At 68.8% G+C, this 57671-nt stretch carries 51 protein-coding genes, 1 tRNA gene and 1 other RNA gene (2 of these 53 only partly in view); 32 read left to right on the top strand and 21 right to left on the bottom strand.

Annotation, left to right across the window (positions count from 1 at the left end; translation table 11 throughout):
• On the top strand, positions 1 to 339 hold the 3' portion of the coding sequence (locus tag BI335_RS04720) for a hypothetical protein (protein ID WP_094426777.1). It extends 189 nt beyond the left edge of the window; 339 of the gene's 528 nt are visible here — the last part of the coding sequence; the start codon falls outside the window, past its left edge; its stop codon occupies positions 337 to 339.
• On the opposite strand, the gene BI335_RS04725 is transcribed toward BI335_RS04720, so the two are convergent.
• A complete protein-coding gene (locus BI335_RS04725; protein ID WP_324252822.1) occupies positions 302 to 1486 on the bottom strand; it encodes an Nramp family divalent metal transporter in 1185 nt (394 codons plus the stop codon). The genes BI335_RS04720 and BI335_RS04725 overlap by 38 nt on opposite strands.
• 143 nt (positions 1487 to 1629) lie before the next feature.
• On the opposite strand from BI335_RS04725, the gene BI335_RS04730 reads away from it, so the two are divergent.
• Positions 1630 to 2487, top strand: a complete 858-nt coding sequence (locus tag BI335_RS04730; protein ID WP_094429814.1) for a class F sortase — start codon at positions 1630 to 1632, stop codon at positions 2485 to 2487.
• 338 nt (positions 2488 to 2825) lie between these two features.
• Positions 2826 to 3893 carry an alcohol dehydrogenase catalytic domain-containing protein gene (locus tag BI335_RS04735; protein WP_094404756.1) on the top strand — a complete coding sequence of 356 codons (1068 nt, stop codon included), beginning with the start codon at positions 2826 to 2828 and terminating at the stop codon, positions 3891 to 3893.
• Here BI335_RS04735 and BI335_RS04740 read toward each other — a convergent pair.
• The 3 genes from BI335_RS04740 to BI335_RS04750 are packed head-to-tail and all read right to left on the bottom strand — an operon-like array spanning position 3881 to position 5295.
• Complete coding sequence (locus BI335_RS04740) at positions 3881 to 4276, bottom strand: (R)-mandelonitrile lyase (protein WP_094429815.1); 396 nt, start codon at positions 4274 to 4276, stop codon at positions 3881 to 3883. The genes BI335_RS04735 and BI335_RS04740 overlap by 13 nt on opposite strands.
• Before the next feature lie 49 nt (positions 4277 to 4325).
• Positions 4326 to 4925 (bottom strand): PDDEXK nuclease domain-containing protein, encoded by a 600-nt coding sequence (locus BI335_RS04745; RefSeq protein ID WP_094429816.1) that lies wholly within the window; start codon positions 4923 to 4925, stop codon positions 4326 to 4328.
• 22 nt (positions 4926 to 4947) lie between these two features.
• Positions 4948 to 5295 (bottom strand): DUF1016 N-terminal domain-containing protein, encoded by a 348-nt coding sequence (locus tag BI335_RS04750; RefSeq protein ID WP_172421740.1) that lies wholly within the window; start codon positions 5293 to 5295, stop codon positions 4948 to 4950.
• 165 nt (positions 5296 to 5460) lie between these two features.
• Between BI335_RS04750 and BI335_RS04755 the strand changes: the two genes are divergently transcribed.
• From BI335_RS04755 to BI335_RS04765, 3 genes are read left to right on the top strand one after another with little or no spacing between them, the layout of a single operon-like run.
• On the top strand, positions 5461 to 6807 hold the full coding sequence (locus BI335_RS04755; RefSeq protein WP_094429818.1) for an extracellular solute-binding protein: 1347 nt from the start codon (positions 5461 to 5463) through the stop codon (positions 6805 to 6807).
• 54 nt (positions 6808 to 6861) lie between these two features.
• Entirely contained in the window at positions 6862 to 7734 is an 873-nt protein-coding gene (locus BI335_RS04760; protein ID WP_229119448.1) for a carbohydrate ABC transporter permease, read from the top strand.
• A gap of 1 nt (position 7735) precedes the next feature.
• Positions 7736 to 8554, top strand: coding sequence for a carbohydrate ABC transporter permease (locus BI335_RS04765; RefSeq protein WP_094429820.1), 819 nt, complete (start codon positions 7736 to 7738; stop codon positions 8552 to 8554).
• A 26-nt stretch (positions 8555 to 8580) separates the two neighbouring features.
• Here the strand turns inward: BI335_RS04765 and BI335_RS04770 are convergent, their stop codons facing one another.
• Positions 8581 to 9780 (bottom strand): ROK family transcriptional regulator, encoded by a 1200-nt coding sequence (locus BI335_RS04770; RefSeq protein WP_094429821.1) that lies wholly within the window; start codon positions 9778 to 9780, stop codon positions 8581 to 8583.
• 118 nt (positions 9781 to 9898) lie between these two features.
• On the opposite strand from BI335_RS04770, the gene xylA reads away from it, so the two are divergent.
• Genes xylA through BI335_RS04785 form a run of 3 tightly spaced genes read left to right on the top strand, consistent with a single transcriptional unit; the run spans position 9899 to position 14545 of the window.
• Entirely contained in the window at positions 9899 to 11077 is a 1179-nt protein-coding gene (gene xylA, locus BI335_RS04775) for a xylose isomerase (protein WP_094356363.1), read from the top strand.
• A gap of 11 nt (positions 11078 to 11088) precedes the next feature.
• A complete protein-coding gene (xylB, locus tag BI335_RS04780; protein ID WP_094429822.1) occupies positions 11089 to 12540 on the top strand; it encodes a xylulokinase in 1452 nt (483 codons plus the stop codon).
• Positions 12541 to 12550: 10 nt separating this feature from the next.
• Complete coding sequence (locus BI335_RS04785) at positions 12551 to 14545, top strand: right-handed parallel beta-helix repeat-containing protein (protein WP_229119449.1); 1995 nt, start codon at positions 12551 to 12553, stop codon at positions 14543 to 14545.
• 4 nt (positions 14546 to 14549) lie between these two features.
• On the opposite strand, the gene BI335_RS04790 is transcribed toward BI335_RS04785, so the two are convergent.
• The 3 genes from BI335_RS04790 to BI335_RS04800 all read right to left on the bottom strand — a co-directional run bounded on the left by BI335_RS04790 (position 14550) and on the right by BI335_RS04800 (position 16428).
• The gene (locus tag BI335_RS04790; RefSeq protein WP_094429824.1) at positions 14550 to 15431 is read right to left on the bottom strand and encodes an aldose-1-epimerase; all 882 of its coding nucleotides are present in this window, start codon (positions 15429 to 15431) and stop codon (positions 14550 to 14552) included.
• A gap of 78 nt (positions 15432 to 15509) precedes the next feature.
• A tRNA-Ser gene (locus tag BI335_RS04795) sits at positions 15510 to 15597 on the bottom strand.
• Positions 15583 to 16428 (bottom strand): alpha/beta fold hydrolase, encoded by an 846-nt coding sequence (locus tag BI335_RS04800; protein WP_229119450.1) that lies wholly within the window; start codon positions 16426 to 16428, stop codon positions 15583 to 15585. Before BI335_RS04800 ends, BI335_RS04795 begins: the two co-directional genes overlap by 15 nt.
• A 53-nt stretch (positions 16429 to 16481) precedes the next feature.
• Here BI335_RS04800 and ffs point away from each other — a divergent pair.
• An RNA gene (gene ffs / locus BI335_RS04805) (signal recognition particle sRNA small type) lies at positions 16482 to 16578 on the top strand.
• Between the two features lie 22 nt (positions 16579 to 16600).
• Here the strand turns inward: ffs and BI335_RS04810 are convergent.
• Complete coding sequence (locus tag BI335_RS04810) at positions 16601 to 18058, bottom strand: M81 family metallopeptidase (RefSeq protein WP_094429825.1); 1458 nt, start codon at positions 18056 to 18058, stop codon at positions 16601 to 16603.
• 14 nt (positions 18059 to 18072) lie between these two features.
• Positions 18073 to 19203, bottom strand: coding sequence for an ROK family transcriptional regulator (locus BI335_RS04815; protein ID WP_172421742.1), 1131 nt, complete (start codon positions 19201 to 19203; stop codon positions 18073 to 18075).
• A gap of 173 nt (positions 19204 to 19376) precedes the next feature.
• Between BI335_RS04815 and BI335_RS04820 the strand changes: the two genes are divergently transcribed.
• From BI335_RS04820 to recR, 10 genes are read left to right on the top strand one after another with little or no spacing between them, the layout of a single operon-like run.
• Positions 19377 to 21161, top strand: a complete 1785-nt coding sequence (locus BI335_RS04820) for a peptide ABC transporter substrate-binding protein (protein WP_094429826.1) — start codon at positions 19377 to 19379, stop codon at positions 21159 to 21161.
• Positions 21162 to 21164: 3 nt separating this feature from the next.
• Positions 21165 to 22124: an ABC transporter permease gene (locus tag BI335_RS04825; protein ID WP_094429827.1), complete on the top strand. Its 960-nt coding sequence runs from the start codon at positions 21165 to 21167 to the stop codon at positions 22122 to 22124.
• On the top strand, positions 22117 to 23034 hold the full coding sequence (locus BI335_RS04830; RefSeq protein ID WP_094404829.1) for an ABC transporter permease: 918 nt from the start codon (positions 22117 to 22119) through the stop codon (positions 23032 to 23034). Before BI335_RS04825 ends, BI335_RS04830 begins: the two co-directional genes overlap by 8 nt.
• Before the next feature lie 3 nt (positions 23035 to 23037).
• Positions 23038 to 25092 carry an ABC transporter ATP-binding protein gene (locus BI335_RS04835; protein WP_094404765.1) on the top strand — a complete coding sequence of 685 codons (2055 nt, stop codon included), beginning with the start codon at positions 23038 to 23040 and terminating at the stop codon, positions 25090 to 25092.
• The gene (locus BI335_RS04840) at positions 25086 to 26423 is read left to right on the top strand and encodes an alpha-L-fucosidase (protein WP_094429828.1); all 1338 of its coding nucleotides are present in this window, start codon (positions 25086 to 25088) and stop codon (positions 26421 to 26423) included. The genes BI335_RS04835 and BI335_RS04840 overlap by 7 nt, the downstream gene beginning before the upstream one ends.
• Positions 26413 to 27123: a copper homeostasis protein CutC gene (locus BI335_RS04845; protein WP_094429829.1), complete on the top strand. Its 711-nt coding sequence runs from the start codon at positions 26413 to 26415 to the stop codon at positions 27121 to 27123. The genes BI335_RS04840 and BI335_RS04845 overlap by 11 nt, the downstream gene beginning before the upstream one ends.
• Positions 27120 to 28019: an ROK family protein gene (locus tag BI335_RS04850; protein WP_094429830.1), complete on the top strand. Its 900-nt coding sequence runs from the start codon at positions 27120 to 27122 to the stop codon at positions 28017 to 28019. Before BI335_RS04845 ends, BI335_RS04850 begins: the two co-directional genes overlap by 4 nt.
• A gap of 24 nt (positions 28020 to 28043) precedes the next feature.
• Positions 28044 to 30410: a DNA polymerase III subunit gamma and tau gene (locus BI335_RS04855; RefSeq protein ID WP_094429831.1), complete on the top strand. Its 2367-nt coding sequence runs from the start codon at positions 28044 to 28046 to the stop codon at positions 30408 to 30410.
• Positions 30411 to 30448: 38 nt separating this feature from the next.
• Positions 30449 to 30766: a YbaB/EbfC family nucleoid-associated protein gene (locus BI335_RS04860; protein ID WP_094401987.1), complete on the top strand. Its 318-nt coding sequence runs from the start codon at positions 30449 to 30451 to the stop codon at positions 30764 to 30766.
• Positions 30767 to 30779: 13 nt separating this feature from the next.
• Positions 30780 to 31379 (top strand): recombination mediator RecR, encoded by a 600-nt coding sequence (gene recR / locus BI335_RS04865; RefSeq protein ID WP_094356353.1) that lies wholly within the window; start codon positions 30780 to 30782, stop codon positions 31377 to 31379.
• A 41-nt stretch (positions 31380 to 31420) separates the two neighbouring features.
• Here recR and BI335_RS04870 read toward each other — a convergent pair whose 3' ends face one another.
• Positions 31421 to 32536, bottom strand: a complete 1116-nt coding sequence (locus BI335_RS04870) for an ankyrin repeat domain-containing protein (RefSeq protein WP_094404770.1) — start codon at positions 32534 to 32536, stop codon at positions 31421 to 31423.
• A gap of 19 nt (positions 32537 to 32555) precedes the next feature.
• Between BI335_RS04870 and BI335_RS21325 the strand changes: the two genes are divergently transcribed.
• The 6 genes from BI335_RS21325 to BI335_RS04900 all read left to right on the top strand — a co-directional run bounded on the left by BI335_RS21325 (position 32556) and on the right by BI335_RS04900 (position 38210).
• Positions 32556 to 32834 carry a hypothetical protein gene (locus BI335_RS21325; protein ID WP_172421744.1) on the top strand — a complete coding sequence of 93 codons (279 nt, stop codon included), beginning with the start codon at positions 32556 to 32558 and terminating at the stop codon, positions 32832 to 32834.
• A 164-nt stretch (positions 32835 to 32998) separates the two neighbouring features.
• Positions 32999 to 34324 (top strand): histidinol dehydrogenase, encoded by a 1326-nt coding sequence (hisD, locus tag BI335_RS04880; protein WP_094429833.1) that lies wholly within the window; start codon positions 32999 to 33001, stop codon positions 34322 to 34324.
• A 58-nt stretch (positions 34325 to 34382) separates the two neighbouring features.
• Positions 34383 to 35717, top strand: a complete 1335-nt coding sequence (locus tag BI335_RS04885; protein WP_166646730.1) for an ABC transporter substrate-binding protein — start codon at positions 34383 to 34385, stop codon at positions 35715 to 35717.
• A gap of 61 nt (positions 35718 to 35778) precedes the next feature.
• Positions 35779 to 36648, top strand: a complete 870-nt coding sequence (locus tag BI335_RS04890) for a carbohydrate ABC transporter permease (protein WP_166646729.1) — start codon at positions 35779 to 35781, stop codon at positions 36646 to 36648.
• Complete coding sequence (locus BI335_RS04895; RefSeq protein WP_094356349.1) at positions 36641 to 37522, top strand: carbohydrate ABC transporter permease; 882 nt, start codon at positions 36641 to 36643, stop codon at positions 37520 to 37522. The genes BI335_RS04890 and BI335_RS04895 overlap by 8 nt, the downstream gene beginning before the upstream one ends.
• A 1-nt stretch (position 37523) precedes the next feature.
• Positions 37524 to 38210: an alpha/beta fold hydrolase gene (locus BI335_RS04900; RefSeq protein WP_094429834.1), complete on the top strand. Its 687-nt coding sequence runs from the start codon at positions 37524 to 37526 to the stop codon at positions 38208 to 38210.
• A 4-nt stretch (positions 38211 to 38214) separates the two neighbouring features.
• Here the strand turns inward: BI335_RS04900 and BI335_RS04905 are convergent, their stop codons facing one another.
• Genes BI335_RS04905 through hisD (BI335_RS04915) form a run of 3 tightly spaced genes read right to left on the bottom strand, consistent with a single transcriptional unit; the run spans position 38215 to position 41044 of the window.
• Positions 38215 to 38958, bottom strand: a complete 744-nt coding sequence (locus BI335_RS04905; RefSeq protein WP_094429835.1) for an HpcH/HpaI aldolase family protein — start codon at positions 38956 to 38958, stop codon at positions 38215 to 38217.
• Positions 38955 to 39722: an SDR family NAD(P)-dependent oxidoreductase gene (locus BI335_RS04910; RefSeq protein WP_094429836.1), complete on the bottom strand. Its 768-nt coding sequence runs from the start codon at positions 39720 to 39722 to the stop codon at positions 38955 to 38957. The genes BI335_RS04905 and BI335_RS04910 overlap by 4 nt, the downstream gene beginning before the upstream one ends.
• On the bottom strand, positions 39719 to 41044 hold the full coding sequence (gene hisD, locus BI335_RS04915) for a histidinol dehydrogenase (protein ID WP_094429837.1): 1326 nt from the start codon (positions 41042 to 41044) through the stop codon (positions 39719 to 39721). The genes BI335_RS04910 and hisD (BI335_RS04915) overlap by 4 nt, the downstream gene beginning before the upstream one ends.
• A gap of 165 nt (positions 41045 to 41209) precedes the next feature.
• Between hisD (BI335_RS04915) and BI335_RS04920 the strand changes: the two genes are divergently transcribed.
• From BI335_RS04920 to BI335_RS04935, 4 genes are all read left to right on the top strand, one after another.
• Positions 41210 to 42232 (top strand): LacI family DNA-binding transcriptional regulator, encoded by a 1023-nt coding sequence (locus BI335_RS04920; protein WP_094356344.1) that lies wholly within the window; start codon positions 41210 to 41212, stop codon positions 42230 to 42232.
• Positions 42233 to 42342: 110 nt separating this feature from the next.
• Positions 42343 to 43341 carry a nuclear transport factor 2 family protein gene (locus tag BI335_RS04925; RefSeq protein WP_094429838.1) on the top strand — a complete coding sequence of 333 codons (999 nt, stop codon included), beginning with the start codon at positions 42343 to 42345 and terminating at the stop codon, positions 43339 to 43341.
• A gap of 14 nt (positions 43342 to 43355) precedes the next feature.
• The gene (locus BI335_RS04930; RefSeq protein WP_094429839.1) at positions 43356 to 44549 is read left to right on the top strand and encodes a cupin domain-containing protein; all 1194 of its coding nucleotides are present in this window, start codon (positions 43356 to 43358) and stop codon (positions 44547 to 44549) included.
• Positions 44546 to 45355 (top strand): nitrilase-related carbon-nitrogen hydrolase, encoded by an 810-nt coding sequence (locus tag BI335_RS04935; protein WP_094404781.1) that lies wholly within the window; start codon positions 44546 to 44548, stop codon positions 45353 to 45355. The genes BI335_RS04930 and BI335_RS04935 overlap by 4 nt, the downstream gene beginning before the upstream one ends.
• A gap of 13 nt (positions 45356 to 45368) precedes the next feature.
• Here the strand turns inward: BI335_RS04935 and BI335_RS04940 are convergent, their stop codons facing one another.
• Genes BI335_RS04940 through rhaI form a run of 5 tightly spaced genes read right to left on the bottom strand, consistent with a single transcriptional unit; the run spans position 45369 to position 51859 of the window.
• Positions 45369 to 45920, bottom strand: coding sequence for an HdeD family acid-resistance protein (locus BI335_RS04940; protein WP_094426737.1), 552 nt, complete (start codon positions 45918 to 45920; stop codon positions 45369 to 45371).
• A 39-nt stretch (positions 45921 to 45959) separates the two neighbouring features.
• Positions 45960 to 47129, bottom strand: a complete 1170-nt coding sequence (locus BI335_RS04945) for a hypothetical protein (RefSeq protein ID WP_144009071.1) — start codon at positions 47127 to 47129, stop codon at positions 45960 to 45962.
• Between the two features lie 19 nt (positions 47130 to 47148).
• The gene (locus BI335_RS04950; RefSeq protein ID WP_094429841.1) at positions 47149 to 48576 is read right to left on the bottom strand and encodes a rhamnulokinase; all 1428 of its coding nucleotides are present in this window, start codon (positions 48574 to 48576) and stop codon (positions 47149 to 47151) included.
• Positions 48573 to 50609, bottom strand: coding sequence for a bifunctional aldolase/short-chain dehydrogenase (locus BI335_RS04955; RefSeq protein WP_094429842.1), 2037 nt, complete (start codon positions 50607 to 50609; stop codon positions 48573 to 48575). The genes BI335_RS04950 and BI335_RS04955 overlap by 4 nt, the downstream gene beginning before the upstream one ends.
• A 59-nt stretch (positions 50610 to 50668) precedes the next feature.
• On the bottom strand, positions 50669 to 51859 hold the full coding sequence (gene rhaI / locus BI335_RS04960; protein ID WP_094429843.1) for an L-rhamnose isomerase: 1191 nt from the start codon (positions 51857 to 51859) through the stop codon (positions 50669 to 50671).
• A 133-nt stretch (positions 51860 to 51992) separates the two neighbouring features.
• Between rhaI and BI335_RS04965 the strand changes: the two genes are divergently transcribed.
• Together BI335_RS04965 and ileS are read left to right on the top strand one after the other, a co-directional pair.
• Positions 51993 to 53000: a LacI family DNA-binding transcriptional regulator gene (locus BI335_RS04965; protein WP_094401774.1), complete on the top strand. Its 1008-nt coding sequence runs from the start codon at positions 51993 to 51995 to the stop codon at positions 52998 to 53000.
• Between the two features lie 254 nt (positions 53001 to 53254).
• Positions 53255 to 56461: an isoleucine--tRNA ligase gene (gene ileS, locus BI335_RS04970; protein ID WP_094429844.1), complete on the top strand. Its 3207-nt coding sequence runs from the start codon at positions 53255 to 53257 to the stop codon at positions 56459 to 56461.
• Positions 56462 to 56480: 19 nt separating this feature from the next.
• Here the strand turns inward: ileS and BI335_RS04975 are convergent, their stop codons facing one another.
• Positions 56481 to 56999, bottom strand: a complete 519-nt coding sequence (locus BI335_RS04975) for a DUF1707 SHOCT-like domain-containing protein (protein WP_166646728.1) — start codon at positions 56997 to 56999, stop codon at positions 56481 to 56483.
• 148 nt (positions 57000 to 57147) lie between these two features.
• On the bottom strand, positions 57148 to 57671 hold the 3' end of the coding sequence (gene pta / locus BI335_RS04980) for a phosphate acetyltransferase (protein WP_094429846.1). It continues 1543 nt past the right edge of the window; the window shows 524 of its 2067 coding nt (coding positions 1544-2067); the start codon falls outside the window, past its right edge; the stop codon is at positions 57148 to 57150.

The following is a 57671-nucleotide window of genomic DNA, read 5'->3' on the forward strand; positions in this document are numbered from 1 at the left end:
CTGTTGGGCTGGACGCCGCTGCCCGGGGTGTTCCTGACGATGTTCTGGAAGGGCCGGGCCAGTGATGCGCTGCTGCTGCCCGGGCGGTCACTGCGCGCGATCGGCGAGGAGAGCGGGGTCCGCCCGCTGGTCGGCTGGCCGGGCCGGGCGGTGCTGCGGATCCTGATGATCCTGGCGGTGCTGCTGATCTTCTACCAGTTCTTCGGCGACGACGATGCCCTGCCGCCGGGGCCGGTGTTCCTCGGTCAGCTGCTGGTGCTGATCGCCTGGACCGCGACCTATGTGGAGCTGCTGGTGCGGATCAGCCAGCGACTGCTCCGACGACCAAGGCTGCGTTGAGCGCGCAGGCGATCACCACGACCAGCCAGGCCAGCGCGGTCAGCCAGCGGGCGTTGCGGTGGGCGCCCATCAGGTCGCGGTTCGCGGTGAGCCGGACCAGCGGGATCAGCGCGAACGGGATGCCCAGGCTGAGCACCACCTGACTGATCACCAGTGCCCGCGTCGGGTCGGCGCCCAGCGCCAGCACGACCAGGGCCGGGATCGCGGTGACCGCGCGGCGGACCAGTAGCGGGATCCGCAACCGCAGCAGCCCGGCCATGATCACCGACCCTGCCAGCGCGCCCACCGAGGAGGACGCGATGCCGGAGGCCAGCAGCCCGACGGCGAAGGCCAGCGCGACCCATGGGCCGAGGCTGGCGGCGATCGCGGCGTGCGCGCCCTCGATGCTGTCGATCTGGCTGCCGAACAGGCTGCCCGCGGCGAGCAGCAGCATGCCGATGTTCACCGATCCGGCGATCAGCAGGGAGAGCAGCACGTCGAGGCGTTGCACGCCGAGCAGCCGCCGGGTGTCGGCGGCCGGTCGGGTATCGGCGCCGCCGAACCGGTCACCGGTCAACCCGGAGTGGGCGTAGACGGCGTGTGGCATCACCGTCGCACCGAGCATGCTCACCGCCAGCAGCACCGACTCGCTGCCCTGGAACCGGGGGCGGAGTCCGGCGAGGGCCGCGCCCGGATCCAATCGGGTCACCAGCAGCCCGGCCATGAAGCCCAGGGTGATCACCGCCAGGAAACACATCACGACGAACTCGAAGGGCCGGAATCCGAACCGGGACTGGATCGCGAGCAGGCCCAGGGAGACGACGGTGATGATCACCCCGGCGGGCAGCAGGTCGATCCCGAAGAGCAGATGCAGGGCGAGCGCACCGCCGACGATCTCGGCCAGATCGGTGGCCAGCGCGACCAGCTCGGCCTGCACCCAGTAGGCCAGTCGGGCGGGTCGGCCGAGGCGTACCCCCAGCAGGGCCGGCAGGCTCTGCCCGGTGATCAGGCCGACCTTCGCCGACAGGTACTGCACCAGCACCGCCATCAGATTGGCCAGCACCAGCACCCAGAGCAGCAGGTAGCCGAACTGGGCTCCGGCACTCAGATTGGCGGCGACGTTGCCCGGGTCGACGTAGGCGATCGCGGCCACGAAAGCGGGTCCCAGCAGTGCCCGGATCGGTCGCTGCTGCCTGTGCATGGTGCGACGGTATCGAGAGGCCGCGCTGGGGGAAGATTCCGGCCTCCGGGGAGGGACAACAGGCCGGTCGCGGGGTTACCGTTCTAGGGCTGGCACAGATCGGGGGAGTGATGGCCAACAAGGTGCGGATCGCGGCAGGGATCGGATTGTCCCTGCTGATGGTCCCGCCGCTCGCGTGGGTGACCTTCGCACCCGCGGACAGCACGGATCAGACCAGCCCGCCGGCGGCGGCCGCGACGCCGGCCCCGGTCCCCACCGCCGAACCGGAGCTGGCGGAGGTCCCGGACGACTCTCCGGGCACCGAGGCCGGACTGGGCGGCGTACCCGATGCCGCCCCGCCTCCGCCACCGCCGCCCCCGCCGCCCGCAGCGGCACCCCCGCCGCCTCCGCCGTCGTCGGCTCCCGCGCCCGAACCGGCACCGACGAAGAAGCCGGCCAACAACGCCCCGCCGGCCGGATCGAACGGTGGTGGGCAGGCCGCGGCCGCGCAGCGCTGCAGCAGCACCGCGGTGAAGCCGACCCGCTTCCAGGTGCCACGGATGAATGTCGATGCCCCGTTGCTGACCGTCGGCAAGGACAGCAAGGGCAACCCCGGGGCGCCCCCGCTGTCCCAGATGTTCAGCACCGCCTGGTACCGCGGTTCGCCCCCGCCGGGCAGCAGCCGCGGGAACGTGATCATCAACGTGCACTCCTTCGCCAGCGGTTCGGCCCTGGGCAACAACCTCTACCTCTCGGGCGGGCTGAAGGCCGGTGACACGATCCGCATCATCGGTGAGGGCGGCCAGGTGGCCTGCTACCGGTTCCGGGAGAAGATCAAGTTCCCGGTGGCCAGTTACGATCCGCGCTCGGGGATCTACCACAACGCCACCGGCCGGCCGCAGCTGGCGATCATGACCTGCTGGGATCGCAACCCACGCACCGGCGAATACGACTCCCGGGTCATCTTCTACGCCGACCGCGTCCTCTGATTCGCACGCTCATCGAGTAGGTCGCGCAGCGACCGTGTCGAGATGAGCCCATGACGCCCGAGCGAGTCGAAGCCACCGTGACGCATGTCCCCGCCGGGTCCCGTGCGCTGGGACATGCACTAGTCGAAACCAGACCGCACCGAAACCCAGTCCCACTGGATTTGATCATGGACTCCGCGGACTACTGCATGTCCTAGCGTTCGGACGCCTGGAATGCCGGCATACCCGCCGGACGCGAAGTGGCGCTGCCGATCATGATCGGTGCTCTGGTCGGCGGCTGGCTGCTGGACCGGCTCGGCCGGTACCGGCTGTTCATGGCCCGGTTCTAAGCTGGCTGCGTGCGCGCACTGGTCTATGACGACGTCGGCGGCCCGGTCGAACTGCGTGAGGTCGCCGATCCCACTCCGCCGGATGGGGGCGTCGTGGTCGAGGTCCGGGCCACCGGCCTGTGTCGCAGCGACTGGCACGCCTGGGCCGGGCATGAGGCGGTGCCGCTGCCGAACGTTCCCGGGCACGAGCTGGCCGGTGTGGTTGCCGAGGTCGGCACCGGCGTACGCCGCTGGCGGGTCGGGGACCGGGTCACCGTTCCGTTCGTCGAGGGCTGCGGGCAGTGCCGCTGGTGCGCCGAGGGCAATGCCCAGGTCTGCCCGGATCAGCGGCAGCCCGGATTCACCCACCCCGGCTCGTTCGCTGAGAAGGTGGCCCTGTACGCCGCCGACACCAACCTGGTTGCGCTGCCGGACGGGGTCGGGTTCGCCGCCGCCGCCAGCCTCGGCTGCCGGTTCGCGACCGCCCATCGAGCCCTGGTGGCGCGGGCGGTCGTGCGGCCCGGGGAGTGGGTGGTGGTCGTCGGAGCCGGTGGTGTGGGGCTGTCGTCGGTCATGATCGGGGCCGCGTTGGGTGCTCGGGTGATCGCCGTCGACCCCAATCCCGCGGCGGGTGAGCTGGCGGTCTCCCTGGGTGCGGCAGCAGCGCTGGTGCCCGACGCGGATCTGCAGGAGCGCGTTGTCGAACTGACCGACGGTGGGGCACAGGTCGCGGTGGATGCGGTTGGCTCCGAGGCGGCCGCGGCGACCGCGATCGGATCACTCCGCCGCCGCGGACGGCATGTCCAGGTCGGCCTGCTGCCGCCGACCCCGCAGCATCCGCGGATCCCGATGGATCGGGTCATCGGTTGGGAGTTGGATGTGTTCGGCAGCCACGGGATGGCAGCCGCCGACTATCCGGCCATGCTGGAGTTGGTGAGTGCGGGCATCCTGCAACCCGAGCGGCTCCTGGAGCGTACGATCTCACTGGCCGAGGCCGCCGAATTGCTGCCCAGGTTGGATTCCGCCAACCCGACCGGCATCACCGTCATTGATCCGACTGCCATTGATCCACTCGCCCAACGCGCTCAGATGCCGTAATCCTCGTCGGTGACGTGGTCGAGCCAGGTCACCACCTCGCCCTGCCCATCGGCCTCCTGGATGGCAACGTGCGCCATGAACCGGTCCGCCGTGGCACCGTGCCAGTGCTCCTCACCTGGTTCGATGTAGACGACATCACCCGGGCGGATCTCCTGCGGCTCGCCGCCGCGCAGGCAGACCAGCCCGATGCCGTCGGTCACATAGAGCGTCTGGCCCTTGGGATGGCGGTGCCAGGCGGTCCGCGCCCCCGGCGCGAACCGCACGTGCGCGGCACCCACTGCCGATTGCTCGTCGGGATTTCGGATCGGCTCCATCAACACGTTCCCCGTGAACCACTCCGCGGGCCCCGCCCCGGTCTTCCCGCCGCTCCTGGTGAACTTCATCCCGTTGTCCCTCCGCTCGTCTGCCTATGTGATGAGTCTGCCCCTGGTGTCACGGCTCGTCGACCGGTTCGATGGCCCGGGTGATCGACTCCTCCGGCGGCAGCACCTCGCGCACGTCGTCGGGGAGCTGGTCATAGGTATAGGTGGCGACCGCGACCGGAGCGGTTGTCGAGGCCAGGGAGTACTCCACCACCTCGTGGTTGCGGCCGGTACAGAGCAGGACGCCGATCGTGGGCGCGTGACTGGCCGGATCGCGCAGGAGGCGGTCTGCCGCCTCGACATAGAAGGCGAGCTGACCGGCGTCCTGGGGTTCGAAGCGACCGACCTTGATCTCGAACACGATGAACCGCAGGCTCGGGTAGTGGAAGAAGACCAGATCGGCGAAGAACTCCTGTTCACCGACGTGCAACGGCACCTGTCGCCCGACGAAGGCGAGGCCATTGCCCAGTTCGAGCATGGTGCGGGTGAGGTTGTCCATCATCGCGTCCTCGACCAGCCGTTCTCTGGCCGGCGCCGCGAGACCGAGGAAGTCCAGCACGACCGGATCGCGGGTGGCCTGCTGGGCGAGATCGCTGTCCGGTGCCGGTAATCGGTCGGCAAAGTGCTCCGCGGCTCCAGCCTCCGGCGTACGCCTGGGCGGCGTACCAATCGCGTTGGCTCGTGTCGGGGAGTCAGTCCAGCAAGACTATTTCGTGGCCCCAGGGCAATTGTGCAGCAGCTGCTGCACAATTTGGATCGGGCCAGGCGAGCGCCACCTTGCGCATGTAGTGCAGGTTGCGGACGCCCAACCCGGTCTGGTCCGGGAAGCGCATTCGCAGGTCGGCCGCCAACCGCTTGATCACCTGGCTGCCCCAACCCTGCGCCTGCTGGCGAGCCAGGATCGCGGAGCCGATCGCGTGATAGGTCGCAAAGCGTTCCCGAGCAACCGATGCCATGGCCCGCGCGCGACCGGCGTCCAGTGCGGAAACGATGGCGTCGATCAGTTCGCCGTGGGCGGCGCTGCCCTCGATATCCCCCATGTTCACGAACCTAGGGATGGGCTCTGACAGTCGCGCTTGCGGCCGGTCTTCTGGATCCATGCCTGGGTGACACACCCCTTGACGCGCGGCATCGACCTCGCTTTATAGTTGCGCATCAAAACAAATGGCGTGGGTCTCCCTTCGCCATACCTACTGGGGGTGGCAATGATGCAATCTTCGCTGAGCCGTAGGACTCTGCTCGGACTGACCGCGGGAGGCGTACTCGCTTCCGTCGCGGGCTGTGGTGGCGGCGCGCGACCCACCGGTCAGGCCGGTGCCGGCGGAGCGCCACCAGCCGATGGGGCGACGTGGTGGTCACTGTCGGGTACCTCCAACGAGAAGGTCCACAAGGATGCGTTCACCCGCTACAACGGGCTGTCGGACAAACTCGGAACGGTCCAGACGACGTTCTTCGCCAACGACGCGTACAAGCAGAAGCTGCGCACGGCACTCGGCGCCGGTCAGGCACCCACGATGATCTACGGCTGGGGCGGCGGCAGCATGCGTACCTGGGCCCAGGACGGCCAGGTGGAGGACCTCACCCCATGGCTGGACCAGAACGCGGACTTCAAGAACAAGTTCACCGAAACCCTCTGGGAGGCCGCGACGACCCCCGACGGAAAGATCTACGCCATCCCGGTGAACGGCACCCAGCCGATCGTTCTCTTCTACAACAAGAAGATCTTCGCCGATGCCGGGGCCAGGCCGCCGACGACCTGGGACGAGTTGATGGCGCTGGTGGAGTTGTTCAAGGGCCAGGGCATCGCCCCCTTCGCGTTGGCCGGTCAGTCGCGGTGGACGTCGATGATGTGGCTCGAATATCTGCTCGACCGGGTCGGCGGACCCGAGGTCTTCCGGAACATCTTCGACAAGCGGCCGGACGCCTGGCTGGACGATGCGGTCGTCCAGGCCGCTCAGCGGGCCCAGGAGCTCGTCAGGGCCGAGGCGTTCCCCAAGGGGTTCGCGTCCATGGCGGCGGACAGCAACACCGACGTCGCGCTCCTGTGGACGGGCAAGGCGGCCATGATGCTCCAGGGCGGTTGGACCTACGGCGTGATGAAGCAGAGTGGCGGTGACTTCGTCTCCGGAGGCAATCTGGGCTTCACCTCGTTCCCGACGATTCCGGGCGGAAAGGGGAAGCTGGACGCCCTGGTCGGCAACCCGAGCAACTACATCTCGATCTATGCGAAGCATTCCGAACAGCAGCGCCAGATCGCCAAGGACTCGCTCATCCGAGGCCTGTGGGCCGAGCAGACGATCGATGACTGGATCGCCACCGGCGTCGTCCCCGGATTCAAGGGTGTCGAGAGCAAGTTCACCGGGACGCCGGACGAGCCCTACCTGAAGTTCCTCTACGACTCGTTGAACTCGGCCTCCTCGTTCACCCAGTCCTGGGACCAGGCTCTCGACCCGACCGCGGCGGAGGCGCTCCTGGTCAACATCGAGGAGTTGTTCCTGCTGAAGATCACACCCCAGGAGTTCGCCCAGAAGATGAATGCGGTCAAGGTATAGCGGATCATGACCGATGTCGTCGCGTCCAACGCTGGACCTCCCGAGCCGCGGAGTGTGCAGCGTACCCATGTCCTCCTGTTCGCCCTCCCGGCCCTGCTGTTCTTCCTGATCTTCGCGCTGATCCCGCTGCTGGGGGTCGTCGCGCTGTCATTCACCAACTGGAACGGGATCGGTGAGATCACCTGGGCGGGCCTGGAGAGCTGGCGTGAAGCGCTCGCTCGGCCGTCGACCTGGAACGGCCTGTGGCTGACGATCAAGATCATCGTGCTGTCGTGGCTGGCCCAGACGCCGATCAGCATCCTGCTCGGGACGTTCATCGCGGGCCAGCAGAAGTACCGCAACGTGCTCGCGATCCTCTATTTCCTGCCACTCCTGCTGAGTTCCGCGGCCATCGCCATCACCTACAAGACCCTGCTGGACCCCTACTTCGGACTGTCCGCGGGGCTCGGCATCCCTGCTCTCGCGCAGGACTGGCTGGGGGACACGACGCTGGTCTGGTACGTCCTGGTGTTCATCATCGCCTGGCAGTTCATCCCCTTCCACACACTGATCTATCAGGGTGGGGTGCGGCAGATTCCCAGGCAGCTCTACGAAGCCGCCGAGATCGACGGGGCTGGCCGGATCAGCCAGTTCTTCCACATCACCCTGCCGCAGCTCAAGTACACGATCATCACCTCCTCGACCCTGATGGCGATCGGTGCCCTGACCTACTTCGACATCATCTTCGTGCTCACCGGCGGCGGTCCGGGTGTCGCGACGCGAATCCTTCCCCTCGACATGTACCTCACCGGTTTCCGCGGGAACGAAATGGGGGTCGCCAGCTGCCTGGCGGTGATCCTGGTGGTCTTCGGTCTCCTGCTGGCGATGGGGATCCAGCGGCTGGGCGGAACCGACGCCACGTCCAGTCAGCTCGAGGGAGGCGTGTGAGATGGGCGCCCGGCGCAACTATCTGGGCGGGGCCTTCGGGATCCTCTGGCTCCTGGTCATCCTGCTGCCCATCTACTACGTGGTGATCACCGCGTTCAAACCGCTCTCCACCTACATGGGTGGCAACCCCTTCGCGCTTCCTTCCCCACCCTCGTTGGAAAACTTCCAGGCCGTCGTCGAGGCGGGTTTCGGCTCCTACCTCGCCAACAGTCTGATCGTGGTCCTCGGTTCGGTGGTGCCACTGGTCCTGATCGCCTTCATGGCGTCGTATGCCATCATCCGCGGGGTGGGGTGGCCGTTCTCGGTCACCCGGCGGCTTTTCCTGCTGGGGTTGGCGATTCCGGTTCAGGCGACGATCGTCCCGGTCTATCTGATGATCATCGAGATGGGGCTCTATGACACGTTGCCGGCGCTGATGCTTCCGGCGATCGCATTCGGGCTGCCGTTGACGATCCTCATCCTGTCGAACTCGCTGCGGGACGTCCCCAAGGAGCTCTTCGAGTCCATGATGGTCGACGGTTGTTCCGAATGGCAGATGATGTGGCGACTGGCCTTCCCCATGGTTCGGCCGGCCCTGGTCACGGTGGGTGTCTACCAGGCACTCATGCAGTGGAACGGATTCCTGTTCCCGCTGATCCTGACCCAGTCGCCGGAACGGCGTACGCTGCCGCTCTTCCTCTGGAACTTCCAGGGCGAGTTCGCCACCAACATCCCGGCGGTGCTGGCGGCCGTCTTCGTCTCCAGTCTGCCCATCGTGTTCCTGTACGCCGTCGGGCGCCGCCAGCTCGTGGCCGGGATGACCGCGGGAGTGGGAAAGTAACCGGCCTCGGACTCCTCGGGTTCTCCTCAGGCGGGCGCGTCGACGCCCGCGGTCATCCAGCGGGCCGGTTCGAGGATCAGACTCTGCAGTGCGGTGTACGCAGCCCCCAGCGATGCCGACTCGGGGTCGCTGGTCACCGCGGACACCCGTGGGGGAGCGAACGGAGCGGAGAGCACGCGAGGGCGCAGTTCGTCGAGCACCGGCGGGATGAGGAACTCTGCGATGACCGCGAGGTGCCCGCCGAGCACCACCTCGGAGACGTCGAGCAGGTTGAGCGCCCCGGCCAGCACGATGCCCAGCCGCGTGGCCGCGTCGGACACGGCCGCATGGGCCCGCTGGTCACCGGCCTCCAGCAGGGACCGGAGCTGCACCGCGTCGTCGGCGCCGGCAGACGCGCAGAGTGCCGCCTGCCCGACGTAGGTCTCCAGACAACCGGTTGCCCCGCACCCGCACCGGCGCCCGCTTCTGCTGACGCAGACGTGTCCGATCTCACCGGCCCAGCCGTTGCGGCCGGTCCTGACGTCGCCGGCATTGACCAGCGCCGAGCCGATGCCGTGTTCACCGGAGACATAGAGGAAGTCCAGGTGCTCCGACGGGCGCCCGGGGGCGGTCCAGGAGATCGTCATCGCCGCGCAGTCGGCTTCGTTGCTGATGCCGACGGGGACGCTCGAGCCGAAGACAGAGCTCAGATGTCTGCGCGCATCGACTTCGTGCCAACCCAGGTTGGGGGCGCGCAGCAGGATGCCTCGGGAGGTGTCCACCAGCCCGGGGAGTGCCAGGTGCACACCGGCCAGCAACGCGTCCGGCGGTGCCGCCTTCAGCAGCTTGCGGGACTGCCGCGCCAGGCCCCGAATGGCCTTGGCAGGATCGGATCCGGCGAGTTCGGCCTCGACGCGCGACTCCTGCAGCACGGCGCCGGTGAGGTCGACCAGGCGTGCGGCCGTGTGCCCCACGTTCAGTTCGAGGCCGAGTGCCACCCACCCCTCGGCGCGGGGCAGCAGTGGCACGGCCGGCCGGCCCCGATGACCGTCGAACAGGGGTGGGCTCTCGGTCAGGAATCCTTCGGCGATGAGCTCATCGACCAGGCGGGACACCGTGGAGCGGGTCAGTCCGGTTCTCGCCGCGATGTCTGCCCTGGAAGGTGCTTCCGGGGCAGCCAGCACCTGGCGTACGACGGTGGACAGGTTCTGCGATCGCAGACCCGACTGACGAGCCACCGTGCTCATGGCTGGATCCGGTGTGGGTGGGCGGAACTCGGGCTGGGCATGCGTCTCCTGACTCTTGACTGGGCCACCACCCGAATCATATGTTGTGTCAAAGAACAAATTACGAGGAGGCGCCCCGATGTCCCGACACCCTACGCCCGACGACAGGTTCTCCTTCGGTCTCTGGACCGTCGGCTGGACGGGCACCGACCCGTTCGGCGTGGAGACCCGAGCCGCCCTCGATCCCTGGGAGTACGCCGCCCGATTGGCCGAACTGGGTGCCTGGGGCATCACCTTCCACGACAACGACGTGTTTCCCTTCGACGCGGACGACGCGACTCGCGCCAAGCGGGTGGCCCAGCTCAAGGACGTGGCGGACAAGGCGGGTCTGGTCATCGAGATGGTGACCACGAACACCTTCACCCACCCGGTCTTCAAGGACGGCGGGTTCACCTCGAACGATCGCGCGGTGCGCCGGTTCGGCCTGCGCAAGGTGCTCAAGAACGTCGACCTGGCTGCCGAACTCGGCGCCGAGACCTTCGTGATGTGGGGTGGGCGAGAGGGGTCCGAATACGACTCGTCGAAGGACTTCCACGCCGCCTTCGAGCGATACAAGGAGGGCCTCGACACGGTCGCCGCCTACATCAAGGCCAAGGGCTACGACCTCGTCATCGCGCTGGAACCGAAACCCAACGAACCGCGCGGTGACATCTTCCTGCCCTCGGTCGGACACGCTCTCGCCCTCATCGCCGAACTGGACAACGGCGACATCGTCGGGCTCAACCCCGAGACGGGTCACGAGCAGATGGCGGGGCTCAACTACAACCACGGGCTGGCCCAGGCGCTGTTCAGCGGAAAGCTCTTCCACATCGACCTGAACGGCCAGCACGGTCTCAAGTTCGATCAGGATCTGGTCTTCGGCCACGGTGATCTGTTGAGCGCCTTCTTCACGGTGGACCTCCTGGTCAACGGGTTCCCCGCGAGCCCCGACGGGCCGCGCTACACCGGCCCCATCCACTTCGACTACAAGCCGTCGCGTACCGAGGGCATGGAGGGTGTCTGGGAATCCGCGGCCGCCAACATGGAGACCTACCTGATGCTGAAGGACAAGGCCCTGGCGTTCCGTGCCGATCCCGAGGTCCAGGAGACCATGAAGGCGTCCGGGGTCCTCGAGCTCGCCCAACCCACCCTTTCGGAGGGGGAGAGTGTCGAGGCCTTCCTGGCGCAGCAGGAGGACTTCGACGTGGCGGCGGCCGCGGACCGTGAATACCACTTCGTGAAACTCCACCAGTTGGCCCTGCGCCACCTGATCGGCTGACGGGGCGGGTCATGGCACTGGTGGCAGGAATCGACACCTCGACGCAGTCCTGCAAGGTCCTCGTCGTCGACGCGGCCTCGGGGCGCGTCGTGCGGGAAGGTGCAGCCAGGCATCCGGCCGGTACGGAGTGCCCACCGGATGCCTGGTGGACGGCCTTCCGCGAGGCCGCGAAGCAGGCCGGTGGCCTCGACGACGTCAGTGCGGTCAGTGTGGGCGGGCAGCAGCACGGTCTCGTCGCGCTCGACTCGGACGGCGCCGTCATCCGACCTGCCCTGTTGTGGAATGACACGCGCTCCGCGGCCGCCGCCGAGGAGCTGACCCGGGAGCTGGGTCCGGAAGCCTGGGCGGAGGCGACCGGTCTGGGGGTACTGGTGGCGTCGTTCACGATCACCAAGCTCCGCTGGCTCGCCGATCACGAGCCGGAGAATGCCGCGCGCATCGCAGCGATCTGTCTGCCGCACGACTGGCTGACCTGGCAGCTCATGGGCGGTGACGATCTGTCGACGCTGGTCACCGATCGCTCCGACGCATCCGGGACGGGTTACTTCGACCCCGTGTCGGGTCGATACCGCCGGGACCTGCTGGCGCGGGCACTCCGCCGGACGGAGGCGGAGGTCGCCGACATCGTCCTTCCCCGGGTGCTGGGACCGCATGAGACCGCCGGCCGGCTCGCTGCGGCTGTCGGGTCGCCCGATGCGCTGGTGGGGCCCGGCTGTGGCGACAACGCTGCGGCCGCGCTGGGGCTGGAGCGTACGCCCGGGCAGGCGATCGTGTCCGTCGGCACGTCCGGCGTCGTGTCCGCGGTGTCGAAGACCCCGATCCGCGACGTGTCGGGGCTGGTGGCGGGATTCGCCGATGCCACCGACGCCTTCCTGCCGCTGATCGCCACCATCAACGGCGCCCGCATCATCGATGCCACGGCGGCGGTCCTCGGGTCCGACCATGAGGGAGTGAGTGCCCTCGCCAGAGCAGCGGAACCGGGAGCGGGCGGCTTGGTGTTCGTTCCCCACCTCGACGGTGAGCGTACGCCGAACCTGCCGGAGGCCTCGGGGAGTCTGGTGGGGCTCACCCTCGCCACCATGACCCAGCAGAACCTGGCCCGCGCGGCGGTCGAGGGTCTGCTGTGTCTGTTGGGCGTCGGTGTCGAGGCCCAGCGTGCCCAGGGGGTCGAGATCGATCACATCACCCTGATCGGGGGAGGCGCCCGATTGGGGATCCTGCGGGAGTTGGCTCCCGCCGTGCTGGGTGTGCCGGTCTCCGTGCCGGAACCGGGGGAGTACGTGGCCCTCGGCGCCGCGAGACAGGCCGCCTGGGTGCTCTCGTCGTCGGCGGCCCCGCCCGAATGGGGCCGGGTCGGGACCGAGTCGTTCGAGGGGGAACCGACACCGTGGATCCAACAACGCTACGACCGGGTGGCGGCGCAGCTGACCGAGCTGGTCATCACCGATGACCGACCGAGCTGAGGAGAAGACAGTGACCGAGTTGCACGTGAGCCCGAACGGCTCGGACGCCGCCGACGGGAGCGAGTCCACGCCATTCCGCACGATCAATCATGCGGCCCAGATCGCCCGCGCCGGCGACACGGTGGTGGTGCACGCCGGGGAATACCGCGAGTGGGTCAAGCCCCGGCGCGGTGGGCTGAGCGACCAGCGCCGCATCACCTACACGGCCGCGGACGGTGACCACGTCGCCATCTTGGGATCGGAGCGGGTCGACTCCTGGGAACGGCAGGACGGGGACGTCTGGAAGGCCGTCCTGCCCAACAGCATGTTCGGTGACTGGAACCCCTTCGCCCTGGAGCTGCGCGGCGACTGGGTCGTCCGGCCCGTCGGTGACGAACCCGTCCGACACCTCGGCGACGTCTATCTTGACGGAAAAGCCTTCTATGAGGCGGATTCCTTCGACCAGCTGGCGTCTCCACAGCGGCGCGATCGCATCGTGGACGACCGCACGGGTCAGGAGGTCGCGATCGCTGACCCCGACCAGACGACCCGGCTCTGGTTCGCCGAGGTGGACGCGGAGAACACCACCGTGTGGGCCACCTTCCACGGTGCCGATCCGAACCGGGAAATGGTGGAAGTGAGCGTACGCCGCTCGGTGTTCCAGCCGGAGGCGAACCACATCGACTACATCACCGTGCGCGGCTTCGAACTCGCGCACGCCGCCACGCCCTGGGCTCCCCCCACCGGGGACCAGCCGGGCCTCATCGGACCCAACTGGGCCAAGGGCTGGATCATCGAGCAGAACCACATCCATCACGCGAAGTGTTCTGCCGTCTCCCTGGGCAAGGAGGCGAGCACGGGTGACAACTGGTTCACCGAGCGGCGGGACAAGCCCGGTTACCAGTACCAGCTCGAGGCCGTCTTCCGGGCCCGGCAGATCGGCTGGTCCAGGGAGCAGATCGGGAGCCACATCGTCCGTGACAACGTGATCCATGACTGCGGGCAGAACGGCATCGTCGGACACCTGGGGTGTGTCTTCAGCGAGATCCGCAACAACGAGATCCACGACATCGCCACCAAGCGGGAGTTCTACGGCCACGAGATCGGCGGGATCAAGCTGCACGCGGCCATCGACGTCCAGATCGTGGGCAACCACATCCATGACTGCGCGCTGGGGATCTGGAGCGACTGGCAGACCCAGGGCACGAGGATCAGCCGCAATGTCTTGCACGACAACAATCGCGACCTCTACGTGGAGGTCTCCCACGGCCCCTACATCGTCGACCACAACGTGTTGGCATCGCCCGCGGCCATCGAGGTCTGGAGTGACGGGGGCGCCTACGTGGGCAATCTGGTGGCGGGCACGTTCATGGTGCGTCCGGTACCGGAGCGACCGACGCCCTATCACGTGCCCCATTCCACCGAGGTGGCAGGATATGCCGGCAACTTCGCGGGTGACGACCGCATCGTCGGAAATGTCTTCGTGGGCAACGGTGGTGATCCGCGTGACGTGCGGGGGGTGTATGAGTGGGGCATCGAGCCGCAGACCCGGGTGGGATACGGAACGCTGGCCTATGACGGTCACCCCGCGTCGTTCGAGGAGTTCCTGGACAACGTGGAGGCGGCGCTGCCCGGTGACGTCAACATCTTCGATGGGCTGAAGAATCCGGTCTATCTGCGCGACAACATCTATCTGAACGGCGCGCAATCCTTCGAGCGTGAGGAAAGCGCCCTCACCGACCCGATGGACCCGGGGGTCCGCGTCCATGCCACCGACGGGTGTGTGGAGCTGGAGCTCACCCTGCCCGAGGGCTTCGCGGACCACGTCGTGGCGACCGCCACCACCCAGAACCTGGGCCGGGTACGCATGGTGGACGCCGAGTTCGACGCACCGGACGGCGCGCCGCTCAGCCTCGACGAGGACCTGCTCGGCGGCCGTTCCGGCGAATCGGCACCCGCCGGCCCGATCCATTCGCTCGAACCGGGACCCAACCGGGTCACGCTGCTGACGCGTACGCGAACCTGACGGCTCACTCCGCCAGGATCGTGAAACCGAGCCCCCGGCGATCACCGGGGGCCAGTGCCGTTGCGGCGTCGGGCCCATTGAAGGCATCCGGTGGGCAGGTCATCGGCTCGACGGCGAGCCCGCGCCGGCCCACCTCCTCGCCCGAATAGAGCTGGAGCCAGGGTGCGGCGGCGCGCAGGGACACCGTCATGCCGCCCCCGGACAGGGTGACCGACCAGCCCCGATCGGACAGGCCGGTGAAGGCGTGATCCACGCTTCGCCCGCGCATCGCGGTCGGCTGGGTGAAGTCGTACGCCGTGCCGAGGACGCCGGACAGGCCGACCGGTGCCAACTGCTCGTCGACGCTCAGGATCTGTGACGCCGGACAGGTCACGACGCAGTCGTCGATGGGCAGGTTGTCGCAGGTGAGGTAGGGGTGGACCCCCAGGCCCACGGGTGCGGTTTCGGGCCCGATGTTCTGTGCGCCGATCGTCACGTCGAGGCCGTCGGCCGTCAACCGGTAGGTCACCGACAGGGCGAGCGCGAACGGATAACCGAGCGAACCGGGCAGCGTGAGGGTGAGCGTCACACCGTCGGCGCTCCGTGCGTCGACGCGCCAGTCCGACCAGATGGCCAACCCGTGGAGCGCGGCGCCGGTCGATGCCTCGTTGATCGGCAGGGTGAACTCGCGACCGGCGAAGGAATAGCGACCTCCGGTGACCCGGTTCGGCCAGGGTGCGAGGACCCGGCCCATGTAGGACGCCCCGCCCACCCCGCGCGTCGGGTCGAAGGAGCAGATGGCATCGCGACCCGCGTGGCGGAGCTGGACGAGCGTCGCACCGGCCGTGCTGACCACGGCCTCCCAGTCGCCACGCGCCAGCCGGAGCTGCTCGCCATTCAGTCCCATCGGGGATCACTCGCTCGGGTCGGTCCGAAACGCCGCCTCGACCACGGTTCGGGTCGGGCGGCGCTCCTGGTTGTCAACTGGCGGAGGATAGGGGATTCGAACCCCTGAGGGCTTGCACCCAACCCGCTTTCCAAGCGAGCGCCATAGGCCACTAGGCGAATCCTCCGCCGGGTAGCGTACCGTGCGCGGCGCCCGGACGCGAACCGAGATCGCCCGGTCGGCGGGATCGGATCAGTCGGCCTCGGCCAGGAAGCGCTCCACCACGGTCGCGGTCTGCACCGGGGTCTCGTCGGCGGGGTAGTGGCCGGCGTTCGCCATCACCGCGATCCGGACATCGGGCAGCACCGCACCCCCAGGTCTGGCGTACCGTCTCCTCGTCGAGCACCCGGTCGTGCTCACCGACGATGACCAGCGCCGGCACCGTGACACCGGTCAGGTCGTCGGCGAAATCTGCCTCGGCCCAGGACTTCAGATGGCCGCGGAACGCCTCGGTCGAGGACTGCTCCATCGAATGCGCCACGGTCCGGTTCACCCAGGACTCGGTGTTCCGGTTCCTGGTGGTGAAGTCGACGATCGCGTACCGCTTCTCCCGATCATCGGGCGCACCGAAGAACAGCTCACGGGTCGGCTCGTCGAAGGGGGTCGGGGTCGCACCGACCGGCGCGATGCCGACGATCCGGTGCACCCGGTCGGGGGCCTGGGAGAGCACGCGCAGCGCACCGGCGCCACCCATCGAGTGGCCGACCAGCGAGAAGCGGTCCACGCCGAGATCCTCGGCCAGCGCCAGCACATCGGCGGCGATCTCGTCGAGGGTGTAGTCCCCACCCTCGGTCCGGCGCTGACCATGGCCGCGGTAGTCCACGAAGATGTGCCGGAACCGGTCGCCGTCCAGCATCCGGGGCATGCTGCCCCAGGCCGAGCTCGAACCGAACCAACCGTGCAGCCAGAACACTGTGTGATCACCGCTCCCGGTGACCTTGTGGGGGATGGTGTCCATGGATCGACAATACCCAGCTTGGATTCCGGGCAGACAGGGGCCTACACTTGCCCGCAGGTCCCCCGTGTGGCGTTACCTCACCCAATCCCCCCAGGGCCGGAAGGCAGCAAGGGTAAGTGGGCTCTGTCGGGTACGCGGGGGGCCCTTTTCATGCCCGGGGCGGTGCCCGAGGTCAGGACGTGATCGCCTGCAGGCGTACGCCGCCGAGGTCCCGATCGAAGGGGAACATCGGCCGGTGCAGCCGCTGGTGTCCGAGCCGGACGAGATCCTGATCCACCCCGCCCGGGGTCAGGCAGAGCAGCCAGTCGGCGGCCAGGTCGTAGAGCTCCGGTTCCAGGTAGCCGATCTTGACCGTGATCACGTCAACCGCGGCCGGGTCGATGCCGAGCCGGTGGAACTTGTCCAGCGTCGAATACTGCGAGCGGCGACTCGTCACGACCACCTGCAGACCACCCACATCGAGCCGGACGACCAGACCACCGTCGGGATCCTCGACCACCGCGCCGACCACACCGCGGACCCGGACCGAACCGGGCGGGCGGTCGTCGATGCGGCCGCCGACCAGGGTGTCGATCGGGGCGCCGACACCGAGCTCGGCGGCCCGCCGGGCGGCTTCGGGGTCGACGATCGCGGCCAGCACAGCGCTCACCGAGCCGTCAGTGATCTCGGGGCAGGACAGCAGCTCGGCCAGGGTGACGGTGCAGTCCGCCGCCCCGCCGGCGCCGGGATTGTCCCCGGAGTCCGACAGCAGGAACGGGCGTTGTTCCGAGGTGATCGCGGTCCGCAACCCGTCGGGATAGCTCGCGGTCGGCGCGACGAAGACGAACTCCTCGCGCCGGTCGAGGAACTCGGCGCCCAGGTCCTCGGCGCATCGGTTGACCAGCTCGGGATCGTCCCCGGTCACCACCACCGCACCGCAGCAGCGCGGTTCATCCGCCCAGGCGAAGCCGATCCAGATCGCGGCGTCCAGGATCCCGTCCTTCGCCTCGATCCCGGGAATCCTCCCGTACAAGGACTTCGCCGGTTCGATCCGCGTCGAGGTCATCTCCCCGGGCAGCAGCACCGGAACGTGCACGAGTGCCTTGTGCGGCTTGCCGGAGCCGTCGATCAACCGGTCCACCAGGTTGCGGGCGGCCCGCTCGCGGCTCTGCCAGGCGTCCTCGTGCGGAGCCATCCGATAACAGGTGAGCAGATCCAGCCCGGCGAACAACTCCTCCGAGACGTTGCCGTGCAGGTCCATACAGGTGGACACCAACACCTCGGTGCCGATCACCGATCGAATGGCTGTGATCAGCTCACCCTCCACGTCGGTCATCCCCTCGACGCTCATCGCACCGTGGATGTCGAAGAACAACCCGTCCAGCTCACCCAGTTCCGCCAGCCCCGCAAGGATCTCCGCGCGCCAGCGTTGGTAGTCCTCGGCCACCACCGGCCCACCCGGCAGGGCCCGGGCGTGCAGCACGCCCAGCCACTCGACCCGGTCGGCCCAGTCATTGCCACCGATCCACGGGTAGCGCTCCAGCACGGCCGCGCCGCGGCGTACCTCGAAATCATCGGCGGTCGAGCGGTGCGGGGAGAAGGTGCTCGATTCGATGTGGACGCCGCAGATGGCGATCCTGGGTCGGCTCACAGGACTTCCTCGAACTAGCTGGTCAGGGTGGTCTGGCGGATCATCGCGGTCATCCCCAGCAGGGCCGCGTCGGCGCCGCTGCGGGATTCGGTGATGGTCAGGTCGGTGGTGCAGATCGGCAGACTGTCGGCATAGATGACCGCCCGCATCCCGGCGACGTAGGCGCCCACGCTGGACAGCGAGCCACCGACGACGATCGTGTGTGGGTTGAGAAAATTGACGATCGCCGACAGCACCTGGCCGAGCTGGCCACCCGCGGTCCGCAGCCGCGTCGTCACCTGCGCATTGCCGTTCCGGCTCATCGTCAACAACTCATCCAACGAGTCGGCGTCGATGCCTTCGGCGGCGAGCAATCGCTTGATCCCGGCGCCGCTGCCCACCGTCTCCAGGCAGCCGGTGTTGCCGCAGGAGCAGACCAGCTGGCCGGCGTCGGGCACCCTGGTGTGGGTCAGGTCGCCGCCGAAACCGAGCGCCCCCCGATAGGGGCGGCCTTCGCTCATCCACGCACCGCCGATACCCGATCCGGCCTTCACATACAGGAAATCCCCGAGGTCGGGCCGCTGGCTGAACTCGCCGATGGCGCCGGCGCGGGCATCGTTCTCGATCACCGCGGGTACGCCGAAGCGCTCGGTCAACAGTGCGGGCAGGTCGACCTCGGTCCAGCCGGGCATCCGGGCGGCACCGCTCACCGCGGTGCGCTGCACGTTGACCGGGCCGGGCAGCGCGAGCCCGATTCCCCTCAGGGGTTCGTCCGTGTCGAGTTCGTTCCGCAGCACGCTCCAGCCCTCGGCCAGGGTGTCGAAGACCTGTGTCGGGCCGTTGGCGATGGTGATCGGCAGCTCGGTCGAGCCGAGCAACCGGCCCTGCCCGTCGCTCACCCCGAGGCGGACGTGCTGCGAACCGATCTCGGCCACTCCCAGGGTGCCCGGCCGGCGCCGCAGCCGCAGCAACCGGGGCCGCCGGCCCCCGGTCGACTCACCCTCGGTCTCCTCCACCTCACCCTGCTCGATGAGCTGGCGCACCAGCTGCGAGACCGTCGATGGGGCGAGCGCCGACGAACTGGCCAGGTCGGTCCGGGAGAGGCCTTCGCTCTCGCCGATGAGTTGCTTGATGCGGTCGCTGACCGGCGCCGACGGAACTGCCATGCCCTCGCCTCCCTCTGGTTCATCGCTCATCCTGTCACGCCACTTACGACGCGCGGGTGGTCCACTTATAGCCGATAACGAAGAAAGTTAGCGAAAAAACTCTGAAACTCTCGCAACTTCCGACGAATTCCTGTTAGCTTCCCAGCAGAGCCCAGACCTTCGGAGGAGCCTCAATGGGGAGCATCAAGCGCACGTCGGCGGCCAGACTGGTCGCGATCTCGGCCGCGGCCGTCCTGGCACTGACCGCCTGCAGTTCCGGTGGTGCCGGCGCCGGGAGCACCGGGCAGGGCCCGGCCAAGGACGGCGGCAGCGTGTCGATGGCGCTCAAGACGCCGAGCTGGATCCTGCCGATCGCCACTCCCGGCCACACCCAGGGCGAGAACGCGATCTTCATCTCCACGCTGTACCGCTCGGTCTACTCCTACGCGCTGTCCGGCGGCGGGAAATACAGCATCGACGAGAAGCGCTCGATCGCCGGCGTCCCGGAGGTGACTGCCGACGGCAAGACCTACACCGTCAAGCTGAAGGACGAGAAGTGGTCCGACGGCACCGCGATCACCACCAAGGATGTGCAGTTCTGGTGGAATCTGGTCAACGCCAACAAGGACAAGTGGTCCTCCTACCGCAAGGGTGCGCTGCCGGACAACGTCGCCGAGTTCAAGGTGATCGACGAGCAGACCTTCTCGATCACCACCACCCGCGAATACGCCCCCACCTGGTTCGTCGACAACCAGCTCGACAAGATCTATCCGCTCCCGGCGCACGCCTGGGATCCGGAGGGCAAGGCCGCCACCCCCGAGGGTGCCAAGGAGGTCTTCGGCACCCTGGAGGCCGCCGCCAAGGACACCGCGAGCTATGGCACCAATCCCTTGTGGAAGACCGTCTCCGGTGCCTTCAGCCTCGAGTCCTATGTGCCACAGGGTGAGGTGAAACTGGCGAAGAACACCGGTTACACCGGTGCCGACAAGCCGAAGCTGGACAACGTGGTCTTCCGCCCGTTCACCGGTGACGACGCCGAGTTCAACGTGTTGCGCTCCGGCGGCATCGACTACGGCTACATCCCGGCCGGCAACATCAACCAGCGCAAGACGATCGAGTCCCGGGGTTACAAGGTCTCCCCGTGGTACGGCTGGTCGATCAGCTACATGCCGTTCAACTTCAACAACCCGAAGACCGGGCCGATCTTCAAGCAGCTGCCGGTCCGGCAGGCGATGCAGATGCTGATCGATCAGCCGACCATCTCCCGGGTGGTGTGGCAGGAACAGGCCGCACCCACCTGCGGCCCGGTGCCACAGAAGCCCGGATCGGCGGGTTCGATGGACGGTTGCGCCTACCAGTTCGACCCGGAGAAGGCGAAGCAGACGCTCACCGAGAACGGCTGGAAGGTCGTCCCCGACGGCGTGACCACCTGTGAGAAGCCAGGTACCGGCCCCGGGCAGTGCGGTGAAGGTGTCGCGGCCGGCGCACCGTTGCAGTTCGAGGTGACCAGCCAGTCCGGGTTCTCGGCCACCACCAAGATGATGGCCGAACTCAAGTCGCGTTTCGCAGGCGCCGGCATCCAGCTCACCATCAAGGAGGTGCCCGACTCGGTCTCGGTCACCCAGAAGTGTGAACCGGCCGATCCAGGGTGCAGCTGGGACCTGTCCTTCTTCGGATCGCAGTCCAGCTGGTACTTCCCGGTGTACGCCTCCGGGGAGCGACTGTTCGCCAGCACCGGTGCGGTGAACCTGGGCAGCTACAGCGATCCGAAGGCGGATCAGCTGATCGATGAGACCCAGTTCTCCGGTGACGAATCGGTGATGACGGCCTACAACGACTACCTGGCCAAGGAACTGCCGGTGCTCTGGATGCCCAACCCGGTCGCGCAGGTGTCGGCGTACAAGTCCGACATCACCGGCATCGAACCGCAGGACCCGACCCTCGAGGTCTACCCCCAGGATTGGGCGAGGACGAACTGAGCCGTGGTCCGTTACGTACTCAAGCGGCTGCTGCAGGCGGTCGCGGTCACCTTCCTGGTGACCGTGATCGCCTTCACCATCCTGCATCTGCTGCCCGGTGGAGCGGCCCGCGCCGCGCTCGGCAAGGAGGCCACCGCGGAGCAGATCGCCCAGTTCAACCGGGACAACGGTTTCGACCAGATCCTGCCGGTGCAGTATCTGCGCTATCTGGGGCGGCTGCTCACCGGTGATCTCGGTTATTCCTACCTCTACAACCAACCGGTGGCCGAGGCGATCGCGCAGCGGTTGCCGAAGACGATGGTGCTGTCGCTGCTGAGCACCGGGGTGGCGGTGCTGCTGGCCATCCCGCTCGGGGTGTTGCAGGCGGTCCGCCGCAACCGGTGGCAGGACTACCTGGTGACCGCCGTCGCCCTGCTCACCTACGCCACCCCGCTGTTCTTCGCCGGCCTGGTGCTGATCATCCTGTTCTCCCAGACCTGGCCGATCCTGCCGCCGGAGGCACCCCAGGGGTTCACCCTGGCCGAGATGTTCGCCGACTCCCAGGCGCTGATCCTGCCGGTGATCACGCTCGCCATCGGCACCCTGGCGGCATACACCCGCTATGTCCGCTCCTCGATGGTGGACAACCTCAACGAGAACTACATCCGCACCGCACGCAGCAAGGGGATGGCCGAATCCCGGGTGATCTTCGGCCACGCCCTGCGCAACAGCCTGTTCCCGGTGATCACGCTGCTCGGCATATATCTGCCGGCGCTGTTCTCCGGTGCCCTGGTGGTGGAGTCACTGTTCAACTTCCCCGGGATGGGTCTGATGTTCTGGCAGGCCGCCCAGCACCGTGACTATCCGGTGCTGCTGGCGGTGACCGTGATCGTCTCGCTGGCCACCGTCGTCGGTGCGTTGATCGCCGATCTGCTCTATGCCGCGGTCGACCCGCGGGTACGCCTCGGAGGTGCCGATGTCTGACGCGACCCCCGCACCCGGGACGACCCGGGTCCCCGCCGAGAGCGTCGAGGTAGATCGTCGGCAATCCCTGTGGCGGCAGGGATTGGAGGTGTTCGCCCAGAATCGGCTCGCCGTCGTGGGTGCGCTGCTGATCATCGGCCTGGTGCTGTTCTGCTTCCTCGGCCCGCTGCTGCGGCCCACCGAGCAGGTGCACACCGATCTCGCCTCCGCCTATCTCGACCCCGGTGCACCGGGGCACTGGTTGGGCACCGACGGTCTGGGTTACGACCAGCTCGGACGGTTGATGCTCGGCGGCCAGACCTCGATCATCGTCGGCCTGGCCGCAGGTCTGCTGGCCACCCTGATCGGCACCATCTGGGGTGCGGTCGCGGGTTTCCTGGGTGGCTGGATCGATGCCGCGATGATGCGCGTCGTGGACGCCCTGATGTCGATCCCCGCACTCTTCCTCTTCATGCTCATCGCGACCATGGTCACCCCGACGATCGGCTTGCTGATCCTGATCATCGGCGCCTTCGCCTGGCTGAACCCCGCCCGGTTGGTTCGCGGTGAGGCGATCGCGCTGCGGTCCCGCGAATACATCCTGGCGATGCGCGGGATGGGTGGCGGGCCGGTCCGGGCGGTGCGCTCGCACATCGTCCGCAACGCCATCGGCACCGTCATCGTGAACGCCACCTTCCAGGTCGCCGATGCGGTGCTCTACGTGGCCTACCTGAGCTTCCTCGGTCTCGGCGTACCCCCGCCCGCGGCCAACTGGGGCGGCATGCTCTCCACCGGCATCTCCGAGGCGTACTCGGAACGCTGGTGGCTGCTCTACCCGCCCGGAATCCTCATCATTGTTCTGGTTCTCGCGTTCAACTTCGTCGGCGACGGACTGCGGGACGCCTTCGAGGTCCGACTGCGGAAACGGTGAGACATGACTGATCCCAGCCCCCAGCCCCTGCTCGCTCTGGACGGGCTCACGGTCGACATCGCCCTGCGCAGGGGTGCGGTGCACGCGCTGCGTGGCGTGGACCTGACCGTCGATCCCGGTGAGATCATCGGCGTGGTCGGTGAATCCGGCTCCGGCAAGACGATGACCGCATTGTCGATCATGGGCCTGTTGCCGTCCGGTGGTCGGGTCACCGACGGGTCGATCACCGTCGCCGGTCGCGACATCACCCGGCTCACCCCTGCCGAGTCCCGGCGCATCCGCGGGACCGAGATCGGGATGATCTTCCAGGACCCGCTCACCTCCTTGAACCCGACCCTCAAGATCGGCAACCAGGTCGCCGAACCCCTGCGGATCCACGAGAAGGCCAACCGGGCCGAGGGCCGCGATCGGGCGATCGAGATCCTGCGCCGGGTCGGGATGCCGCGCGCGGAGAAGATCGTCGATGACTATCCGCACCAGCTTTCCGGTGGGATGCGGCAACGGGTGATGATCGCGATGGCGCTGGTCTGCTCACCCAAGCTGCTGATCGCCGATGAACCGACCACGGCCCTCGACGTCACCACCCAGCGGCAGATCCTCGATCTGATCGATGAGATCCGTGCCGAGTTCGGCACCGCCGTGATGCTGGTCACCCACGATCTCGGTGTCGTCGCCGGTCGCGCCGACAAGGTGGCAGTGATGTATGCCGGCCGGATCGTCGAGAGCGCCCCGGCGGTGGAGATCTTCGCCGATCCCCGGCACCAGTACACCCGCGCCCTGCTCGGCGCGGTACCCGACCATCGACAGGACCGCGGCCAGCGGCTGCTGTCGATTCCGGGGATGCCGCCCAACCTGGCCCGGCCGATCACCGGCTGCTCGTTCGCACCCCGCTGCCCGGCTGCGACCAGCGAGTGCGAACAGGACCCCGGTGAGCAGGGCACCCCGCAGCATCGCTTCTTCTGCCACCATCCGCACGCCCGCCCGGAACAGGACCGGCGACCGACCCCGCCCGCGGTCGTCGAGGTCACCGAGGGGAGCGCGGCCACCGAGCCTGCCCATCCGGCGGCGTTGCTGCGGTTGAGCGAGATCTCCAAGATCTATCCGGCGATGTCGGGCACGGTGCTGCGCCGCCGCAGCGGTGAGATCCATGCCGTGTCGGACGTGTCGCTGACCGTCGCCCGCGGGGAGACGCTCGGCATCGTGGGGGAGTCCGGTTGCGGCAAGTCGACCCTCGGTCGGATGATCGCCCGCCTGGAGCAGCCGACCTCGGGGGCCATGGAGTTCGACGGTGCGGTCGTCGGGGATCGGGACTCGGCACCGCGCAGCAAGCGGTTGCATCGCCGGATCCAACTGATGTTCCAGGATTCCTATGCCGCGATGGATCCGCGGATGCGGGTCGATGAGATCCTCACCGAACCGCTGGCCATCCAACGGATCGGCACCGCTCGGGAACGGGCGGCGCAGGCCGGTGACCTGTTGGACTCGGTCGGACTGGCTCGGACCTCGCTGGAACGTTACCCGCACGAGTTCTCCGGCGGGCAGCTGCAGCGGGTCGGGCTCGCCCGGGCGCTGGCACTCAAACCGGATCTGGTGGTCTGCGACGAACCGGTCAGTGCGTTGGACGTCTCGGTCCAGGCGCAGGTGCTGAACCTGATGCGCGATCTCCAGAACGAGCTCGGCCTGGCGTACGTCTTCATCTCCCACGACCTGTCGGTGGTCCGCTACATGGCCGACCGGATCGCGGTGATGTACCTGGGGAAGATCGTCGAGATCGGTGCCGCGGACCAGGTGGTGACCAATCCGCTGCACCCCTACACCAGGGCGCTGATCGACGCGATCCCTTCGGTGGCAGATATTCCGGAAACCGACCAGTCGGTGGAGGAGCAACCGGAGATCATCGGCGAACCGGCCGACGCCCGGGATCCCGGTCAGGGCTGCCGATTCGCGGCCCGCTGCCCCAGGGCCCAGCAGCTGTGCCGCAGCACCGAACCACCGCTGCGGGGTGACGGCCACCAGGTCGCCTGCCACTTCCCGCTCGCCGAGGTCCGCGGGTGCTGAACTTCGAGCATCGCACCGGCCCGGTCATCGATCCACCGGTGCGCTACCCGGACCTCACCGTGCCCGCGTGGTGGCGGGATGCCAAGCTGGGCTTCTTCGTGCACTGGGGGATCTACTCGGTGCCAGCCTGGGCGTACGCCGGCCCGGATCGCCCCGCCGACAACCCCTACCACTGGCATCGCTATGCCGAGTGGTACGCCAACACGGTGCGCTTCACCGATGGCCCCACCGCGGCACTGCACCGATACCGTTACGGGACGGGGACGAGCTATGCGGACCTCCTCGATGACTGGCACGCCGAATCCTTCGACGCAACGGAATTCGTGGACCGACTGACCCGCGCCGGTGGTCGCTATCTGGTCCCGGTGACCAAGCACCACGATGGCTGTTGCCTGTGGGGCACCGGGACCACCCCGTTCAACACCGTGCGCCGTGGTCCTCGCCGCGACCTGATCGACGAGCTGGCCCGCGCGGCCAGGGCGCACCGGATGCGCCTGGGCCTCTACTATTCCGGTGCCCTGGACTGGCACGTCAGCGACTTCCCGCCGATCACCGGTGATGCGGAGCTGTTCGCGTTCCGGCGCAACGATCCGGAGTTCGCCGGTTACGCCGCCGGGCAGCTCCGGGAACTGATCGAGCGCTTCCGACCCGACATCCTCTGGAACGACATCGACTGGCCCGACGCCGGCAAGGACCACGGCCCCGACTCACTGGCCACCCTGCTCACCGAGTATCGAAACCTCGTCCCCGACGGCGTCGTCAACGACCGCTGGGGCATCCCCGTACACGGTCACCTGACCCGGGAGTACAGCCACGTCCCCGACACCCTCCCCGAACCATGGGAGGCGACCCGGGGCATCGGCCTGTCCTTCGGCCTCAACACCGACGAAGCACCCGAGCACACGCTCACCGGTGCCGACCTGGTGCGGCTGCTGGTCGATGTGGCCGCCAAGAATGGCAATCTGTTGCTCAACGTCGGCCCCGACGCCGCCGGTGAGTTGCCGGCCGCGCAGACCCGGGTGCTCGACGAACTGGGGGTGTGGATGGCTGACAATGCGGACGCGATCCACGGCACCAGGCCCTGGCGCCGGTTCGGTGATACCGATGATTTCCGTTACACGCAACGCGATGGGGACCTGTTCGTGCATCTGCTGCACCCCGCACGGGGGGTCATCTCGTTGCCCACCGATGTCCCGCACCCGGCGCACTGGCTCGGCGCACCGGGGACCGCGGCGATGCCCGCGGCCGACGGCCTGCTCACGGTGCCGACGGTGCTGCGGGACAGCCCCGTCGCGGTCGCGGTCTGTCCCGGAGGTGCCCATGCTGGTTGAAATCGCGGTGCAGGACCTGGCCGGTGCGGCGACCGCCGCCGAGGCCGGTGCGGATCGCCTCGAGCTCTGCACCGGGCTCTCCACCGGCGGGCTCACCCCGAGCGCCGGTCTGATCGCGTCGGTGGTCACCGTGGGACTCCCGGTCCGGGTGCTGGTCCGCTGCCGAGAGGGCGATTTCGCCTATCTGGACGAGGAAATCGGGCTGATGGCTGAGGACATCCGGCGGTCCCGCGACCTGGGTGCAAGCGGGGTCGTCGTCGGTGCGGTGCATCGGCTCGGCGACCGACCGCGGTTGGACCGGGCGGCGTTGAGTCGCCTGGTCGGCGCGGCCGAAGGATTGCCGACGGTGTTGCATCGGGCCAGTGACGTGGTGGGGCCGACCGACACCGCAGAAACCCTTGCCGAGACGGGGATCGCCGAGGTGCTCACCTCCGGGGGCGGCAGCACCGTCGCCGAGGGGATGGCCGGTCTCGGCCGGTTGGCCGGGTTGTTGGGTGGTGATCGGATCATCGCCGGTGGCGGGCTCGCGGTGGCTGATGTGGCGGAGCTGGCCACATTCGGAGTCGGCGCGGTGCACGCCTCGGCGAGTCGGTCGGTGACCGGCGGGCCGACCGGCCCCGGTGCCGCGACCGGGCGCAGCGTGACTGCGGCGGAGCGGGTGGCGGCCCTGGTCGCGGCCGTCCGGGAGGTGTCGGCATGAGGACGTGGCTGGGTTTCGACATCGGCGGTACGAAGACGGGTTGGCTGCTCGCCGATGACGACGGCCGGGTGCTGGGGCGCGGCGCGGTACCGACACCGGGATCGCCCGACGCGATCACCGAGGTGCTGCTGCGCGAGATCGCCGCGAATACCGCAGGAGGCGCGCTGGCGGGCATCGGCGTGGCCTCGATGGGGGTGATCGACCCGCGCTCGGGCACCGTACTCACCGCCTCCGACTCCATTCCGGGATGGACCGGGCACCGGCTGGGGACGATTCTGCGCGGCGCCCAACCGCTGCCGGTCGCGGTGCTGAACGATGTCAACGCCTTCCTGCTCGGCGAGATCGACCAGGGCGCCCTGCACGGTGCCCACACCGCGCTCGGGGTGATGCTCGGCACCGGGGTCGGCGGCGCGGTGCAGTTGTCCGGGCAGCTGTACGCCGGGGACCTCGGCGGCGCGGCCGAGATCGGCCACATGCCCGGCTTCGGGGAGCTGCCCTGCACCTGCGGCGGCCGCGGCCACCTGGAGACCCTGACGTCCGGTCGCAGTCTCGCGCTGCGCTATCAGGAGCGCACCGGCCGGCCCACCCGCGGTGCGGCCGAGGTCGCCGAGTTGGCCCGCGCCGGCGATTCGGAGGCGCGCGCGGTGTTCACCGAAGCCGGCGACGCACTGGGCCGGGCGCTGGCCATGGCCGGCACCCTGTTCGACCTCGATCGGGTGGTCTGCGGCGGCGGCGTGACCGCGTCCTGGGACCTCCTCGAACCCGGTCTGGAGCAGGCACTGGCGGCCAACCCGCTGGTGTCGGGACGGACGCTGCGGGTCCGCCGGGCGGCGCTGGGTTCGGATGCCGTCTGCCACGGTGCGATCAGCGCGGCCGTCGAGCTGTGCGGTCGATGACCGGGCCCCGGCTGCCGGTGGGAAATGTCAGGGGCCCGCACTAGGGTGCAGTGCGTGGAGGACGAGACCGAATTCACCGACGACGAGTACGGCTTCGAGCCCTTCGAACAGGAGGGCGAGTCGCTGTTCGCCGGTGCTGCACCCGAGTCGACCGATGCGCCCTCCGAGCCTGCCCCCGTGACACCGCCCGCGGAGCCGAGCGCCGAGCGTACGCCGCCCGCGCCGCCTCCGACCGCGCCGCTGGCGCTCTACCGGCGCTATCGCCCCGACACCTTCGCCGAGGTCATCGGGCAGGAGCACGTCACCGAACCGCTGCAGCGCGCCCTGGTCAACAACCGGGTCAACCACGCATACCTCTTCTCCGGCCCGCGCGGCTGCGGCAAGACCACCTCGGCACGGATCCTGGCCCGCTGCCTGAACTGTGAACAGGGTCCGACCCCGACCCCGTGCGGGGTCTGCCAGTCCTGCCAGGATCTCGCCCGCGGCGGTCCCGGATCGATCGATGTGATCGAGATCGACGCCGCCTCGCACGGTGGCGTCGACGACGCCCGCGACCTGCGCGAGCGGGCCTTCTTCGCTCCGGTCAACAGCCGCTACAAGATCTACATCGTCGACGAGGCGCACATGGTGACCACGGCGGGCTTCAACGCCCTGCTGAAACTGGTCGAGGAACCGCCGCCGCATGTGAAGTTCATCTTCGCCACCACCGAGCCGGAGCGGGTGATCGGCACCATCCGCTCGCGGACCCACCACTATCCGTTCCGGCTGGTGCCGCCGAAGGTGCTGCAGTCCTATCTGGGCGAGCTCTGCGAGGCCGAGGGGATCGCGGTCGAACAGACCGTGCTGCCGTTGGTGGTACGCGCGGGCCAGGGCTCGGTGCGGGATTCGCTGTCGGTGCTGGACCAGCTGCTCGGCGGTGCCGCCGAGACCGGCGTCTCCTATGCCCAGGCGACCGCGCTGCTCGGCTACACCCCGGACTCGCTGCTCGATGAGATCCTCGACGCCTTCGCCGCCGGGGACGCCGCCGGTGTCTTCGCCAGCGTCGACAAGGTGATCGAGGTCGGCCAGGATCCCCGCCGCTTCGGTGAGGACCTGCTGCGCCGGCTGCGGGATCTGGTGATCATCGCCGCGGTGCCCGATGCGCTCGGCTCCGGGCTGGTCGAGGCCGCCGAGGACCAGGGCGAGCGGCTGCAGGCCCAGGCCGCCGCGCTCGGTGCCGGCGAGCTGACCCGGGCCGCCGAGGTGATCGCCGCCGGGTTGACCGAGATGCGCGGCACCACCGCGCCCAGGCTGCACCTGGAGTTGATGTGCGCCCGGGTGCTGCTGCCCGGTGCCGACGTCGACGACCGCGGCCTGCACGCCCGCCTCGATCGCCTCGAACGGCGGATCGGGATGGGCCAGCCGGCCGATCGGCAGCAGCCGGTCGAGCAACCCGCCGCGCAGCCCGCGGCTCCGCAGCCCGCTGCCCCGGAGCCCGCTGCGCAGGAGCCGGCCGCCGCGCCGCGTCCCGAAGAGCGGCCCGCGCCCGAACCGGTCAGCCCCGCCGCGCCCACCCCGGCAGCGGAACCGGCACCGCGCCCGGCCGAACCGACACCCCCGGCACCGGCACCGGTGGCCGAGACCCGGCCGGCCCCGCAGCCGCAACCACCGGCCCCGCAACGGCAACCACCGACCCCGCAACCATCCGGGTCGGCCGGTGGCTTGAGCACCGCCGATGTCCGCCGGTTGTGGCCGGATGTGCTGGAGGAGGTCAAGGGCCGCCGCCGGTTCACCTGGATCCTGATCTCCCAGAACGCCCAGGTGCACGAGGTCCGCGACGGGGTGCTCACCCTGGCGCTGAAGAACGCGGGAGCCCGCGAGTCGTTCGGCAAGGGTGGCAACGAGGACGTGCTCGTCGACGCCCTGGTCCAGGTGCTCGGCAGCAATCTGCGGATCCAGACCCTGGTCGACGACGCCCCGGCACCGGCACCCTCCGAACCCGCCACCCGGGATCCATGGGCCGGTGGCGGACCCGGTACGCCGGCACCGTCGGCCAGTCCGCCCTCGGCCGATCCGCCCCCGGCGGCACCCACACCCCCCGCACCGGCCACCCCGGCAACCCCGGCCGCGCCCGGGCCGCCGGCTGAACCGCAGGGGCGTACCGATCCACCGACGGCACCGGCAACCCCCTCCGGTGCCGAGGCCGCCCAGTTCTCGGCCCGCGCCCGGGAGAGCATCCGGCCGACCCGCAAGGCCGCCGACCGTGGGTCGGCCGATGAGGAGCCCGAACCGGATCCCTACGAGGATTTCGACCCCGATTCCGCCGAAGAGGTCGCGGAGAGCTCGCACAGCGAGCTGCTCAGCCGACACCTCGGCGCGCAGCTCATCGGCGAAGAGGACTCGGGCGCATAGGCTTAGGTCGACGAACCCGCGATCAACAGGAGAACCGGATGATTCCCCCCGACGGTGGCATGGACATGAACGCCCTGCTCGCCCAGGCACAGCAGATGCAGGCCCAGATGCAGCAGGCACAGGAGGAGATGGCCTCCGCCGAGTTCGAGGGCACCGCCGGCGGTGACCTGGTCAAGGCGACCCTCAGCGGTACCGGGGAGATCAAGGCCCTGGTGATCAAGCCCGAGGCCGTCGATCCCGACGACACCGAGGCGCTCGCCGATCTGGTGATCGCCGCGATCCGCGACGCCAACCACAAGGTGCAGGCGATGACCGAGGCGAAGTTCGGCGGCATGGCCAACGGCCTGGGCTTCTGAGCGGCGGACCACCTTGTACGAAGGACCGGTTCAAGACCTCATCGACGCCCTCGGCCAGTTGCCGGGGGTGGGGCCCAAGAGCGCCCAGCGGATCGCCTTCCACATCCTCTCCGCCGACCCGGCCGAGGTCGAACAGCTCGCCGACACGCTGCGCCGGGTCAAGGAGACGGTGAAGTTCTGTGAGGTCTGCTTCAACGTCTCCGAATCGGAGCGGTGCCGGGTCTGCCGCGATCCGCGCCGCGACCAGACCTCGATCTGCGTGGTCGAGGAGTCCAAGGACGTGGTCGCGATCGAACGTACCCGCGAGTTCCGCGGCACCTACCACGTGCTCGGCGGGGCGATCTCGCCGATCGAGGGCGTCGGCCCCGGTGACCTGCACATCCGCGAGCTCTGCCAGCGGTTGGCCGACGGCACCGTGACCGAGGTGATCGTCGCCACCGATCCCAACCTGGAGGGCGAGGCGACGGCCACCTACCTGACCCGCCTGCTGCTGCCGATGGGTGTCAAGGTGGCCCGGTTGGCCAGCGGCCTGCCGGTCGGCGGCGATCTGGAGTACGCCGACGAGGTCACCCTCGGGCGGGCCTTCTCCGGTCGCAACTACATGACGGCGTAATTTTCTCGGCTCGCGCCCGCGCGCGCCTCGTTTCTCGGGTCTCAACCGCCGCGGGCGGCGAGGGTGTCGGCGATCTGGCGGTAACCCTTGTCGCGGGCGAGCTGCAGCGGGCGTACCCCGTCCTTGTCGGCGATCCGCGGATCGGCGCCGTTGTCCAGCAGGATCGACACGATCTGCTGGTGGCGCTCCCCGCCGTCACCGAGGACGACCGCCTCCAGCAGTGCGGTCCAACCCAGGTTGTTGACGTGGTTGATCTGGATCTCGCGGATCGGCGCCACCCGGCGTACATAGTCCACATGGCCGCGCTCGCTGGCCGGGATCAGTGAGGTGCCGCCGAAGCGGTTCCGCTTGGTCAGATCCGGGCGATAGCGCAGCAGATTCTCCGCCATCGGCACCGAACCGGTGACCCCGGTGACCAGCCACGGGGTGTCCTGCTGCTGGTCCACCGCGTTCGGGTCGGCGCCCAGCGCCAGCAGGATCCGGGCCACCTCGACATGGTTGCCGGTCACCGCGAGCAGCAGCGGGGTACGACGGCGGTCGTCGGTCGCCGCCAGGTTCGCACCGGCGCGCAGGGCCTGCACCGCCCGGTCGGCGTCCCCGGTGCGGGAGGCCTCCAGCAGCGCCCGATCCGGATTGTCGGGACGCGGTGCCTGCAACCCCCGGCGCAGGGTCTCGGCCAACCGGTCGAAACCGCGCTGCTCCGCCAACTGCAGCGGTGTGCGGCCCTCGCGCCCGGAGCGGCGGTCGAGCTGGACGCCACCGGCGATCAGCAACCGCACCGTCTCCACATAGCTGTCGGTGTTCTTGCCCAGGAAGACCGCCTCATGGATCGCCTGGTAGCCGATCCGATTCACATGATCCCGGTCGATCCCGGCCTTGAGCAGCCGGCCGACCACCGGGCCGTGGCCCCGCTCGGCGGCCCGGATCAGCCCGGTGCCGTTCCAGGAATCCTTGTCGTTCAACTCCGCGCCGTTCGCCATCGTCAACTCGAGCAGCTCGTCATAACCCTCACTGGTCGCGACCAGGTACGCCGACTGCTGGGTGTCGTCCTTGGCGTTGACGTCCGCGCCGCGCTCGATCAGCGACCGCGCCGCCGCCACGTCATTGCGCCACGCCGCGTCGCGCAACTGCTGGTTCAGGGCGGCCTGGTCGGGCATCGGGGTCTCCTGCGACGGGGTGGGGGACGGGCTGGTCGTCGGTGCCGCGGCGGTCGTCGCGGGCACGGTGCTCGCCGGAGGCGCGACCGGTGGGGACGGCACGGGGGAGGGCGGCGGGGGTGCGGATGCGGTGCAACCGGTGATCCCGACGGTCAGCCCCGTCGCCAGCGTCGCCCGCAGCCAACCTGTCATCGCACCCTCCCTGGTGGTCGGGCCAAGCCTGCCACAGTGGGTCAAGCGTCCGATCGGGCTCCTGGGGCCGATCGGCCGGTGCGTACGCCCCGGGCACCGGCCGTGACTGCTGACAAGGTCGGAGCAGCGAGACAGGTATGCATACGTAGAACCACCATGCCCAGACGGCCAGCGGAATAACAGGTTAGGGCGACCTGAGTTGCCGGACAGTAGTGAGATTTCTTCGAATCACCCTTGCGCCAACAGGCCTGACCTGTGCATTGTATGCGTATGCACTTGAATCCTGAGGACCGTGATCTGATCACCGGTGGCTTCACCGTGATCAAGGAGCCGCCGGGCCGAGACGCCCCGGCCCAGCAGGACCCGCAGGTGATCGCGACGGTGAGCGAGATGCTGCGCACCATCGAGCAGCAGGGCATGGACGCCGTGCTGCGCTACGCCCGCGACCTGGACGGCTTCACCGGCACCGACGTGGCGATCGACCTGACCGCCGCCGAGGCCGAGTTCGCCGAGCTGCCGGAGTCGCTGCGTGCCGCGCTCGACACCGGGGCGGAGCGGACCCGCCGCTTCGCCGCCATGCAGCGCGAGCACCTGGTCGACTTCTCCGCCGAGGTGACCCCGGGGGTGGTCTGCGGGCAGAAGTACGTGCCGGTCGGCAACGTCGGCTGCTATCTGCCGGCGGGCCGGTTCCCGCTGCTGGCGAGCGCGTTCATGACCGTCGGCGTGGCCCGCGCGGCCGGCGTACCCAACATCGTCTCCTGCACCCCGCCGAGCCGCGGCGGCCGGGCACACCCCGCGGTGCTCTACGCGGCCCGGGCGGCCGGTGCCGAGAAGGTGTACGCCCTGGGCGGTGTCCAGGCGCTCGCGGCGATGGCCTTCGGGCTGCTGGACGGCGTACCCGCGGACATGATCGTCGGCGCCGGTAACGCCTTCGTCGCCGAGGCCAAGCGCCAGCTCTACGGCAAGGTCGGTATCGACGTGCTGGCCGGGCCGTCCGAGGTCGCGGTGCTCGCCGACGACACCGCCAGCGCCGAGATGGTCGCCGCCGATCTGCTCGCCCAGGCCGAACACGGCCCGACCAGCCCCGCCGCGCTGGTCACCACCTCCGAGCGGCTCGCCAAGGAGACCCTCGACGAGGTCGACCGCCAGCTGGCGGGCCTGGCCACCCGCGACATCGCCGGCAATGCCTGGCGGGACTACGGATCGGTCTATCTGGCCGAGGACCGTGAGACCGCCTGCCAGATCATGGACATCCTCGCCCCCGAACACCTGGAGGTGCTCGCCGACGACCTCGACTGGTGGCTCGGGCGGTTGACGAACTACGGTTCGCTGTTCCTCGGCGACTGGTCCACCGTGGCGTACGCCGACAAGGGGATGTCCGGCACCAATCACGTCCTGCCCACCGCCCGCGGCGCCCGCTACACCGCCGGGTTGTCGGTGCTCGGCTTCCTCAAACAGCTCACCTATCAGCGGGCCAGCCGGGAGGCCACCGGCGCCCAGGCGGAGCCGGTGGTCACCATCTCCGACTTCGAGCAGATGCCCGCTCATCGGGATTCCGCGCAACTGCGGCTCGATCTGATCGCGCAGCAGAACTGAAACCCGGTCGCCACCGATGTCGACCGGGATGCACAGCCAGCCAAGGGAGGAAACGACTGTGTTGACCAAGAGCAAGTTCAAGCCAAGCGTGCAGAAGAGGATGCTGGTGGCCGTCGGTGCGGCCATGGCCACCAGCCTGGTGCTGAGCGGCTGTGGTGCCGGTTCGCGGACCGCCGCCAACACCGCCACCAAGGTCGCCTGCGACTTCGCGAAGCCCGCCAACCCGGTGACGATCAACGTGCTGGCCTACAACTCCTCGGCGGTCGATCCCTACACCAACACGATGGTGGCGAGTTGCTCCAAGGACGGAGTGACGGTGAAGCACGACCCGATCGACTTCGCCGGCCAGGTGCAGAAGACCCAGGCCACCCTCGGCAGCGACAAGGGTTCCTACGACATCCTGGAGACCTATTCCTTCGTCGTCCCGACCTTCGGGTCGCAGGACAAGCTCGAACCGCTGGATGACTATTTCAACAAGTACAAGGACAAGTACGGGCTCGGTGAGATCTCCCCGGAGATGATCGAGTCGGTCACCTATGACGGCAAGATGTACAACCTGCCGATGCAGGCCCAGGTGCACGTGATGGCCTATCGCAAGGACATCCTCGACAAATACGGCATCCAGCCGCCGAAGACGATGGAGGAGCTGCGGGCCGCCGCCCAGAAGATCCAGGCCGGCGGGGAGATCAAGTATCCGGTCGCGCTGCCCTGGCTGGCGAGCTCCGATATCGCCACCTGGTATGCGAACACGATGCTGGCGCAGAACAAGCCGTTCGTCGATCCGCAGTCCAAGAAGCCGAACTTCGACTCACCGGAGGCCAGGAAGGCCCTGGAGGAGATGAAGTCGCTGCTGCCCTACATGGATCCGCAGGTGACCACCTTCGACCAGCCCAAGGTGCAGCAGCAGATGTACAACGGGTCGGCGGCGATCTCGGTGATGTTCTCCGGCCGGATGAACGATCTGGTGCAGCAGAAGAACTCGCAATACTTCGACAAGATCGGATTCGCCGCCCCGCCCGCGGTGACCTCCGGTGGCAAGACGATCGCCTCGCTGTCAGTAGATGGCTGGTCGATCCCGAAGAATGCCAGTGCGGACAAGGATCTGCTGTTCCAGATCGCGGCCTCCTCGGTGAGCGAGGAAGCGTCGAAGGCCTCGGTTCCGGCGGCTTTCCCGGCCCGCAAGGGAATGGCGACCGAGCAGAACTCGCCGTACGCCAAGGCGGCCAACGAGTCGATGGGCAATGTTCCGGCCCCGCAGCCGTACCCCTACATCCCCGCGGTGACCAGTGCGATCACCCCGATCGTCGCCAAGGCGGTGGGCGGTCAGCTCTCGGTCGATGAGGCGGTGCAGCAGATGCAGACGGAGGCCGAAGCGGCGGTGGCCAAGAGCTGAGCGTTCGGGGGAGTACGCCGGGCTGCGGCGTACTCCCTCGGCCGAAGCGAGGAGACCTGGAATGAAACGTCGTGAATTCTGGCTGCTGATCGCCCCGAGCCTGCTGATCATGTTCGGCTTCCTGGCGGTGCCGGTCTACCGGACCATCGTCTGGAGCTTCCAGCAGGTCACCTACGGCTCACCCGGCACCTTCGTCGGTTTCGACAACTACACCAGTGCGCTGACCGATCCGCGATTCCTGGAGGCGGTCTGGTTCACCGTGCTGCTCACCGCGGCCGCGGTGGTGGTGATCCTGCTGTTCGGCTATGTGCTGGCCAATATGATCAACCGGCTGAAGCGGGCCCGGCCGGTGGTGCTCGGCATCATGCTGATCGCCTATGTGATCCCGCACGTGGTCGGCGCCACCGCCTTCTCCTGGCTCTTCGACACCAACTTCGGCGGGGTCGCGAATCTGATCGTCAGCCAGTTGACCGGCCAGGAGGTGCTCTGGTTCACCGATGTCTGGCCGAACCGGTTGGTCATCCTGCTGAACGTCGTCTGGTCGATGCTGCCGTTCGCGATGCTGATGATCCTGGCCGGCCTGCAGGGCGTGCCCGAGGAGTCGCTGGAGGCGGCCCAGATCGATGGTGCCGGCCCGCTTTCCCTGCACTGGCACGTGATCCTGCCGACCATTCGCGGGGTGATGGTGTTCGTCTCGCTGGTGCTGGTGATGGACATCCTGCGGGTGATGGACAACCTGATCCCGCTCAGCCCGCAGGCGACCTCGATCGGCAATGAGTCGATCATGCTCTATGTCTTCCACATCGCGTTCACCGAGGGCAATCCCCAGCTCGGCCTGGGCAGTGCGATCAACGTGCTCACCATCATCTTGATCCTGCTCGCCCTGTGGCCCTTCATCCGCGGAATCCTCAAGGAGGCACGAAATGGCTGAGCTCGCCTCTGCCGATCGGCTGATCCATGCAACCCGCACCGCGCGCCCGCGCGGCCGGACCCGGCCGACCACGGTGCTGATCGGGTTGTTCCTGCTGGCCACCTGCGTGATCATGCTGGCCCCGTTCCTGTGGACGACGATCTCGGTGATCAAGCCGACCGATGTCGCCTTCGCGAACCCGCCGGTGTGGACCTTCGCGCCGACAGGTCAGGCGTTCGTCGACCTGTGGCAGACGACCGACTTCTACAAATACCTCATCAACACGATCGTCGTCGCGGTGATCTCCACCGTGGTCGCCCTGGTGATCGGCCTGCCGGCGGCCTATGCGCTGTCCCGGTTCCCCAGCTACGTCTCGGCGATCATCCTGGTGATCGCGTTGATCTTCCGTGCCCTGCCGCGATTCTCGGTGGTGCTGCCGATGTATGAGTTCACCAAGTCGATCGGCATCTATGACACCACCCCGGCACTGGCCCTGGCGCTGATCGCGATCAACCAGCCGTTCTCGATCTGGCTGCTGCGCAACTTCTTCGCCGAGCTGCCGATCGAACTCGACGAGGCCGCGATGATCGACGGCTGCACCCGGTTCCAGGTGCTGCGCCGGATCATGATCCCGCTGATGGGACCGGGCATCCTGACCGCCGGGATCTTCGTGTTCCTGTTCGCCTTCCAGGAATACCTCACCGCCGTCGTGCTGACCGATGTGAACGCCAAGACCGTGCCGGTGTTCATCGCCACCCAGCTCGGCCAGACGCTGCCGATGCTGCAACAGGCCGGTGCGGCGACGATCCTGCTCACCCTGCCGGTGGTGGCGATCGCGTTCTTCGCCCAGAAGTACCTGGTCGCCGGGCTGGCCTCCGGTTCGGTGAAGGGCTGAGGTGGCCGGTACGCCGCTGGTCCTGCTGCCGGGGATGAACTGCACCGCGGAGCTCTGGTCGCCGGTGCTGCAGCGGCTGGGTCGCGAGGCACTGACCCCGGTCATCGACGGTGCGGATCTGGAGGACTCGGTACACCGGTTGCTGGCCCGGTTGCCGGACCGGTTCGCGCTGGCCGGGCTCAGCCTGGGTGGCATCGTGGCGATGGCGATGCACCGGATCGCGCCGCACCGGATCACCCGGATCGCCTTGCTGGACACGAATGCGCTGGCCCCCACCGACGCGCAACGGGCCGGCTGGCAGCAGGTGCGCGACCGGCTCACCGGTGGCCTGACCGCTGCGGCGTACCAGACGGAGATCCTCGACCTGCTGATCACCGATCAGCACCGGGACCGGCTCGCCGGGCCGGTGATCGCCATGGGGGAGCGCACCGGCTCGGCGCTGCTGGCCCGCCAGCTGCAGATCCAGCAGACCCGGGTGGCCGAGCTGCCCGGGCTGCACCAGGTCGCGGTGCCGGCGATGGTGCTGCACGGCGAGCGGGACGCCCTCTGCCCAGCTGTTCGGCACCACGAGATCGCCGCAGCGATCCCGGGGGCGGTGCTGGTGCCGGTGCCGGATGCCGGTCACCTCACTCCGTTGGAGGCTCCCGACGCGGTGGCCACCGCCCTGGGGCAGTGGCTGCGAGCCTGAACGCTCAGTCCGGCCGGACCGCGGCCGCGCGCTGGAAGAGCTCGAGCTGCAGCGCGGTCAGGTTGTAGACGACCAGCTGGGCGCCCTCGGCGTACGCCGCAACAGCCGCGTCCACGGTGTTGCGGATGTCCATCCGCCAGGTGCCGGTCGCCGCGCAGGCGCGATGCACCGCGGCCACCGACTCGGCCGGTGTCGGATCATCCGCCCCGGTGGCGGCGGCCAGATCGGCGGTGCCGATCATCACCGCGTCGATCCCCGGGACGGCGAGGATCGCCGCGCTGTCGGCTGCGGCCTGCGGTGACTCGATCATCGCGACCACCAGGGTGTGCTCCAGCTGGTGCCGGCGGTGTTCCTCGGGTGGCACGGTGCCGAAGCGACCGGCCCGCGAATAGGTGGCGAAACCGCGATTCCCCTGCGGCGGGTAGTGCACCGCGCGGACGAGCTCCTCGGCCAGCTGCACCGAATCGGTGTGCGGTGCGACGATGCCCTCGGCGCCCTGGTCGAGGGCGCGCAGCACCAGTTGGGGTTCGGAACCACCGACCCGCACCAGCACCGGCACCCGATACATCGATGCGGCCGCGATGTGCTGGCGGACCGCCTGCACCTCACTGGGGCCGTGTTCACAGTCCAGCAGGATGAAGTCCATCCCGGCCACCGCGAGCATCTCGATCGTTTCCTCGTTGGGAATCCGGACCAGGGCCCCGATCAGCCGCTCACCGGCGTCCAGGCGCTGCCTGATGCTGCTCATGCGACCATGCCACCGGACAGATCGATGTCGGCACCGGTCATTCCCGGCAGCTGCAGCATCGCCAGCACCGCCTGGGCGACCTCCTGTTCGGTGACCATCCGGCCCAACGCGGCCCGGGAGACGAAGGCCTCCCGAGCGGCCTCGGATCCGGCACCGGTGCGCTCGCCCTCCATCCGGAAGTTGCGGTCCATCCGCTCGCCCTCGACCGGACCGGGGGAGAGGGTGTTCACCCGCACCCCGGATGGGCCGACCTCGAACGCGAGGGTCTGGGTCAACCCGATCACCGCCATCTTGGAGGCGCAGTAGGGGGTCCTTCGGATCAGCGGCCGTTTGCCGGAGACCGAGGCGATGTTGATCACATCGCCGGTGCCGCGCTCGATCATCGGCGGCAGGAAGGCGCGGCACATCAGATAGGTGCCGCGGACGTTGATGTCGAACACCTCGTCCCACTGTTCGGGTTCGATCTCGATCAATGGCGCCACCGGCCCGGCGATGCCCGCATTGTTCACCAGCACGTCGATCCGCTCGTCGGACAATCGTTCGGCGAGCTCCTCGACCTGCACCGGATCGGAGACGTCGACCGTCTCCACCCGCGGCCGGCCACCGAGCTCCGCCGCGACCCGGGTGAGCTTCTCAAGAGTCCGGCCGGTGATGATGACGCGGATGCCGGCGGCATCCAGGGTCCGTGCGATCGCCGCCCCCAGGCCGTTGCCGCCACCGGAGACCAGCGCGGTCCGCCCGGCGAGCGGATCGTCGCCGCTCACCGGACCGCCTGCAGGGAACCGACCTCGTCGATCCAGGCGAAATCCCTGCCCAGATGGCGATTCGCGCGGGCGTCACCGGAGCGGGCATGCCCCTCGAACAGCTCCACCCGGGCGGCGCGGCCGCAGACCAGGCCCAGCTCACCGCTGGCGGCGGGATCGCGGATCTCCTGATAGGTGCAGGTCTTCAGATACTTCCCGACCCACAGGCCACCGGTGTAGCGGGCGGCGCCCAGGGTCGGCAGCACATGATTGGTCCCGATCACCTTGTCGCCGTAGGAGACACAGGTGTTCTCACCGAGGAACAGTGCGCCGTAGTCCTGCATCCGGGTCAACGCATCCCGGGGTTCGCTGGTGAAGACCTGCACGTGTTCGGAGGCGAACTCGTCACCCAGTTGCCACAGCTCGTCCATCGAGTCGGCCACGATCACCTGGCCGTAGTCACGCCAGGCGACCTCGGCGATGTCCCGGGTCTGCAATCCGGGCAGGATCTCTTCGATCAGCTCGAGCACCCGAGCAGCCTGCCCCTCATCGGTGGTGACCAGCACCGCCGGCGAATCCGGGCCGTGTTCGGCCTGGGAGAGCAGGTCGACCGCGATCAGGAAGGGGTCGGCGGTCTCATCGGCCAGGATCAGGATCTCGGTCGGCCCGGCGAACAGGTCGATCCCGACCTCCCCGAACAGCTGCCGCTTCGCCTCGGCCACATAGGCATTGCCGGGCCCGGCGATCACGTTCACCGGTTCCATGAACTCCGTCCCGATCGCCATCGAGGCGACCGCCTGCACCCCGCCGAGCACGTAGATCTCATCGGCGCCGGCCATCTTCATCGCCGCGATCGTCGCTGCCGGGATCTCGCCGCGGATCGGTGGCGTACAGGCGACCACCCGGGGGACGCCGGCGACCTTGGCGGTGATGATCGTCATGTGCGCCGAGGCGGTGAGCGGATACTTGCCACCGGGGATGTACGCCCCGGCGGAGGCGACCGGCACATGCGTGTGGCCCAGGAACACCCCGGGCAGGGTCTCCACCTCGATGTCGGTCATCGAATCCCGTTGTGCCTGGGCGAAGCCGCGGATCTGCTCCTGCACGAAGGCGATGTCGTCGATCACCTGCTGGTCCAGGGTGCCGATGATCTGCTGGATCTGTTCCTCGGACAACCGGAAGGACTCCGGCTCCCAGTTGTCGAACTGCGCGGAGCATTCCCGCACCGCTGCCTCACCGCGTCCGCGGATTTCGGCGATCAGCTCGGTCACGCGCTGCTGCACGTCCGCCTGATTGGTATCGATGAACGACTTCGAGCGTCCGGACTTGAGAACCTTTGACACCGTGAACCTCTCGTCAATAGCATACGTATGCCCTACATTGAAGGCGGTGTCGATGACGCCGTCAAGGGGTAACGGGGACCCGGGTCGGGAATCGTGCCCGAGTGGACCGGTCGCGCCGTGGGTTAGCCTGTGACGGCTTGGCCCGCACGTGGTGGTCCGACGCCCATGAGCAACACGGGAGGTGCTGTGGTCACCAGTCAGGACGTCGCGCGCTATGTCGGCGTCTCCCAGCCGACGGTCTCCCGCGCCCTGCGCGACGACCCCAAGGTGTCCGAGGCGACCAAGACCCGGATCCGCGATGCGGCCCGATTGCTCGGTTACGTGCCCAGCGCCACCGGCCGTGCCCTGGCGGTGGGGCGCTCGCACCGGATCGGCCTGCTGCTCACCGATGTGGAGAACGCGTTCTATCCCCATCTGATCGCGCCGTTGTACCGGGAGCTGCGCGCCACCGGATACGAGATGGTGCTGCTGCCGGAGTCCGAGGAGGCCGATCCGGTGGCCGAGCGGATCATCGCCAACGGGCTGGACGGGGTCGTGCTCACCACCTCGACCACCGACTCCGCGCTGCCGATCCGGCTCCGTGATCGGCGGCTGCCCTTCGTCTACTTCAACCGCACGGTACCGGGGGTGGCGGCCGACTCGGTGGTCGTCGACGCCACCGCCGGGTACGCCGCCGCGGCGCGCCGGCTGGCGGAGCTGGGGCATCGCCGGGTCGGTGCGGTGCTGGGTCCGCAGAACACCAGCACCGGCCTGCACCGCGAGGCCGTGTTGCGCGCCGCGCTGAGCTCCGCCGGCCTGGTGCTCGACGAGGCCGCCTGCCGCCGCGGACCCTTCGATGTGGCCTCCGGCCATGCCGGGATGAGCGAGATCCTCGACCTGCCGGAACGCCCGAGCGCGGTCGTCTGCGGCAACGACGTGGTGGCGGTCGGGGTGCTGAACGCCGCCCGCGAGCGCGGGGTCCGCGTCCCCGAGGAGATCTCGGTGCTCGGCTTCGACGACCTGCCGATGGCCGGTTGGCCGCTGCTGGACCTGGCCACCGTGGCCTTCGACCTGCCGGGCATGGCGCGCGCCGCGGTGCGCCTGATCGCCGAGCGGGCGGAGGGGCGCGCCGAGGACACCTTCACCCAGCAGGTCTTCGAGAGCTCGTTCCTCGAGCGCGGCAGCATCGGCCCCGCCGACCGCGGCTGATCGTCGGCGGGGCACCCTCGGATTCCGGGCAGGGTCTTGCACACATCAATGCATACGCATACAGTCACGTTGACTGAACTCGGCGGCCCCGTGGTGGGCAGGAGGAAGACATGGCACTCGATGAGGTGGCCTACCGGCCCTATGCAGATCCCGACGCATTCATCCGGGAGGTCACCGACCTGATCTGGGTGGACAAGGACATCTCGCACATCTACGACAACTACGAGCCGGACTCGATCGTGCACGGCCCGTTCGGGACCGCGATCGGTGTGGAGCAGGTGGTCCAGGGCAGCACGATGCGGATGGCCACCGACTTCGACCACGTCGGGCAGGCCGAGGACGTCATCTGGGAGGCCCGCGGTGACGACGCCTTCCTCAGCTCGCACCTGGTCTTCGCCAGCGACCCGGTGGACACCCCGAACGGGCGCCGGATCACCAGCAGCCGCACCATCGCCAACTGCCTCTATCGGCGCGGCCGGATGGTGGAGGAGTGGGTGGTCCGCGACGAACTGACGAAGTGTCTGAACCGGGGGCTGGATCCCGATGAGGTCGCGCGTCGGCAGAAGTTCGTCGGCTATCAGCCGAGCCTCACCGACGATCCGCCCGCCGATGTGCTCGCCGCCGGTGATTCCGGTCCGCGACCGGATGAGTACCGGGGCGAGTGCGAGCTGGTGCTGGAGATGATCGACAGCGTCTGGAGCCGCCGGAATCTCAACACCATCAAGGATTTCTTCGACCGGGACCTGTTCCTGCACACCGTCGGTGACGCCACCTTGATCCGGCCCCGAGGCTACGGCCAGGCGACCCTGGACCTGGTCTCGGCGTTCCCCGACGCCACCTTCGAGGTGCGCGATGTGCAGACCAACAACGGCGTACGCTACGGCGGCCTGCGGATCGCGGTGCTCTGGAAGATGCGCGGCAGCTACACCGGTATCGCGAAGTTCGGCCCGCTCACCGGTGCCCCGATCGACCTGCTCGGCATCTCCCAGTTCCAGCTGCACGAAGGCCGGATCGTGCGCGAGATGCGTGTCTACGACGAGATCGGGCTGCGTGCCCAGATCAACGCCACCCGCGGTGACCTGGTGCACGAGTTCGACAACCTCTACTGATCCGGAGAAAGCCAATGCCCACAGCAGTTCCCACCATCAGCGCCGAAGAGCTCCGGCGCCGGACGATCGCCCGCACCGACTGGGTGCCGTGCAAGGCGGCCTTCATCGACTGCCGCACACCCGGTTCGGATCTGAAGGACAACTACTCCTTCATCGGGGTCGGTGTCTCCCAGAGCTCCGAGCAGTTCATCAACCTCTCCGAACCGCACGGCTTCCAGACCGGTGCGGCGGGCATGCCGCACGGCACCACCAACAGCCTGCACCTGCACTTCACCGCCGAGGTCTTCCTGAACTTCGGTGGCACCTACCGGGTGCGTTGGGGGGCCGACGGCAACGAGGGTGAATATCTCTCCACCGACGGGGACATCATCTCGGTGCCGCCGTGGATCTTCCGCGGATTCACCAACGAGGGCGAGGATTCCGGCGTGCTGCTCACCGTGCTCGGTCATGACGACACCGGTGGCATCATCTGGGGCCCCTCGGTGCTGCGCCAGGCCGAGAACCACGGTCTCTACCTGAGCGCGGACAACATGCTCATCGACACCGTCAACGGGCAGCCCAAACCCGATGACGCCGAGCTGATCACCCCGATGGAGCAGCGGTCGATCGACCAGCTGACCCACTACACCCCGACCGAGATGCGCACCCGGGTCTCGCAGGTCGGCGACCGGGTCTTCGACCCCGACGCGCTGCTCTGCACCCGGGCGGCCGGCGGTGCGGCCGGTCTCGATCTGGTGATCGGCTACGGGATCAGCGAGAACCGGCGGCAGGCGCCCCGGCTCACCGAACCGCACAGCTTCAACCTGGCGGTGCTGCGTGCCGAGGCCGGGCAGGGCATCCTGCGGCATCGCCACGACCAGCCGTCGGTGCTGATCGGGCGTACCGGGGTCTGGGAGGTGACGGTGAACGAGGCCGAGCAGGCACGCACCGTGCGGGTCGGCCCCGCCGACCAGATCTCGGTGCCCCCGGGTGCCTGGCGCAGCGCCCGCCTGGTGGAACCGGCTGCCGGCGAGGATGTCGGGGAACTGGTGATCGTCTGCGGCGGTGATGGCCGGGTGCTGCTGGACTGGGCGCCCGAGGTGGTCGAACAGGCCGCCGCCAACGACTGGGTGCTCGACCCCAACGGTTATCTGGCGCCCCGATCGGTGCTGCCACGGACGGCGCTCGCCGCCTCGCGGGCCCGCCAGGAGTGGCTCGCGGCGCGATGATCACGGTCGCCGCCGCCCAGCTCCCGCTCGACATCACCGATCAGGCGGGCAGCCGCGACCGGGTCCTCGACGCCCTGGACCGGTTGGCACCGGCCGCCGATCTGGTGGTGCTGCCGGAACTCGCCAGCAGCGGTTACGTGTTCACCGACGGCGCCGAGGCGCTCCGGCTCGCCGAACCCCTGGACGGCCCCTTCGTCACCGCGCTCGCCGAACGCTCCCGGCGGCACGGGTGCGTGGTGGTCGCCGGTCTGGCGGAACGGGACGGTGACCGGCTCCGCAACAGTGCGGTGCTGGTCGAGGGCGGTGAGCTGCTCGCGGTGCACCGCAAGGTGCACGCCTGGGGCACCGAGGCGGCGATCTTCACCGCCGGTGACGAACCGGTACCGGTCGTTGCGACCACGATCGGCAGGGTCGCGCCGCTGGTCTGCTACGACCTGGAGTTCCCCGAGCTGGTGCAGTCGGCAGCCCGCCGCGGCGCCCAACTGCTCGCCGCACCGGTGAACTGGCCCGCCGATGGCGCACCGCCGGCCGGTGAGCGGCCGGTCGATGTGATCCGGGCCCAGGCGATGGCGGCCATGCACCGGGTGTTCGTGGTGGTGGCCGACCGCTGTGGTGTCGAACGCGGTCAGCACTGGGTCGGCGGTTCGGTGATCGTCGGGCCGGATGGCTATCCGCTGGCCGGTCCGGCAGCCGCCCCGGTGCCGACCGAGCTGCTGGTCGAACTCGACCCGGCGCTCGCCGAGGACAAGCGACTCGGCCCGCACAACCACGTCTTCGCCGACCGGCGGCCGGCGGCGTACGGCTGAGGTTTCTGGTTGCTCAGCTCAGGTTGCGGCTGTTCTCCTGCTTGAGCGCGGACCGCAGCTGGATGCCGCCGATCACCAGCAGGACGCCCCAGATGATCGCCATGATGCCGATCCACAGGCTGATGCCGACCGCGGCCGCGCCGGGATTGGCCGCGAACAGGATGCCGGCCAGCAGCCAGAGCACACCACCGAGCACCAGCAGCCAACGCCGCCCGCCCCGGCCGGCGCTGAAGGCCGAGATGATCTCCATGATGCCGCGCACCATCAGCCAGATGCCCAGCACCCAGGTGAGTGCGACCGCGCTCTGGAAGGGCCGGATCAGGGCGATCAACCCGGCCAGGACGCCGATGATGCCGGCGATGATCAGGAAGACCCGGCCCGCGCCGCTGGCGCCGCGGCGGAAGGCCAGCACCAGCATGATGATGCCGTCGATCAGGGCGTAGGCGCCCCAGATCAGCACGAGCGTGAGGATTGCGGTGGCCGGCCAGATGCTCGCCAGGATGCCGAAGAGGATAGCGAGGATGCCGGAGATGATGAGTGAGGTGGAGGTCCGTAGGGTCAACATGATGACCGCCCTTCCGGTGGATGCGTTACTCGCATGCTATTACCGCGGGAGCGGTTTGGGGCCGAAGTCTGGCGGATCGGGGTGCCCGATGTTCTCCCAGACGAAGGACGGCACCCAGCTGAGGAACTGCCGCAGGAACTCCAGGTGGTGGTCGATCGCCTCGTGCGAGTATGCGAAATCGGTCCGGTAGACACCGCCGTCGATGTCGAAGGCCGGTGCCCCGCGGGCCATCAGGAACTCCATCATCCGCGGATGGATCACGTCGTGGCAGAACCGGGGATCGTCCCCGCGCACCTTGAACCTCCGGTTGAAGGCCGCGCTCTCGAAGGTGATCGGGCGGGCGAAGAGCTCGAACCGGTTCAGCGACAGGTTGCCGAATCCGCTGGGAACCCAGACCTCGAAGAGATCCTCGCGATGATGATGGGTCTGGGTCTGGGTCTGCGTGCGGCCCTCGGAATCGGTCGAGGTGGTGGTCGTGGTGGTCGTCCAGTGATGGGTCAGCGCCACCCAACGCATGCCGTGGTGCTCACCGAACAGCACCCGCTCCGCCTCCCCGCGCGCGCCGTTGGTGCGGACCACGTCGAGCCAGGAGTCGTCCTGCTCGCGGTAGGTCCAGTGCGGCCGGCCGTGGACGCTCAGCTCATTCGGTACCAGTGGTTGCGGAGCATTCGCCGGGATCGCCGCGACCAGGGCCCGCTGGATCGCCGACGCCTGCTCGACGGCCGTCTTCAGTTCATCCGGGTCGACCGGTACGCCGCAGAGGACCAGCGCGGCGCCGTCCAGGCTGAGGTGCAGCGGGCCCGCCCGATAACCGGCCGTGGCGGCCTCGACCGCCGGCCGGATCGCATCGATGAAGGCCGGGTCCTGACCCTGCCAACCGTTGGCGGTGAACCGGGTCTCGGGCACCGACCGGGGCAGCGGCAGCACCAGCACCTGGTTGTCGAAACCGTCGGAGTCGTAGCGGAACACCTTGAACGGCGTCCCCCCGGCCGTCTGACCGGTGATGAGATCCTTGACCCGGCGCCGCTCGCCGAGACCGAACGGCGGGCAGTTCAACCGGTATGCCGGCTCGGGTCCCGGTGCGGACTCGAAGGCCCAGCCGTGACCGCGCAGCTTGTTGATCCGGATCTGCCGGCGCACCGCGATCGTGATCGCGATGGCCAGCGGGATGCCGACCACCAGCACCACCACGAGCCACCACGCATCCATGCGGCGATGGTCTCAGCTCTCAGGGGCAGTAGCGGCGGAGTTCCTGGCTGGTTGCCAACCGGCGGCGCAATTCCTCCAGGGTGGTGGGTGCGGCACCATGGGCGCGCGCCTGGACGAGGACATTGCCCAATGCGGTGGCCTCCACGGGGCCGGCGATCACCGGCAGCCCGGCGGCCTGCGCCACCAGCCGGCAGAGCAGCTCGTTCTGCGAACCGCCACCGACCAGGTGGATGGCCTCGATCCGCCGCCCGGCGAGCTCGGCCGCACGGCTGGCGGTGTTCGCGTACGCCGCCGCCAATGAATCGAGGATGCAGCGCACCAGACCCGCGCGATCCTGTGGAACCGGGGCACCGGTACGCCGCAGCGCGGCCGCGATCCGCTCCGGCATCCCGTCGGGGGCGATGAACTCCTCATCGTCCACGTCGATCAGCGGCCCACCGGGGGTGACCTCGGCGGCCGCCGCCAGCAGCGCCGCCTGGTCCGCTTCGGCGTCCCAGGCCCGCAGGCACTCCTGCAGCAGCCAGAGCCCGCCGACGTTGCGCAGATAACGGATCCGGCCGTCCACACCGCGCTCATTGGTGAAGTTGGCGTCCCGGCTGGCCTCGGTCAGCACCGGCTCGTCCAGCTCCACCCCGACCAGCGACCAGGTCCCGCTGGAGGCGTACGCCACATTCCGCGAGCTCGCCGGCACGCCGACCACCGCCGACGCGGTGTCGTGCGACCCCACCGTCGTCACCACCGCATCGAACCCCCAGCGCTCGGCCAGCTCCGGCCGCAGCCGGCCACGGACCTCACCGGGTTGGTCGATCGGCGGCAGCATGCCGGCCGGAATGTCCAGCGCCGCAAGCATTTCGGCAGACCAGTCGCCGGTGCGGACATCGACCAGGCCGGTCGTCGAGGCGTTGGTGGCCTCGGTGCGCAGCACACCGGTCAGGTGGTGGGCGAGCAGGTCCGGCAGCAGCACGATCCGCGCCGCCCGCGGCCACAGCGGCCCCGAGCGTTCGGCCGCCAGCTGGTATCCGGTGGTGAACGGCAGGTGCTGCAAGCCGTTGATCGCATACTGCTGTTGCCGATCGATCCGGGCATCCAGTTCCGGCACCGCCCGCGGGCCACGGTCATCGCGGTAACTCATCGGATCGGCGAGCAACCGGTCCTCGGCGTCCAGCAACCCGTAGTCGATCGCCCAGGTGTCGATGCCGATCGACTCGGTCTGCGGGTAGGCCTCGGCCAGCGATCCCAACCCCTGTTCGACTTCGGCGACCAACCGGGACCAGTCCCAGCGCAACCCGTCGGGGGTGCGTACCGCCCGGTTGCCGAAGCGGTGCACCGTGTGCAGCTCCGGCCGGCCAGCGGTCAGGACGCCGGCCATCACCCGGCCCCCGGAGGCGCCGATGTCGATCGCGCCGAACACCCGCGCCCCCGCCGGGGCGCCCGACGGCCCGGTCATCGCAGGAAGGCGGCGGCCACGCCCGCATCGACCGGCACGTGCAACCCGGTGGTGTGGCTGAACTCCTCGGAGGTCAGCGCGGCCGCCGCATTGGCCACGTGCTCGGGCAGCACCTCCCGCTTCAGCAGGGTGCGCTGGGCATAGAAGGCACCGAGCTCGCTCTCCGGTACGCCGTAGACCGCGGCCCGCTTGGCACCCCAGCCGCCCGCGAAGATCCCCGAACCCCGGACCACACCATCGGGGTTGATGCCGTTCACCCGGATGCCGTGCTCACCGAGCTCGGCGGCCAGCAGCCGCACCTGATGGGCCTGGTCGGCCTTCACCGCGCTGTAGGCGATGTTGTTGGGGCCGGCGAAGACGGCGTTCTTGGAGGAGATGTAGACGATGTCGCCACCCAGGCCCTGTTCGATCATCGCGCGTGCCGCGGCCCGGGCGATCAGGAAGGATCCCTTGGCCATCACCGCGTGCTGGGTGTCCCAGTCGCCCTCGCTGGTTTCCAGCAGGGGCTTGGAGATCGACAGGCCGGCGTTGTTCACCACCAGGTCGACACCGCCGAAGGCGAGCACCGTCTCGTCGACGGCGGCCTGCACCTGGGCGGCGTCGGTGACATCGGCGCCCACCCCGATCGCCACATCCGGTCCGCCCAGCTCGGCCGCGGCGGCGCGGGCCTGCTCGGCGTCCAGATCGGCGATCACCACACAGGCGCCCTCGGCGGCCAGCCGGGTCGCGATGGCCCGGCCGATACCGGAGGCGGCACCGGTGACCAGCGCGATCCGGCCGGCATGGCTGCGTGGCTTGGGCATCCGGGCGAGCTTGGCCTCCTCGAGCGCCCAGTATTCGATCCGGAACTTCTCCGACTCCTCGATCGGGGTGTAGGTGGAGATCGCCTCCGCGCCACGCATCACGTTGATCGCGTTGCGATAGAACTCCCCGGCCACCCGGGCGGTCTGCTTGTCCTTGCCGTAGCTGAACATGCCGACCCCCGGGATGAGGATGATCGCCGGATCGGCGCCGCGCATCGCGGGCGAGTCTGCGGTGGCGTAGCGCTCGTAGTAGCCGCGGTAGTCCTCCCGGTAGGCCTCGTGCAGCTCCCGCAGTCGGGTGGTCACCTGGTCCAGCTCGGCATCGGCCGGCAGGTCGAGAACCAGCGGCTTCACCTTGGTACGCAGGAAATGGTCGGGGCAGGAGGTGCCCAGCTCGGCCAGCCGATCGAGCTGGTCACCGGCCAGGAACTCGAGCACCTCCGGGGCGTCGTTGAAGTCACCGACCATCCGCCGGTCGGTGGAGGCGATGCCGCGCAGCAGCGGTGCCAGGGCGGCGGCCCGGGTGCGGCGCTGCTCGGCCGACAGGGCCTCGAAACCGCTCCGCGGCGCACCGAAGGGTTCGTCGGTGCCGTGCTCGTCGATGTAGCGCTGTGCGGTCTCGATGATCATCAGTGAGTTGGCCTCGGCCTCCTCGGAGGTGTCCCCCCAGGCGGTGATGCCGTGACCACCGAGGATCACCCCCTTCGCCGCCGGGTTCTCGGCCTTGATCTTCGCGATGTCCAATCCCAGTTGGAATCCCGGCCGCCGCCAGGGCACCCAGGCGACCTGCTCGCCGAAGATCTCCTTGGTCAACCGCTCGCCGTCGGCGGCCGTGGCGAGCGCGATCCCGGCATCGGGGTGGAGGTGGTCGACGTGGGCGGCCTCGACCAGGCCGTGCATCGCGGTGTCGATCGACGGTGCGGCGCCACCCCTGCCATGCAGGCAGTAGTCGAAGGCCGCGACCATCTCGTCCTCGCGCTCCACCCCCGGATAGACCTTCGGCAGGGACCGCAGCCGGTCCAGGCGCAGCACCGCCAGCCCTGACTCCTGCAGCGTGCCGAGGTCACCACCGGAGCCCTTCACCCAGAGCAGTTCGACATCGGCGCCGGTGACCGGGTCGGTCTCGGTGCCCTTGGCCGAGGTGTTGCCGCCGGCGTAGTTGGTGTTCCGCGGATCGCTGCCGAGGCGGTTCGAGCGGGCGAGCAGATCGGCGACGGCCTGGTGGGTCATGTCGCTGGTTTCCTTCCGGTGTGTCGAAACAGGGAGTTCGGGGGGACAGGGGAGAGGCCTCAGGCGCCCCAGCCGGCGGGCGTACCGCCGACCCGGTCGGCCGCGATCCGGGCCAGATAGCCGGACTCGGCGAAGGTGCGCATCGGGTCGGCCGGCAGCCCGCGGTCCGTGCGCCACTCCGCCAGCAGGGCGCGGACGTCGGTGTTGTAGGCATCCATCAGTACGCCGTTCGCGGCCAGCACGTCGCCGGCGGCCTGCGCCTTGGTGAGGGCCTCCCGGTCCACCAGCAGCGCCTTGGCGGTGGCCTCCTGGACATTGAGCACCGAGCGGATCTGGCCGGGGATCTTGTCCTCGATGTTGTGGCACTCATCGAGCATGAAGTTGATTCCCGCGGCGGGGTCGAGGGCCCCGACGCGGACGATCTCGTGCATGATCCGGAACAGCTGGAACGGGTCGGCGGCGCCGGCCATCAGGTCGTCGTCGGCATAGAACCGGGAGTTGAAGTCGAAGGCGCCGAGCCGGCCGGCGCGGACCAGCTGCATCACGATGAACTCGATGTTGGTGCCCGGGGCGTGGTGCCCGGTGTCCAGCACCACCTTGGCGCGTTCACCGAGGGCGAGGCAGTGCAGCAGCGAGGTGCCCCAGTCCGGGATGTCGGTGGCATAGAAGGCCGGTTCGAAGAACTTGTACTCCAGGATCAACCGCTGCTCCGCACCGAGGCCGGCATAGATCTCGGCGAGGCCCTCGGCGAGCCGGTCCTGGCGGGCCCGCAGATCGTCCTGGCCCGGGTAGTTCAACCCGTCGGCCAGCCAGATCTTCAGGTCCCGTGATCCGGTCCGCCGCATCACCTCGATGCAGCGCAGGTGGTGATCGATCGCCTTGCGGCGTACCCCCGCCGACGGATTGCACAGCGAACCCAGCCGGTAGTCGTCGTCCTGGAAGACGTTGGAGTTGATCGCCCCGATCCGGACGCCGTGCTCGCTGGCGTGGGCCGCGAGGGCGTCGAAGTCATCGACCAGATCCCAGGGGATGTGCAGCGACACCCGGGGTGCGATCCCGGTGTGGGCGTGCACCTGGGCCGCGTCGGCGATCTTCTCGAAGGGGTCGCGCGGGGTGCCCGGGGTGCCGAAGACCTTGAACCGGGTGCCGGAATTGCCGAACGCCCAGGACGGCAGCTCGATGGTCTGGGCATCGAGTGCGGCGCGGGCCTCGCCGGGCAGATCGGCGAGGCGTGGTGCGGATTCGGTCATGGACGGCTCCTTCGGCGTCGTACGGTCCGCGGCGAGCGGTTCGGTTGCGGCGCGCGCAGACCGTGTCGCGGTTGGTATGAAACGATTCAATCAGGTTTGATGAACAACCGCAAGAGGGGTGCGGAGGAGGGTGATGGCCAGCGCGACGAAGGTGCGGATCGGTGATGTGGCGCGGGCCGCGGGCGTCTCGGTCGGCACGGTCTCCAATGTGCTGAACCGCCCGGAGATCGTCTCCACCGATACCCGGGACCGGGTGCACGCGGCGATCGCCGAACTCGGCTTCGTGCCCAATGCCTCCGCCCGGCAACTGCGCGAAGGGGCCTCGCGGACCGCCGGGGTGCTGGTGCTGGACATCGCCAACCCGTTCTTCACCGAGATGGCGCGGGGGATCGAGGACCGGCTCATCGAGGCCGGCCTGACCATGTCGCTCAGCTCCTCCGACGCCGATCCGGAACGGGAGCGCCGGGTGCTGGAACAGTTCGCCCAGCAGCGGCTGCGCGGGGTGCTGGTCACCCCCTCCCGCGGCACCCGGGACAACCTGGGCATCCTGCTGGAGCAGGGCACCCGGGTGGTGCTGCTGGACCACCGGCCCGCCGACTCGGATCTGGATGCGGTGGCCTCCGATGATGTCGCCGGCGGCCGGATCGCGCTGCAGCACCTGCTGGCACTGGGTCATCGACGGATCGGCTTCCTCAACGGCTCGCTGGACATCAAGCAGTGCCGCGACCGCCGCGAGGGTGCCCGGCAGGCGATCACCGAGCACGGCGGGGATCCGGACGAGGACCTGATCGAGATCGAGGTCGCCTCGATGGATGCCACCAATGGGCACGGTGCGATGGCCCAGCTGCTGGAGGACCACGGTGAGCTGACCGCGGTCTTCTGCATCAACGATCTGGTGGCACTGGGGGCGATGCGCGCCGCCCGGGAGGCCGAGGTCGCGGTGCCCGGTGAGCTGTCGGTGCTCGGTTATGACGATGTCTCCTTCGCCGGCGAGCTGGCGGTGCCGCTGACCTCGGTGCGCCAGCCGATGTACCAGATGGGCGCCGAGGCGGCCGGTCTGCTGCTCGACCCCGGTGCCGCCCGGCAGATCCTGTTCACCCCCGCGCTGGTGGTGCGCGCCTCCACCGCGCCGCCGCGCTGAGCGGTGGATGGTCTCCGGGTGGAGCAGTCTTGCGCCATCTGTCAAAATGGAGAGGTCGCAAGGCATTGATGGGGCCATCACCCCGGAGCTGCCGGAAGAACGGCTGAGGCGTACGCCTCGCTCACTAGACCCGGCCGCGGCGAGCAATCGAGTGGGCCGGACGCCGTGGGTGGCCGGCCAACGAGGGTGGTACCGCGGGCCGACGGCTCGTCCCTCTTCGCAGTGCAGGATCCACGAAGAGGACGCCCTTTCCGATGAGCAGTGAAACGACCACCGAGTCGGCCACCGAACGCACCGAGAGCTACCGCGCGGTGCCGCCGCAGATCGACCTGCCCCAGATGGAGCGCGAGATCCTCCAGCTCTGGAACGAGCAGGACACCTTCGAGGCATCCCTGGAGCAGACCGCCGACGGTGAGACCTGGACCTTCTACGAGGGCCCGCCGACCGCCAACGGGATGCCCGGCACCCACCACATCGAGGCCCGCGTCTTCAAGGACGTCTTCCCGCGGTTCCGCACCATGCAGGGCCGCCGGGTCGACCGCAAGGCCGGCTGGGACTGCCACGGCCTGCCGGTCGAACTCGCCGTCGAGAAGGAACTCGGCATCAACGGCAAGCCGGAGATCGAGGCCTTCGGCATCGAGGCGTTCAACGCCCGCTGCCGCGAGTCGGTGATGCGGCATGTCGACGCCTTCGCCGAGCTGACCACCCGGATGGGCTACTGGGTCAACCTCGACGAGGCCTACTGGACGATGGATTCGGACTATGTGCAGAGCGAATGGTGGGCGCTCAAGCAGATCTACGAGAAGGGCTGGCTGACCGAGGATCAGCGGGTCGCCCCCTACTGCCCGCGCTGCGGCACCACGCTCTCCGACCACGAGGTCGCGCAGGGTTACGAGGACACCGTCGACACCACGGTCTACGCCCGCTTCCCGCTCACCTCCGGCCCCTACGCCCCCGGGGGCACGCCCGGGCTGCCGGACGGCGCGGACCTGCTGATCTGGACCACCACGCCCTGGACGCTGGTCTCGAACGCGCTGATCGCGGTCGGCGCCGAGATCGAGTATGTGGTCGCCCGCTCCGACGGCGAGCGGCCGGTCGTGGTCGCCGCGGAATCGGTCGAGTTCGCCCTCGGTGAGGGCTGGGAGGCCGGTGAGCGGTTCACCGGAGCCGAGATGGTCGGCTGGGACTACCAGCGCCCGATCGAGGTGATGGAGCAGCCGGGCCGGGCCTGGTTCGTGGTCACCGAGGACTATGTGACCACCGGCGAGGGCACCGGGCTGGTGCACCAGTCGGCGGCCTTCGGCGAGGACGACTTCCTGTCCACCAAGCGGAACGGCGTCGCCTTCGTCAACCCGATCGGCCCGGACGGACGCTTCCTGCCCGGCAACGGGTTCGTCTCCGAGCTGTTCTTCAAGGACGCCGATCCGGTGATCATCGACCACCTGCGCGAGCAGGGCACGCTGTTCCGGACCCTGAAGCACGAGCACCCCTATCCGCACTGCTGGCGCTGCCACACGCCGCTGATGTACTACGCGCAGCCCTCCTGGTACATCCGGACCACGGAGTTCAAGGATGCGATGCTGCGGGAGAACGAGAACACCAACTGGTATCCCGAGACCATCAAGTGGGGCCGCTACGGCGACTGGCTGAAGAACAACGTCGACTGGGCGTTGTCGCGGACCCGCTACTGGGGCACCCCGCTGCCGATCTGGCGCAACGACGCCGACCCCAGCAAGGTGGTCGCCGTCGGCAGCCTCGAGGAGCTGGGATCCCTTGCCGGCAAGGATCTCTCCGATCTCGACCCGCACCGTCCGTTCATCGACGAGGTCACCTTCACCCTCGACGGTGAGCCGGGCACCTACCGCCGCGTGCCGGAGGTGATCGACGCCTGGTTCGACTCCGGGTCGATGCCGTTCGCGCAGTGGGGTTATCCGTGGAAGGAGGGCTCGGCGGAGGTCTTCGAGAAGCATTTCCCGGCCGACTTCATCTGCGAGGCCACCGACCAGACCCGCGGCTGGTTCTATTCGCAGATGGCGGTGAACACCGCCGTCTTCGATCAGAACGACTACCGCAACGTGCTCTGCCTCGGCCACATCCTGGCCGAGGACGGCCGCAAGATGTCCAAGCATCTGGGCAACATCCTGGAACCGATCCCGCTGATGGACGACCACGGCGCGGACGCGGTGCGCTGGTTCATGGCCTGCTCCGGGTCACCGTGGATGGCCCGCCGGGTCGGCAACGCCTCGATCACCGAGACCGTGCGGAAGGTGCTGCTCACCTACTGGAACAGCGTCGCTTTCCATGCGTTGTACGCCCGGACCAACGGCTGGGCGCCGGCCGGTGAGGCCCCACCCGTCGCCGAGCGGCACGTGCTGGATCGCTGGCTCACCTCCCGGACCAACCGGCTGGTGCAGGAGGTCACCGCGGCACTGGAGAACTTCGACACCCAGCGCACCGGTTCCCTGATCCAGGACTTCATCGACGAACTGTCCAACTGGTACGTCCGGCGCTCCCGGCGGCGGTTCTGGGACGGCGACCCGGCGGCGCTCTGGACGCTGCACGAGACCCTGCACGTGCTCACCCGGTTGATGGCCCCGCTCACCCCGTTCATCACCGAACGGGTCTGGCAGGATCTCTTCGTCAGCAGCGATCCCGAGGGCCCGCGCTCGGTGCACCTGGCGAGTTGGCCGGTGGCCGACGAGTCACTGGTCGACGAGCAGCTGGAGCGATCGATGGCGCTCACCGAGCGGCTGGTCGAGCTCGGCCGCGCGGCCCGGGCCGAGGCACGGGTCAAGGTGCGTCAGCCGCTGGCACGGATCCTGGTGCCCTCTGCGGCGTACGACTCGCTGACTCCGGAACTGCGCAGCGAGATCGCCGCCGAGCTCAACGTGGTCGCGGTCGAGCCGTTCGGCTCCGCCGGGGACCTGGTCGACTACACCGTCAAGGGCAACTTCCGCTCGCTCGGCAAGCGGTTCGGCAAGCAGACCCCCGTGGTGGCGAACGCCATCGCCGCCGGTGATGCCGCAGCGCTCGCGGAATCCCTGCGTACCCGGGGATCCGCGACGATCGAGGTGCCCGAGGTCGGTGCCGAACCGGTCGAACTGGCGGTCGACGACGTGATCGTCTCCGAACGCCCCCGCGAGGGCTGGTCGGTGGTCAACGACCAGGGCGAGACGGTGGCCCTGGATCTCGAGGTCAGCGACGAGCTGCGGCTCGCCGGCCTGGCCCGGGAGGCGATCCGGTTGATCCAGGAGACCCGCAAGAACAGCGGTTTCGAGGTGTCCGACCGGATCGCGCTGGACTGGGCCGCCGAGGGTGAGCTCGCCGAGGCGGTGGAACGGCACGCCGACCTGATCGCCGACGAGGTGCTGGCCGGCTCGGTACGCCGCGGCGACGGGCAGGGCGAGGGCTGGGTCAGCGACGCCGACCTGGGTCTGGCGGTTCGGGTGGTACGCCGCTGAGGCGGCGTATCACCCCGGTTCAGCCGCGCTTCGCGGAGGCTCGGCGCCTGCTGCGGATCTTCCGGACGGCGAACACCCCGGCGACCACCAGGGCCACCAGGCCGATGATCCCGAGCACCACCCAGAAGACCGGCTGGCCACCCTGCTGGGCGACCTGATCGGCGGCCGGGCCACGACCCCGGCCGTGATGCCCGTACCGGCCGGGATGGTGCGCCGCCAGCGGCGCGATCATCGCCATCAGGGTGAAGGCCGCCAGCGTGGCGGTACCGATCCACCAGGCGATCGGCGGGATCGGGCTCTGCGGGACCAGCGGGCGCTGCACCGGGGCCGGGGCCATCCCCTGCCCCGGTCGGCGGCCCGGCAGATCACGGAAGAGGGCGCCCAGATCGGATTCATGGGTCGCCTGCAGGGCCTGCTGCACGCGTTCGTCGAACTCGTCGGCGTCCAGTCGGCCGGCACTCAAATGCTCCTGCAGCAGTTGGGTGGCGTCGTCGCGTTCGGCGTCCCCGATGCGCAGATCTCGTGGATCGGATGTCATGCGGGAGAGTAAACGTCGCCAATTTGTGAGGACCCTGTGAATGGGGTGTGTCGTCCGGCTCGCGCGCGGCGCGCCATCCGAACTCCTGGGGCCGATCACACAGTTCTCGGCGCAGGCAGTGTGCATAACCCCTGACAAGTTCGGAGGGTCAGGAGCCGGCGGCGGCCGCCTGGATCGCGGTCAGGGCGATGGTGTATTCGATGTCCTCGACCAGGGCGCCGCGGGAGAGATCGTTGACCGGTTTGGCGATGCCCTGCAGCATCGGCCCGACGCTGATCACCGAGGCGCTGCGCTGGACCGCCTTGTAGGTGGTGTTACCGGTGTTCAGATCGGGGAAGATGAACACCGTCGCCCGACCGGCGACCGGGGAATCCGGTGCCTTGGAGCGAGCCACCGAGGCGGTCGTCGCCGCGTCGTACTGCAGCGGGCCGTCGACCAGCAGATCCGGGCGCCGCTGGCGTACCAGCTCGGTCGCCCGGGCCACCTTCTGCACATCCGCACCGGCCCCGGAGGTCCCGGTGGAGAAGGAGATCATCGCCACCCGCGGCTCGATCCCGAAGGCCTTCGCCGAATCAGCCGACTGGATCGCGATATCGGCCAGCTGCTCGGCATCCGGATCGGGATTGATCGCACAGTCACCGTAGACGACGATCTCATCGGGCAAGCCCATGA

Origin of the sequence: Enemella evansiae, assembly GCF_002250705.1 — a bacterium.
Taxonomy (GTDB): Bacteria; Actinomycetota; Actinomycetes; order Propionibacteriales; family Propionibacteriaceae; genus Enemella; species Enemella evansiae.

Coding starts and splice junctions, on each gene's coding strand:
- BI335_RS04730 (WP_094429814.1), top strand. CDS start 1,630: ATGGCCAACAAGGTGCGGATCGCGGCAGGGATCGGATTGTCCCTGCTG.
- BI335_RS04740 (WP_094429815.1), bottom strand. CDS start 4,276: ATGAAGTTCACCAGGAGCGGCGGGAAGACCGGGGCGGGGCCCGCGGAG.
- BI335_RS04750 (WP_172421740.1), bottom strand. CDS start 5,295: ATGGGGGATATCGAGGGCAGCGCCGCCCACGGCGAACTGATCGACGCC.
- BI335_RS04755 (WP_094429818.1), top strand. CDS start 5,461: ATGATGCAATCTTCGCTGAGCCGTAGGACTCTGCTCGGACTGACCGCG.
- BI335_RS04765 (WP_094429820.1), top strand. CDS start 7,736: ATGGGCGCCCGGCGCAACTATCTGGGCGGGGCCTTCGGGATCCTCTGG.
- BI335_RS04770 (WP_094429821.1), bottom strand. CDS start 9,780: ATGAGCACGGTGGCTCGTCAGTCGGGTCTGCGATCGCAGAACCTGTCC.
- xylA (WP_094356363.1), top strand. CDS start 9,899: ATGTCCCGACACCCTACGCCCGACGACAGGTTCTCCTTCGGTCTCTGG.
- xylB (WP_094429822.1), top strand. CDS start 11,089: ATGGCACTGGTGGCAGGAATCGACACCTCGACGCAGTCCTGCAAGGTC.
- BI335_RS04790 (WP_094429824.1), bottom strand. CDS start 15,431: ATGGGACTGAATGGCGAGCAGCTCCGGCTGGCGCGTGGCGACTGGGAG.
- BI335_RS04800 (WP_229119450.1), bottom strand. CDS start 16,428: ATGGACACCATCCCCCACAAGGTCACCGGGAGCGGTGATCACACAGTG.
- BI335_RS04815 (WP_172421742.1), bottom strand. CDS start 19,203: ATGGCAGTTCCGTCGGCGCCGGTCAGCGACCGCATCAAGCAACTCATC.
- BI335_RS04820 (WP_094429826.1), top strand. CDS start 19,377: ATGGGGAGCATCAAGCGCACGTCGGCGGCCAGACTGGTCGCGATCTCG.
- BI335_RS04830 (WP_094404829.1), top strand. CDS start 22,117: ATGTCTGACGCGACCCCCGCACCCGGGACGACCCGGGTCCCCGCCGAG.
- BI335_RS04835 (WP_094404765.1), top strand. CDS start 23,038: ATGACTGATCCCAGCCCCCAGCCCCTGCTCGCTCTGGACGGGCTCACG.
- BI335_RS04845 (WP_094429829.1), top strand. CDS start 26,413: ATGCTGGTTGAAATCGCGGTGCAGGACCTGGCCGGTGCGGCGACCGCC.
- BI335_RS04850 (WP_094429830.1), top strand. CDS start 27,120: ATGAGGACGTGGCTGGGTTTCGACATCGGCGGTACGAAGACGGGTTGG.
- BI335_RS04855 (WP_094429831.1), top strand. CDS start 28,044: ATGTCAGGGGCCCGCACTAGGGTGCAGTGCGTGGAGGACGAGACCGAA.
- BI335_RS04860 (WP_094401987.1), top strand. CDS start 30,449: ATGATTCCCCCCGACGGTGGCATGGACATGAACGCCCTGCTCGCCCAG.
- BI335_RS04870 (WP_094404770.1), bottom strand. CDS start 32,536: ATGCCCGACCAGGCCGCCCTGAACCAGCAGTTGCGCGACGCGGCGTGG.
- hisD (WP_094429833.1), top strand. CDS start 32,999: ATGCACTTGAATCCTGAGGACCGTGATCTGATCACCGGTGGCTTCACC.
- BI335_RS04890 (WP_166646729.1), top strand. CDS start 35,779: ATGAAACGTCGTGAATTCTGGCTGCTGATCGCCCCGAGCCTGCTGATC.
- BI335_RS04895 (WP_094356349.1), top strand. CDS start 36,641: ATGGCTGAGCTCGCCTCTGCCGATCGGCTGATCCATGCAACCCGCACC.
- BI335_RS04905 (WP_094429835.1), bottom strand. CDS start 38,958: ATGAGCAGCATCAGGCAGCGCCTGGACGCCGGTGAGCGGCTGATCGGG.
- BI335_RS04920 (WP_094356344.1), top strand. CDS start 41,210: ATGAGCAACACGGGAGGTGCTGTGGTCACCAGTCAGGACGTCGCGCGC.
- BI335_RS04925 (WP_094429838.1), top strand. CDS start 42,343: ATGGCACTCGATGAGGTGGCCTACCGGCCCTATGCAGATCCCGACGCA.
- BI335_RS04930 (WP_094429839.1), top strand. CDS start 43,356: ATGCCCACAGCAGTTCCCACCATCAGCGCCGAAGAGCTCCGGCGCCGG.
- BI335_RS04935 (WP_094404781.1), top strand. CDS start 44,546: ATGATCACGGTCGCCGCCGCCCAGCTCCCGCTCGACATCACCGATCAG.
- BI335_RS04940 (WP_094426737.1), bottom strand. CDS start 45,920: ATGTTGACCCTACGGACCTCCACCTCACTCATCATCTCCGGCATCCTC.
- BI335_RS04945 (WP_144009071.1), bottom strand. CDS start 47,129: ATGGATGCGTGGTGGCTCGTGGTGGTGCTGGTGGTCGGCATCCCGCTG.
- BI335_RS04950 (WP_094429841.1), bottom strand. CDS start 48,576: ATGACCGGGCCGTCGGGCGCCCCGGCGGGGGCGCGGGTGTTCGGCGCG.
- BI335_RS04955 (WP_094429842.1), bottom strand. CDS start 50,609: ATGACCCACCAGGCCGTCGCCGATCTGCTCGCCCGCTCGAACCGCCTC.
- rhaI (WP_094429843.1), bottom strand. CDS start 51,859: ATGACCGAATCCGCACCACGCCTCGCCGATCTGCCCGGCGAGGCCCGC.
- BI335_RS04965 (WP_094401774.1), top strand. CDS start 51,993: ATGGCCAGCGCGACGAAGGTGCGGATCGGTGATGTGGCGCGGGCCGCG.
- ileS (WP_094429844.1), top strand. CDS start 53,255: ATGAGCAGTGAAACGACCACCGAGTCGGCCACCGAACGCACCGAGAGC.
- BI335_RS04975 (WP_166646728.1), bottom strand. CDS start 56,999: ATGACATCCGATCCACGAGATCTGCGCATCGGGGACGCCGAACGCGAC.